The 57,431-nt window shown below is 60.2% G+C and carries 51 protein-coding genes and 1 tRNA gene (1 of these 52 running past the window's edge); 15 read left to right on the plus strand and 37 right to left on the minus strand.

What is annotated here, in order from left to right:
• Positions 1-290 precede the first annotated feature (290 nt).
• Positions 291-1,184 (minus strand): LysR family transcriptional regulator, encoded by an 894-nt coding sequence (locus PL599_RS14200; protein ID WP_269824628.1) that lies wholly within the window; start codon positions 1,182-1,184, stop codon positions 291-293.
• Between the two features lie 115 nt (positions 1,185-1,299).
• On the opposite strand from PL599_RS14200, the gene PL599_RS14205 reads away from it, so the two are divergent.
• On the plus strand, positions 1,300-2,202 hold the full coding sequence (locus PL599_RS14205; RefSeq protein WP_269824627.1) for an alpha/beta hydrolase: 903 nt from the start codon (positions 1,300-1,302) through the stop codon (positions 2,200-2,202).
• A 404-nt stretch (positions 2,203-2,606) separates the two neighbouring features.
• Here the strand turns inward: PL599_RS14205 and PL599_RS14210 are convergent, their stop codons facing one another.
• The 3 genes from PL599_RS14210 to PL599_RS14220 form a co-directional block, all read right to left on the minus strand.
• A complete protein-coding gene (locus PL599_RS14210) occupies positions 2,607-2,747 on the minus strand; it encodes a hypothetical protein (protein WP_269824626.1) in 141 nt (46 codons plus the stop codon).
• A gap of 462 nt (positions 2,748-3,209) precedes the next feature.
• Positions 3,210-3,283, minus strand: a tRNA-Gln gene (locus PL599_RS14215).
• 121 nt (positions 3,284-3,404) lie between these two features.
• Positions 3,405-3,842: an Lrp/AsnC family transcriptional regulator gene (locus PL599_RS14220; protein WP_077984743.1), complete on the minus strand. Its 438-nt coding sequence runs from the start codon at positions 3,840-3,842 to the stop codon at positions 3,405-3,407.
• Positions 3,843-3,971: 129 nt separating this feature from the next.
• Between PL599_RS14220 and rocF the strand changes: the two genes are divergently transcribed.
• Positions 3,972-4,892 carry an arginase gene (rocF, locus tag PL599_RS14225; protein ID WP_077984744.1) on the plus strand — a complete coding sequence of 307 codons (921 nt, stop codon included), beginning with the start codon at positions 3,972-3,974 and terminating at the stop codon, positions 4,890-4,892.
• Positions 4,893-4,905: 13 nt separating this feature from the next.
• Entirely contained in the window at positions 4,906-5,961 is a 1,056-nt protein-coding gene (locus tag PL599_RS14230) for an ornithine cyclodeaminase (protein ID WP_269824625.1), read from the plus strand.
• Positions 5,962-5,981: 20 nt separating this feature from the next.
• Here the strand turns inward: PL599_RS14230 and PL599_RS14235 are convergent, their stop codons facing one another.
• The 5 genes from PL599_RS14235 to PL599_RS14255 all read right to left on the minus strand — a co-directional run bounded on the left by PL599_RS14235 (position 5,982) and on the right by PL599_RS14255 (position 11,516).
• Positions 5,982-6,866 (minus strand): DMT family transporter, encoded by an 885-nt coding sequence (locus PL599_RS14235; protein ID WP_137412541.1) that lies wholly within the window; start codon positions 6,864-6,866, stop codon positions 5,982-5,984.
• Positions 6,867-7,238: 372 nt separating this feature from the next.
• Positions 7,239-8,231: an inositol 2-dehydrogenase gene (gene iolG / locus PL599_RS14240; protein WP_173991340.1), complete on the minus strand. Its 993-nt coding sequence runs from the start codon at positions 8,229-8,231 to the stop codon at positions 7,239-7,241.
• 213 nt (positions 8,232-8,444) lie between these two features.
• On the minus strand, positions 8,445-9,695 hold the full coding sequence (locus PL599_RS14245) for an adenylate/guanylate cyclase domain-containing protein (RefSeq protein ID WP_077984849.1): 1,251 nt from the start codon (positions 9,693-9,695) through the stop codon (positions 8,445-8,447).
• Between the two features lie 230 nt (positions 9,696-9,925).
• On the minus strand, positions 9,926-10,156 hold the full coding sequence (locus PL599_RS14250; RefSeq protein ID WP_003522093.1) for a helix-turn-helix domain-containing protein: 231 nt from the start codon (positions 10,154-10,156) through the stop codon (positions 9,926-9,928).
• A gap of 250 nt (positions 10,157-10,406) precedes the next feature.
• Positions 10,407-11,516 (minus strand): RHE_PE00001 family protein, encoded by a 1,110-nt coding sequence (locus tag PL599_RS14255; RefSeq protein ID WP_077984748.1) that lies wholly within the window; start codon positions 11,514-11,516, stop codon positions 10,407-10,409.
• Between the two features lie 291 nt (positions 11,517-11,807).
• Between PL599_RS14255 and PL599_RS14260 the strand changes: the two genes are divergently transcribed.
• Positions 11,808-13,112, plus strand: a complete 1,305-nt coding sequence (locus PL599_RS14260) for an MFS transporter (RefSeq protein WP_165691323.1) — start codon at positions 11,808-11,810, stop codon at positions 13,110-13,112.
• Between the two features lie 62 nt (positions 13,113-13,174).
• Here the strand turns inward: PL599_RS14260 and PL599_RS14265 are convergent, their stop codons facing one another.
• From PL599_RS14265 to PL599_RS14285, 5 genes are all read right to left on the minus strand, one after another.
• Positions 13,175-14,512, minus strand: a complete 1,338-nt coding sequence (locus tag PL599_RS14265; RefSeq protein WP_269824623.1) for a sensor histidine kinase — start codon at positions 14,510-14,512, stop codon at positions 13,175-13,177.
• A 22-nt stretch (positions 14,513-14,534) separates the two neighbouring features.
• Positions 14,535-15,188, minus strand: coding sequence for a response regulator transcription factor (locus PL599_RS14270; protein WP_077984751.1), 654 nt, complete (start codon positions 15,186-15,188; stop codon positions 14,535-14,537).
• Between the two features lie 65 nt (positions 15,189-15,253).
• Positions 15,254-16,921 carry a phosphoethanolamine transferase gene (locus PL599_RS14275; RefSeq protein ID WP_269824622.1) on the minus strand — a complete coding sequence of 556 codons (1,668 nt, stop codon included), beginning with the start codon at positions 16,919-16,921 and terminating at the stop codon, positions 15,254-15,256.
• A gap of 170 nt (positions 16,922-17,091) precedes the next feature.
• Positions 17,092-17,355 carry a spike base protein, RCAP_Rcc01079 family gene (locus tag PL599_RS14280; RefSeq protein WP_059755951.1) on the minus strand — a complete coding sequence of 88 codons (264 nt, stop codon included), beginning with the start codon at positions 17,353-17,355 and terminating at the stop codon, positions 17,092-17,094.
• A gap of 244 nt (positions 17,356-17,599) precedes the next feature.
• Positions 17,600-18,511 (minus strand): LysR family transcriptional regulator, encoded by a 912-nt coding sequence (locus PL599_RS14285; protein ID WP_269824621.1) that lies wholly within the window; start codon positions 18,509-18,511, stop codon positions 17,600-17,602.
• Positions 18,512-18,668: 157 nt separating this feature from the next.
• Between PL599_RS14285 and PL599_RS14290 the strand changes: the two genes are divergently transcribed.
• The 6 genes from PL599_RS14290 (at position 18,669) to PL599_RS14315 (ending at position 25,838) form a co-directional block, all read left to right on the plus strand.
• Positions 18,669-20,831, plus strand: coding sequence for a TonB-dependent siderophore receptor (locus PL599_RS14290; protein ID WP_269824620.1), 2,163 nt, complete (start codon positions 18,669-18,671; stop codon positions 20,829-20,831).
• 28 nt (positions 20,832-20,859) lie between these two features.
• Positions 20,860-21,762 carry an iron-siderophore ABC transporter substrate-binding protein gene (locus PL599_RS14295; protein ID WP_269824619.1) on the plus strand — a complete coding sequence of 301 codons (903 nt, stop codon included), beginning with the start codon at positions 20,860-20,862 and terminating at the stop codon, positions 21,760-21,762.
• A complete protein-coding gene (gene fhuB, locus PL599_RS14300; protein ID WP_269824618.1) occupies positions 21,759-23,723 on the plus strand; it encodes a Fe(3+)-hydroxamate ABC transporter permease FhuB in 1,965 nt (654 codons plus the stop codon). The genes PL599_RS14295 and fhuB overlap by 4 nt, the downstream gene beginning before the upstream one ends.
• A gap of 34 nt (positions 23,724-23,757) precedes the next feature.
• A complete protein-coding gene (locus PL599_RS14305; RefSeq protein WP_269824617.1) occupies positions 23,758-24,567 on the plus strand; it encodes an ATP-binding cassette domain-containing protein in 810 nt (269 codons plus the stop codon).
• 246 nt (positions 24,568-24,813) lie between these two features.
• Complete coding sequence (locus PL599_RS14310) at positions 24,814-25,341, plus strand: DUF992 domain-containing protein (RefSeq protein WP_003498285.1); 528 nt, start codon at positions 24,814-24,816, stop codon at positions 25,339-25,341.
• A gap of 98 nt (positions 25,342-25,439) precedes the next feature.
• On the plus strand, positions 25,440-25,838 hold the full coding sequence (locus PL599_RS14315) for a c-type cytochrome (RefSeq protein ID WP_162520541.1): 399 nt from the start codon (positions 25,440-25,442) through the stop codon (positions 25,836-25,838).
• Positions 25,839-25,841: 3 nt separating this feature from the next.
• Here the strand turns inward: PL599_RS14315 and recX are convergent, their stop codons facing one another.
• The 6 genes from recX to PL599_RS14345 all read right to left on the minus strand — a co-directional run bounded on the left by recX (position 25,842) and on the right by PL599_RS14345 (position 31,913).
• Positions 25,842-26,432: a recombination regulator RecX gene (gene recX / locus PL599_RS14320; protein ID WP_271359188.1), complete on the minus strand. Its 591-nt coding sequence runs from the start codon at positions 26,430-26,432 to the stop codon at positions 25,842-25,844.
• 70 nt (positions 26,433-26,502) lie between these two features.
• Entirely contained in the window at positions 26,503-27,423 is a 921-nt protein-coding gene (locus tag PL599_RS14325) for an SMP-30/gluconolactonase/LRE family protein (protein WP_269824615.1), read from the minus strand.
• Positions 27,424-27,458: 35 nt separating this feature from the next.
• Positions 27,459-28,406 carry an ABC transporter permease gene (locus PL599_RS14330; protein ID WP_137412528.1) on the minus strand — a complete coding sequence of 316 codons (948 nt, stop codon included), beginning with the start codon at positions 28,404-28,406 and terminating at the stop codon, positions 27,459-27,461.
• A complete protein-coding gene (locus PL599_RS14335) occupies positions 28,403-29,344 on the minus strand; it encodes an ABC transporter permease (RefSeq protein ID WP_077984760.1) in 942 nt (313 codons plus the stop codon). The genes PL599_RS14330 and PL599_RS14335 overlap by 4 nt, the downstream gene beginning before the upstream one ends.
• Positions 29,341-30,804, minus strand: a complete 1,464-nt coding sequence (locus PL599_RS14340; RefSeq protein WP_269824614.1) for a sugar ABC transporter ATP-binding protein — start codon at positions 30,802-30,804, stop codon at positions 29,341-29,343. The genes PL599_RS14335 and PL599_RS14340 overlap by 4 nt, the downstream gene beginning before the upstream one ends.
• 92 nt (positions 30,805-30,896) lie before the next feature.
• Positions 30,897-31,913 (minus strand): ABC transporter substrate-binding protein, encoded by a 1,017-nt coding sequence (locus PL599_RS14345; protein ID WP_077984853.1) that lies wholly within the window; start codon positions 31,911-31,913, stop codon positions 30,897-30,899.
• A 303-nt stretch (positions 31,914-32,216) separates the two neighbouring features.
• Between PL599_RS14345 and PL599_RS14350 the strand changes: the two genes are divergently transcribed.
• Both PL599_RS14350 and PL599_RS14355 read left to right on the plus strand, forming a co-directional pair.
• The gene (locus PL599_RS14350) at positions 32,217-33,452 is read left to right on the plus strand and encodes a GAF domain-containing sensor histidine kinase (protein WP_269824612.1); all 1,236 of its coding nucleotides are present in this window, start codon (positions 32,217-32,219) and stop codon (positions 33,450-33,452) included.
• Between the two features lies 1 nt (position 33,453).
• Positions 33,454-34,176 carry a response regulator transcription factor gene (locus tag PL599_RS14355; protein WP_137412523.1) on the plus strand — a complete coding sequence of 241 codons (723 nt, stop codon included), beginning with the start codon at positions 33,454-33,456 and terminating at the stop codon, positions 34,174-34,176.
• 107 nt (positions 34,177-34,283) lie between these two features.
• Here PL599_RS14355 and PL599_RS14360 read toward each other — a convergent pair whose 3' ends face one another.
• The gene (locus tag PL599_RS14360; RefSeq protein WP_269824611.1) at positions 34,284-35,300 is read right to left on the minus strand and encodes a DNA topoisomerase IB; all 1,017 of its coding nucleotides are present in this window, start codon (positions 35,298-35,300) and stop codon (positions 34,284-34,286) included.
• Positions 35,301-35,404: 104 nt separating this feature from the next.
• Positions 35,405-36,631, minus strand: coding sequence for a PQQ-dependent sugar dehydrogenase (locus tag PL599_RS14365; RefSeq protein ID WP_142913396.1), 1,227 nt, complete (start codon positions 36,629-36,631; stop codon positions 35,405-35,407).
• Between the two features lie 185 nt (positions 36,632-36,816).
• On the opposite strand from PL599_RS14365, the gene PL599_RS14370 reads away from it, so the two are divergent.
• The gene (locus tag PL599_RS14370; RefSeq protein WP_077984766.1) at positions 36,817-37,002 is read left to right on the plus strand and encodes a hypothetical protein; all 186 of its coding nucleotides are present in this window, start codon (positions 36,817-36,819) and stop codon (positions 37,000-37,002) included.
• Here PL599_RS14370 and PL599_RS14375 read toward each other — a convergent pair whose 3' ends face one another.
• The 3 genes from PL599_RS14375 to PL599_RS14385 all read right to left on the minus strand — a co-directional run bounded on the left by PL599_RS14375 (position 37,003) and on the right by PL599_RS14385 (position 39,031).
• Positions 37,003-37,629 (minus strand): class I SAM-dependent methyltransferase, encoded by a 627-nt coding sequence (locus tag PL599_RS14375; protein ID WP_269824610.1) that lies wholly within the window; start codon positions 37,627-37,629, stop codon positions 37,003-37,005. It lies immediately after the preceding gene.
• Positions 37,630-37,636: 7 nt separating this feature from the next.
• Positions 37,637-38,305, minus strand: a complete 669-nt coding sequence (locus PL599_RS14380) for a pseudouridine synthase (protein WP_191218029.1) — start codon at positions 38,303-38,305, stop codon at positions 37,637-37,639.
• A 138-nt stretch (positions 38,306-38,443) separates the two neighbouring features.
• Positions 38,444-39,031 carry an IMPACT family protein gene (locus tag PL599_RS14385; protein ID WP_269824609.1) on the minus strand — a complete coding sequence of 196 codons (588 nt, stop codon included), beginning with the start codon at positions 39,029-39,031 and terminating at the stop codon, positions 38,444-38,446.
• A gap of 53 nt (positions 39,032-39,084) precedes the next feature.
• On the opposite strand from PL599_RS14385, the gene PL599_RS14390 reads away from it, so the two are divergent.
• A complete protein-coding gene (locus tag PL599_RS14390) occupies positions 39,085-40,323 on the plus strand; it encodes a TIGR03862 family flavoprotein (RefSeq protein ID WP_269824608.1) in 1,239 nt (412 codons plus the stop codon).
• Here PL599_RS14390 and PL599_RS14395 read toward each other — a convergent pair.
• The 3 genes from PL599_RS14395 to PL599_RS14405 form a co-directional block, all read right to left on the minus strand.
• Positions 40,320-41,381 carry a quaternary amine ABC transporter ATP-binding protein gene (locus PL599_RS14395; protein ID WP_137412516.1) on the minus strand — a complete coding sequence of 354 codons (1,062 nt, stop codon included), beginning with the start codon at positions 41,379-41,381 and terminating at the stop codon, positions 40,320-40,322. The genes PL599_RS14390 and PL599_RS14395 overlap by 4 nt on opposite strands.
• Positions 41,374-42,261, minus strand: coding sequence for an ABC transporter permease (locus PL599_RS14400; RefSeq protein WP_077984771.1), 888 nt, complete (start codon positions 42,259-42,261; stop codon positions 41,374-41,376). The genes PL599_RS14395 and PL599_RS14400 overlap by 8 nt, the downstream gene beginning before the upstream one ends.
• Positions 42,262-42,482: 221 nt before the next feature.
• On the minus strand, positions 42,483-43,481 hold the full coding sequence (locus tag PL599_RS14405; RefSeq protein WP_080794454.1) for an ABC transporter substrate-binding protein: 999 nt from the start codon (positions 43,479-43,481) through the stop codon (positions 42,483-42,485).
• Between the two features lie 364 nt (positions 43,482-43,845).
• Between PL599_RS14405 and PL599_RS14410 the strand changes: the two genes are divergently transcribed.
• Complete coding sequence (locus tag PL599_RS14410; protein ID WP_269824607.1) at positions 43,846-46,821, plus strand: PAS domain-containing protein; 2,976 nt, start codon at positions 43,846-43,848, stop codon at positions 46,819-46,821.
• Between the two features lie 21 nt (positions 46,822-46,842).
• Here the strand turns inward: PL599_RS14410 and PL599_RS14415 are convergent, their stop codons facing one another.
• The 9 genes from PL599_RS14415 to PL599_RS14455 all read right to left on the minus strand — a co-directional run.
• A complete protein-coding gene (locus PL599_RS14415; RefSeq protein ID WP_269824606.1) occupies positions 46,843-47,787 on the minus strand; it encodes a 2-hydroxyacid dehydrogenase in 945 nt (314 codons plus the stop codon).
• 129 nt (positions 47,788-47,916) lie between these two features.
• The gene (locus tag PL599_RS14420) at positions 47,917-50,265 is read right to left on the minus strand and encodes a Wzz/FepE/Etk N-terminal domain-containing protein (RefSeq protein WP_269824605.1); all 2,349 of its coding nucleotides are present in this window, start codon (positions 50,263-50,265) and stop codon (positions 47,917-47,919) included.
• Positions 50,266-50,372: 107 nt separating this feature from the next.
• Positions 50,373-51,278: a UTP--glucose-1-phosphate uridylyltransferase gene (locus PL599_RS14425; protein ID WP_269824604.1), complete on the minus strand. Its 906-nt coding sequence runs from the start codon at positions 51,276-51,278 to the stop codon at positions 50,373-50,375.
• Between the two features lie 67 nt (positions 51,279-51,345).
• Positions 51,346-52,341 (minus strand): glycosyltransferase family 2 protein, encoded by a 996-nt coding sequence (locus tag PL599_RS14430; protein ID WP_142913405.1) that lies wholly within the window; start codon positions 52,339-52,341, stop codon positions 51,346-51,348.
• Entirely contained in the window at positions 52,341-53,285 is a 945-nt protein-coding gene (locus PL599_RS14435) for a glycosyltransferase (protein ID WP_271359193.1), read from the minus strand. The genes PL599_RS14430 and PL599_RS14435 overlap by 1 nt, the downstream gene beginning before the upstream one ends.
• A complete protein-coding gene (locus PL599_RS14440) occupies positions 53,282-54,280 on the minus strand; it encodes a glycosyltransferase family 2 protein (protein ID WP_271359194.1) in 999 nt (332 codons plus the stop codon). The genes PL599_RS14435 and PL599_RS14440 overlap by 4 nt, the downstream gene beginning before the upstream one ends.
• A gap of 17 nt (positions 54,281-54,297) precedes the next feature.
• Complete coding sequence (locus tag PL599_RS14445; RefSeq protein WP_271359195.1) at positions 54,298-55,479, minus strand: glycosyl transferase family 1; 1,182 nt, start codon at positions 55,477-55,479, stop codon at positions 54,298-54,300.
• Between the two features lie 65 nt (positions 55,480-55,544).
• Positions 55,545-56,336 carry a glycoside hydrolase family 16 protein gene (locus PL599_RS14450; RefSeq protein ID WP_271359197.1) on the minus strand — a complete coding sequence of 264 codons (792 nt, stop codon included), beginning with the start codon at positions 56,334-56,336 and terminating at the stop codon, positions 55,545-55,547.
• Between the two features lie 4 nt (positions 56,337-56,340).
• Positions 56,341-57,431, minus strand: the 3' portion of a protein-coding gene (locus tag PL599_RS14455) for an acyltransferase family protein (protein WP_077984857.1). It continues 58 nt past the right edge of the window; the window shows 1,091 of its 1,149 coding nt (coding positions 59-1,149); its start codon lies off the right edge, out of view; it ends in the stop codon at positions 56,341-56,343.

Here is a 57,431-nt window from a genome sequence, read left to right on the forward strand (position 1 = left end):
CGGGCGACAAAGCGTAGACGTTCTTCCATAACCGAAGTCTCTCTCCACGGCATCAACACCTCCCGCAAAGCGAAAAGTGTTACCCATGTCTCCGGTACAAAACGTCACCTATCTCTCAAGTCGGACAGCCGATTGCCCTCTAGGGTGCGATATTGCCGCCATCACCGCACCGCTACCGGGTGAGAAAGACCGCAAAGTACCGCCAGTTCCACGACAAAACCGAGTGCTGAGTGGCGCAGCATGACTATTTCGACTTCCGACTTCAATCGCACTGTCGAAATGCTGCCAGCTTATTCTCGGTACCTCAGTGCATCCACCAGCAGAGAAAACGCGGGGGATGCCAGACGCCGGCTTGAATAGTAGAGGTGATACCGCTCGAAGACCTGACGCCAAGGGCTCAGCACCTCGACGAGCTGTCCCGATTCCACATGGGGCCTGACCATCGCCTCCGGCATGTAGGCCAGTCCAAAGCCCGCCACCGCTGCAGTCAGAATCGCCGGCAGCGTGCTGAACACGAGTTGCCCCTCAACTTTGATGCGGTGTTCTTTGCCGCCCTTGCGGAACGTCCATGCGAAGAACTCGCCGTGATTGGGCAGGCGCAGATTGATGCAGGCGTGCCCGATCAAATCCTGCGGTGTCTTTGGCCGCTGTCGTCCAGCAAGGTATGCGGGTGATCCTACCACGGCCATGCGGATATCCGCGCTGATCGGCACCGCGATCATGTCCTGCGCTATCAGCCGGCCACGACGCACACCGGCATCATAGCGATCATTGATGATATCCGCGCGACCGTAGTCAGTGATTATCTCGATACCGATATCTGGGTAATTTGGCAGGAAGCCTTCGATCACGGGCCAGAGGACGTGATGGACAGCGAACTCATCTGCTGTAACGCGGATCGTTCCGGCGGGCTTCTCGCGCAATTCGGTCAGCTGCGTCAGTCCTTCGTTGATCTCCTGCATCGCCGGCTGGACGCGGGCCAGCAGCCGGTCTCCTGCCTCTGTTGGCGAGACGCTTCGAGTAGAGCGGTTGAGAAGGCGCAGACCAAGGCGCTCCTCCAGTCCACGGATCGTTTGACTGAGTGCGGATTGCGAGACGCCAAGCCGGGCGGCGGCGCGGGTAAAGCTGCCTTCCTCCGCGACCACGACGAAGGCATTCAGGTCTCGCAGATTCTCTCCGTCCATTCATAAGCCTCACTAATGCAGGCATGCATCATATGATGTCTAATCGAAATGGAACGCGGCTGCTACATAGGTTCTATCGAAACCGATCCGACAAGCCCTAAAAAGGAGATCAAGTATGAAATCCGTGACCTTCACGAACCGCACATGGGATGTGGCGGCCGAGTTGCACCTCCCCGCCGATTTCGATGAGAGCAGGAAGTACGCAGCTATCGTCTGCGTCCATCCGGGGTCTAGCTGCAAGGGACAGACCGCTGGTCTCTATGCCTCCAAGCTGGCCGAACAGGGCTTCGTCGCCATCGCCTTCGATGCCTCCTTCCAAGGCGAGAGCGGGGGCGAGCCGCGCTATATCGAAGACCCCGCCACCCGCGTCGAGGACGTGCGCTGCGCCGTCGATTATCTCGTCACGCTGCCCTATATCGATGAGGAGAAGATTGGCGTGCTGGGTGTATGTGCGGGCGGCGGCTATGCCGTGAACGCCGCCATGACCGAACACCGCATCAAAGCCGTGGGCACGGTGGTCGGCGCGAATATCGGCCGTTTGAACCGCGAGGGCGACGTGATTGCTGCACTCGAAGCCATTGGCAAGCAGCGCACCGCCGAGGCGCGCGGCACGGAACCGCTCATCAACAACTGGATTCCGAACTCGACAGAGGAGCGCGACGCGGCCGGGATCACGGATGTCGATGTCTCGCAGGCCGTGGACTACTACCGCACGCCGCGCGGCCAGAATGCCTGCGCGCCCAACAAGCTGCGCTTTACCAGCGTCGGCAGCGTGATCGCCTTCGATGCGTTCCACATGGTCGAAGAGTTGCTGACGCAGCCGATCCAGATCATCACCGGCTCCGTGCCCGGCGCGTTCGGTTCGCTGAAGGACGGACAGGAACTCTACGCCCGAGTGAAGAGCCAGAAGGACCTGTTCGTCGTCGAGGGCGCGACCCACTACGATCTCTACGACCAGCCCGAGCCCGTCGCCAAAGCGGTCGCGAAGCTCGTGCCGTTCTACAAAAAGCATCTCTGACAGGACAGGAGGGTGCGAGAGCCGGGCTCTTGCACCCTCGCCCCCCGTCGAAACCCGGAATTGGCAACAGGAAGTTGCTTGCAGGCGATGGGGTGCCCAACGTTTTGAATTCGCGCTGGAAGGCTTCGGCACCACGCGCGAATCGTAAGGCCCGGTCGGGCATTTAGCTCCCATTTTGGAGGGCTATGGCGTAGACATAGTTCTCATCGCTATCCCGCACGGCCCGCCATTGATGCAAAAAAAAGCGTATTTTTGTCAATGCGTTGTAATTAACTTGCGCTTTGGCCCCACAAAGTAACCCACATACTTGTTGCGTGATGATCACCATCGCTGGCTTGGCTGTGAGATGAGTGTCGCGAACGTCGGACCGTGGGTAAAGTTTTCGTGTCTAGAGGGCGTCCGCTTTACTCGGGGTCATATCCGCACGATTTGAAGTAGTTAGCGCATTCCTGTTGTTCGAACAGCGTGACGATATGGCCGACGGTAAAGGACACGCACCTCCTCAGCCCCTGCCGGATGACGACGGCACCCGTCGCGATGCTCATGGGAGGCTCATTCCGGCCTTCGAGCTGGATCGACGAACGGTTAAGCGTCCGAAGTCGCCTCAGCCGACACTGACCGATGTGATCCCGACATATATCGCCGCGCGACGCCTCGGAGGCGGAGCTAACATCGAACGCGATCTTTCGACAGCACAGAGTCGCATCGCGTTGTTCATCGAACTGATTGGCGACCGCCCCGTTGACACGTACCGGGACCGCAGTTGATGAGAGCGGCCGGGACGCGTGGCCGCCAATAGAAGATGTTTCCGCGGCGGATCAGATTCTCGACTTCGTGGCGCACGGCCATGACGAATGCCCTGTCTTTGCCCGGAGCTTTGTCCCTCGCGCTTGACCAGCGTGGGCATCACCTCTGGGCACCAGTTTTGGGCATCAGGTCGCCAATGATGCCAAAACACTATCCGGCACGACTGGAAAATCAAGGAATTAAGGGCTTTTAGGGAGAATTGGCTGGGGAACCTGGATTCGAACCAAGATCGACGGAGTCAGAGTCCGCTGTTCTACCATTGAACTATTCCCCAAAAGCCTTAAAGCGCGTGGCGCGTTCGCTTTGGTGGGTCGTCATATAGATGATTTATTCCGGGGCGCAAGTCGAAAAAATCGAAAAATGCGTTTTATCCCTGTTTTGCGTTTGCCCGTGGCTCAGAGCCGTGCGCGGGTGGAACGCGGGGTGGAGAGCAAGAGGCTGGTCTCACTGCCGGTAATGCCGGGCACCAAGCGGATGCGGCGCAGTACCGCGTCGAAATCGCTGAGCGTGGCGGCGTTGAGTTCCACGATAAGATCCCAGCGGCCGTTGGTGCTGTGAATTTCGGAGATTTCCGGAAAGCCGCCGAGTGTGCGGATGACGCGGTCCGTCACATGGCCTTCAATCTCGATCATCATGATGCCGCGGATTGCAGCCTCCACGGCGTCGGCACGCAGGATGACGGTATAGCCGATGATCGTGCCGTCATTCTCCATTCTTTCGATGCGCGAACGCACCGTCGCGCGCGAGGTTCCCGTCTCGATCGCGAGATCGGAAATGCTGCGCCTGCCATTGTGGCGCAAAAGGGTTATGAGCCGCTCGTCGAGATTGTCCATATGACCAATTCGGTAAATCAATTTTACCATATCGATAGCTTATTTCGATAATATTGCCAATATTTGATGTTCATTTCGCCGGATCGCTGTGGTGAACTTGGGCTTGTTGGCAGGAAAGTGAGGACGGGAATGGAAATCAGGCTTGTTGGTGCGCCGTTGCAGATCGGGGCCGGGCAACTGGGATGCGAAATGGGGCCGAGCGCCTATCGCGTTGCGGGGCTTGCCTATGCTCTCGAAGAACTGGGGCATCGCGTTGTCGATACCGGCAATGTGACGCCGGCGACCTTCCGCGAATTTAACCATCCCAATCCCGCCGTGCATCATCTGCCTGAAACCGTGGCCTGGACCGAGGCGCTGACGGAGGCTGCCTATCGTGAGAGCGCGGATGCCGTACCGATCTTTCTCGGCGGCGACCATGCGATTTCCGCAGGGACGGTCGCCGGCATGGCGCGCCGGGTGGCTGAAAAGGGCCGGCCGTTTTTTGTGCTCTGGCTCGACGCCCATACCGATTATCACACGCTGGAGACGACGCGCAGCGGCAATCTGCACGGTACGCCGGTTGCCTATTTCAGCGGGCGAAAGGGTTTTGACGGTTATTTCCCGCCGCTTTCCCATGCGGTGCCTGAGGAAAATATCGGCATGATCGGCATCCGCAGCGTTGATCCGGCCGAAAGGGCCGCTTTGGAAAAGAGCGGCATCACCGTTCACGACATGCGCTCGATTGACGAGCACGGTGTTGCCGTCCTGCTGCGCGAATTCCTCGCTCGGGTTCAGGCGGCGAACGGGCTTTTGCATGTCAGTCTGGATGTCGATTTTCTCGAGCCCTCCATCGCGCCCGCCGTCGGCACCACGGTTCCGGGCGGCGCGACGTTCCGTGAGGCGCATCTCGTGATGGAAATGCTGCATGATAGCGGGCTGGTCTGCAGTCTCGATCTCGTGGAACTCAACCCGTTTCTCGACGAGCGCGGCAGAACCGCGACACTGATGGTGGATCTCGCCGCCAGCCTGCTGGGCAAGCGGGTCATGGACCGCCCGACGCGGGCCGGCTGAAAGGGGTGATATGATGACCGTGATACCGAACCTCAATATCGTCCCCTTCGTCAGCGTCGATCACATGATGAAACTTGTGCTGCGCGTGGGCATCGATACGTTTCTGCGCGAACTTGCGGGGGTGGTGGAAGAGGATTTCCGCCGCTGGGAAAGCTTCGACAAGACGCCGCGCATTGCCTCGCATTCGAAGGAAGGTGTCATTGAACTGATGCCGACCAGCGATGGCACGCTTTACGGCTTCAAATATGTCAACGGCCATCCGAAGAACATGAAGGAAGGCCGCCAGACGGTGACGGCTTTCGGCGTGCTTTCCGATGTCGGCAATGGTTATCCGCTGCTGCTGACCGAGATGACCATCCTGACGGCGCTGCGAACCGCCGCCACCTCCGCTGTTGCCGCAAAATATCTCGCCCGCAAGAACTCCCGCTCCATTGCCATCATCGGCAATGGCGCACAGAGCGAATTCCAGGCGCGCGCCTTCAAGGCTATCCTCGGCATAGACACGCTGCGGCTATTCGATATCGACCCTTCCGCCAGCGAAAAATGCGCCCGCAATCTCGCCGGGCAGGGTTTTGCCATCAAGATTTGTGAAAGCTCGCAGGAAGCGGTCGAAGGGGCGGATATCATCACGACAGTCACCGCCGACAAGCAATATGCGACGATCCTGACCGACAACATGGTCGGGCCCGGCATTCACATCAACGCCGTGGGCGGCGATTGCCCCGGCAAGACGGAACTGCACCGGGACATTCTGCTGCGATCGGATATCTTTGTGGAATATCCGCCGCAGACGCGCATTGAAGGTGAAATCCAGCAATTGCCGGCGGATTATCCCGTCACCGAGCTTTGGCAGGTCATATCGGGTAAAAAGCAGGGGCGGGCAAGCGACCGGCAGATCACGCTGTTCGACAGCGTCGGCTTCGCGACGGAAGATTTTTCGGCGCTGCGTTACGTGCGCTCAAAGCTGCCATCCACCGGGCTTTATACCGAGCTCGATCTGCTGGCCGACCCGGATGAACCACGTGACCTGTTTGGGATGCTGTTGCGGTGTGAGGCGGCCCTCGTCTAGGGATTTCCAGCGCTGGCCGTCTATTTCGTTTCCCGGCGGTTCCTGCGGGCAACCACATGCTCCCGCCAGATGGTGAAGAGGCCGGCGGCGATAACAATCGCCGCACCGATGACCATGTTGGGCGTCACCACTTCCCCATAGACGGTGACGCCGATGATGGAGACGAGCACCAGCTGGTAATAGGAAAAGGGCTGCACGGAGGCCGCATCCGCCAGTTCGAACGCCTTTATCAGGCAATAATGGCCGCTCATGCCGGTAATGCAAAGCGCCAGCATCCAGCCCCAATCCTGCGGAGCGAGGTTGACCCAATAAAACGGGCCGACCAGCGTCAGGGCCGCCGCGCCGGCCACGCCGGTGTAGAAGAAGCTGGTCATCGCTGAATCGCTCTTGCTGCCAAGGCGGGTCAGGACGCTGTAGAGCGCCAACATGAAGGCGGCCACGAAGGTGATGATGAGCTTGTTATCAAAACCGTCGCCCTCCGGCTTGAGAATGACGAGAACGCCGATGAAGCCGACAAAAATGGCGCTCCAGCGCCGCCAGCCCACATGTTCTCCCAGCAAAGGCATGGACAGCGCCGCAACGATCAGCGGCGCGGAGGCGAGGATGGAATGGCTGTGCGCCAGCCCGACGACGGCGAAGGAGAAGATGGAAAAAACGATCTGTACGGCAAGAAGCACGCCACGGCCGATCTGCAGCCAAGGGCGGTTGGCCATGACGGCGCCCCTGATGCCGCCGGCGGATTTTGCAGCCATCAGCAGAACAAAAACGGCAAAGGCCCAATATCGCAGCATGGCGATAAAAACCGGCGGATAGGCGCTGCCCAGATGTTTCGATATGCCATCTTGCGCCGCAAAGATCGTGAAGGCGACAAGCGCATAAAGAAAGCCGGTTCTGGGTGATGGCATAAGAAAACCGCTATCCGACTGCCGTCGGCAAAAGAGTATTCGGGATGAATGAGGTGGGTGTCGGCCATATGTTATGACGGCACCTTGTCAGACAACCTTATTTTCCGAATAGCTGCCATGCAAGTGTGGAAGCTGCGTTTTTGGCAGGCGGATTGCCGGCTTAGCCTGCGCTACTGTCTGGTTTAGATTTCTCGAAAAGGCGCAAGTCTTTAATTCATGCCAATTGCATCGACGTCATCCTCGGGCCTGTCCCGAGGATCTGCGACTTGCTGGTTGTATTCGACGTGTTTAGATCCTCGGCACAAGGCCGAGGATGACGGCAACATGTCTGGTGGGGTTCATGCCCACATGACGGCGTCGCGCTTAAGGCCTTCAGCCGATCGTCACGGCCGACTTCGAGGTCGCGGATTTCAGCGCGGCGTCGGCCAGTTTCAGCGCGATCAGACCGTCCTTGATGGAGGGTGACGGTGCGACATTGTTTTCGATGCTGTCGATAAAGGCGGTGATTTCCGCAGCATAGGCCGCCGTGTAACGCGTCATGAAGAAATCATGCAGCGGCGGGCGGGTGTAACCTTCCGCATTGGCGATTTCGATGGAAACCGGGCGCTGGTTTTCGGCAGCCGCCGAGCCTTCCGAACCGTGCACTTCGATGCGCTGATCATAACCATAGGTGGCGCGGCGGGAATTCGAAATGATCGCCTGCCTGCCGCTTTTCGTGGTCAGGATGATGCTGGCGCTGTCGAAGTCACCCAGCGCACCGATCTGCGGATTGACAAGAACGGAACCGGTGGCGAACACGGTTTCCACTTCCTCGCCGAGCAGGAAGCGGGCCATGTCGAAATCATGAATGGTCATGTCGCGGAAAATGCCACCGGAGACCTTGATATAGTCGGCCGGCGGCGGGCCGGGGTCGCGGCTGGTGATGGTGACCATTTCCACCTTGCCGATGCGACCATCGTCGATTGCCTTGTGGACGGCCTGGAAATGCGGGTCGAAACGGCGGTTGAAACCGAGCATCACCTTCGCACCGGTTTCCTCGACCACCTTGGCGCAGGCTTCCGCGCGGGCGACATCGAGATCGACGGGCTTTTCGCAGAAGATCGCCTTGCCGGCGCGGGCGAAACGCTCGATCAGGTCGGCATGGGTGTTGGTCGGCGTGCAGATGATGACGGCGTCGATCGTCTTGTCGGCCAGAACCTCATCGATCGTGCTGACCTTGCACTGCGCTTCGCGGGCGATTGCTTCCGCAGCGCCGGCCATGGCGTCGACAACGGCCGCCAGTTGCGCACGGCTGTCGGTGGTGATCGCCTTGGCGTGGACCTTGCCGATCCGTCCAGCGCCGAGCAGCGCCAATTTCGTAACCATCTTTCCTCCGGTTTCTCACACCCATCCCTCACTCCCGGAAGGACAGAATATGAATACAAGCAATGTTTCGATATGGAATATATGTTCTATTTTGCTAGTTCGACATCGCAGATGTGTCAAGCGTTTTGACGATGATCCAGGGGGCCGAAATCACGCCTTCAGGAAGATGGTGCGGCGCGGATGGCTGGTATCGAGAAAAGCCCCGCGCAACAATCAATCAGCCGAAGCTGTCAGGGCCGTATTATGGGGCAGGGCGTATACCTCAACGGGGGTTTCGAGGCCGCGCAGCAGCCATGGGCCGAGATTTTCCAGCTTTCCCTGATATCCGGCGGTGCGCACGAATTCTTCTGAGAAAAGCACATTGCGCCCGGTCTCCTTGGTCAGCGTTTCCAGCCGTGACGCGATATTGACGGCAGGGCCGATGACGGTGAAATCGAGGCGGGTTTTCGAGCCGATATTGCCATACATGACATCGCCGACATGCACGCCGATGCCGTAGCCGAGAGGATCGTGTCCCTTGCGGCGATTGATCTCATTCAGCGCAACGAGGCTCTTCTGCGCGCTGGCAATGGCTTTCAGCAGGTTTTCGCAGGCCTGCGGGTCGCTGAGCGGGAAAATCGCCAGCAGCCCGTCGCCCATGAATTTCAGGATTTCGCCACCGAATTCCTCGATGGGATCGCACATGGCGTCGAAATAACCGTTCAGAAGCTCGATGACATCGTCGCGCGGCCAAAGGTCGGAAATATGGGTGAAATTGCGCAGGTCGCAGATCAGGATCGCCGCACCCACCGTCATACCGCTGCCGCGTGTCGTTGCGCCGTTGAGGATTTTTTCGCCCGCATGCGGCCCCACATAGGTTTCCAGAAGGGTGCGCGTCATGCGGTTCTTCAGACGTATTTCGCTGACGAGCGCCAGTGCCGGAAGCAGGTTTTTCAGGGCGAGGATTTCGCTGTCGGAAAAACCGCCGGGCCGGTCGCTGGAGAATGTGGCGACATGGCGCTTGCCGAAGGTATGCTCGATCGGCCAGGCGCAATAATCCGTCAGCCCCTCGGCCCGCAGGTCTTCGTAGATCGTATAGCCGGGCTCATCGATGTCTTCTCCGTTCAGCCGGTGGCGGACTTCGGTGGCGCCCTGATGAATGTCGTTGATGGGGCTATTGAGATATTCAGGCGTATTTTCAGATCCGTAGCCATAGGTGGCGATCTCGGCGGAGGACAGGCCGGCTTTCCACAGAATGCGCGCGCCAAGCCATTGCGGATGGCGAATGCGGAAAGCGAGCACGCCCCGCGCCACGGAAACTCCGCTCTCCCGAAGCCTGTTGCAGAGTTCGACGAATATGTCGTCGATAAAGCGTTCGTCCTTGGTGCCCGTGATCAGCCAGTCAAGAATTTCCGTCTTCTCCGCCGGCCACAATTCATCCAGTGCTGAAGAAACCCGTTCTTCGGTGTCGAGACTTAGTGTCATGGCAGGATTCCGGAGGTTGTTGCTGCTCTCGCGCAAGCGGGGCACATGTCGCAAAGGCGAAACATGGTCGCTCGCGAACCCCATGTGGTGCCGGATAACGAAAATGTTAAGAGAGGAGCGCGGAAAATGTTCCGGAAGGGATTGGCTTAATCAGGCCACGCGCGCCGCCCGGATGTTCCCGGGAACATCGTCCCCGGCGGCGCTGAGATTTTTAATGATCGCCAGGTGGATCAGATAACGGTTTCAACGGGAATATGAAGTGCTGCGGCAACGCGTCTGATGCGCAGCGGATCGCTGTCCGTGCCGTCTTCCAGCGCGCGTATTTCGCTGGTGGTCAGGCCGCAGGTCACGGCAAGCTGTTCGACCGTATATCCGGCGAGATTGCGTGCGGTGAGGACCTTTTTGGCAAATGGAGCATCGGTTTCGTGATCGGAATCGGGTTGTGAGATTGAAATTGTCATTATTGCATCTCCCTCAGAATGGACACTTAAATGCGGGCGGCACAGAAAAGTTGCCGGGGCCGAATGCGACCGCGTTGCCGGAGAAGAATATCGGTGCTGCAACGCAGCGAGGAACATAGCGGCTTCATCGACCTACGCAATAGTTAAATTTTGTTAAGATTCGTGATCGCCGCATTCCTGCGGCACGCCCTGCCCGAAAATGGCCGAAAACCCCACGTTTTCAGGGCTCCTGCGAGGACGGCGGCTTTCGCTACAGCATGCCCCAGGCGCGAAACCGGCCACGGCCGGTCACTTCCCGCAATTCCAGTTGGTTGGCGAGGCCTATAGCGCCCTGCGGCGTGGTGCCGAGTTCCTTGACAATCATCGCCGCCGAAACCACCGGTCGAGAGACGACAAGCTCCACCAGTTCCGGCAGGCGAGAGGAAGAGCGTCGGCCGGCCAGTTTGCGCATCATGCGTTCTCGCGCATGGGTCAGGCGGTCATGTTCCTTCATGCCGGCCTGCGCCGCTTCGTAAAAGCTGTCGAGAAGTGCGGCAATGCGCTGCGTCTGGTTTCGGGCGTGCCGGCGCTCCCGTGGGATCGCACGCAGACCGGCGCTCAGGGCCGGCAGGTGAGCGGGTGTGACGGCGCCGTCGCGCAGAAAGGCGGAGACCAGAAGTCGGCCGAGCCAGGGGCTGCGTTGCAGCACCTCGATCATGTTCCACGCGTCGAGCAGGATGGCGGTGCGAAGGATTGCCGGCAGTTCTTCCGTGCGCGCAAGGACAGCCCACCATTCTTTCAACCGTTCGTCTTCGTCCCAGTCGGGTTCGTTGATGATCGCATGGCTTTCCTCCCTGTGCATTGGCTGAAGCGCGCCTCCGGTGGTGATCGCATCGAGCGTTGCGGCGCTTCGCGCCAGCAGCGCGTCCAGCTCGGAAAAAGCGCCGTCCAGCGATGTTTCCTCCTCTGCGTCGGCATCTTCATCGCGGGAATGGTCGAGTGTTTGCCGTGGAGGTGCTGGCTCTTCGGCAAGCGCGGCCCTGCCGCGTAGCCTAGAAAGGCCCGGCGCGGTAAAGGCCCAGCCGGAGGCATTGGAAAAGATCAGCCGTCGCGAGCGGAGAATCCGGTGCGCCGCCGTCATTTCATGGGTTGGCGCGCGCACATCCATATGGGCGTCATGCAGCACAAGATCTTCCATGTGAACGAGTTCGCCATCCACCCACATGGATGAAATCGCATCGGTGAAATCCTGTCTTTCGATGAAGCCCTGTTTCATCGGTGACCGGTCGATCCGCTCGTCCAGCCGCGCCAGCGCCTCGCCGGCGCGGGCGGCGGCAATGAGGAGCTTTTCGATCTGTACGTCCGATATATCGTAAATCATTGATATTTTTTAGTTTGAGCACGGGCGGCTTACAAGGCGGATCACAGTCGGGCACCTCCGCTTTCGCGGTTTTCACCCAAAATCCCGACGAAAAGCCGTGTGGTTACAGAAAGGGCGCGACGAGGGTTTTGCTCGCCCTTGCTGTTTTTTCGTCAATATTGCGGCGCGGTATAAACTTGCGCACTGCAACATGGCGGGTATATACCCCCACCGAGAGCGACAAATTATGACACCTTCCGTTCGCCCTTCCATCTCCAGACGAAGATGAATTGGAGTTTACCCGTGAATATTATGGCAAATGGTCCCGCCACCGCGCCGGATCAGAAAACCCGTTTGAAATCCATCATCGGCGGATCGGCGGGCAATCTCGTCGAATGGTACGACTGGTATGTCTATTCGGCCTTCACCCTTTATTTTGCGCCGGTGTTTTTCCCTTCCGGAAACCAGACCGCCGAGCTTCTGAGCGCAGCCGCCGTTTTCGCAGTCGGATTTCTGATGCGGCCCATCGGGGCCTGGTTCATGGGCACCTATGCCGACCGCAAGGGCCGCAAGGCCGGCCTGACCTTATCTGTCACGCTGATGTGTCTCGGTTCGCTGCTGATCGCGATTACGCCCGGCCACGAGGCGATCGGCATTGCCGCGCCGGCCATTCTGGTTTTCGCAAGGCTTCTGCAGGGTATCAGCGTCGGCGGTGAATATGGCGCGAGCGCGACCTATCTCAGCGAAATGGCCGGCAAGAATCGCCGTGGTTTCTTCTCCAGTTTCCAGTATGTGACGCTCATTTCCGGTCAGCTTCTGGCGCTGGCGGTGCTTCTGGTGTTGCAGCGGGTCCTGACGCCGGAACAACTCGGCTCCTGGGGCTGGCGCATTCCCTTCTTCATCGGCGGCCTTCTGGCGATTGCGGTATTTTATATCCGCCGCGGCCTTGTCGAGACGCAGTCCTTCGAAAATGCCAAGACCGGTGCTGTCGACAAGCCGAAGTCCAGCGGATGGGCGCTGTTCAAGCACTATCCAAGGGAAGCGCTGATGGTCATGGCGCTCACCTCCGGCGGCACGCTCGCCTTTTACGCCTATACGACCTATCTGCAGAAATTCCTCGTCAACACCTCCGGCTTCAGCAAGGAAAGCGCCACGGAGATCACCACGGCGGCGCTCTTCGTCTTCATGCTGTGCCAGCCGCTTGCCGGCGCGCTGTCCGACAAGATCGGCCGCAAACCGCTGATGGTCGGCTTCGGTATTCTCGGAACGCTGTGCACCTATGCGATCTTCAGCACGCTTTCGACGACGACCGATCCCATCATGGCTTTCGCCCTCGTTCTGGTCGGTCTGTTGATCGTTACCGGCTATACTTCCATCAATGCGGTGGTGAAGGCGGAAATGTTCCCTGCCCATATCCGCGCGCTTGGCGTGGCTCTGCCCTATGCGCTGGCGAACACCATATTCGGCGGAACGGCGGAATTCGTGGCCCTGAAGTTCAAGCAAATCGGCCACGAAAGCTGGTTCTTCTGGTATGTGACGATCATGATCGCTCTGTCGCTGGTGGTTTATGTGAAGATGCGCGACACGCGCGATCACAGCCATATTCACGAGGATTGAGCGACCCGCATCCAGACCGGCAAAAGTCCCGCCCTTCCGGCGGGGCTTGTTCTTTTCTGCAGTCAGGCGGGTTCGACAGGAAGGACGATGCGGGCCTCAAAACCATCCTGCCGGCCCGGTGCCGGAGAGGAAAGCAGCAGCTTTCCGCCGGCTTGCTCCACGAGGCTTTTGACGATGGCCAGACCAAGCCCGGTTCCGTCCGCCGTGGTCTGGCCCCTGGTAAAACGCGTCGTTAGCTTGGGTAAGAGCCCCCCATCGATAGCCGCCCCGGAGTTGACGATGTGGATCGTGCCGTCTGCTTCGGCGACGACCTGCACCGGGCTTTCCGCCGGACTGTGGATCAGCGCGTTTTCGAGAAGGTTGCGAATGATGATGCCGAAGGCATCCGCGCCGATCCTGCAGGGTAAACCGCCGTCGCGGCGATTGTTGAAACGGATGCGCGACGTTCCGATTGTCGTTCTGCTCATGTCATCGATCACGAGTTCGAGCACGGGGATGACGTCGCTCGTTTTATCGGTGACCCCGATCTTTGCTTCAGCGCGCGACATCTGAAGCAGTTTTTCGGCCAGGTGGGCGAGATGCTGCAGGGATTTTTCGATGTTCTCCACACGCGGCGCAAGCTCCGGCGGAATGTCGGCATGCAGCCGCTGCGCCTGCGCCAGCGCGCCGGCAATCGGCGTGCGCAATTCGTGGGCGCTGTTGGCGGTGAATTCCCGTTCCGCCTCGATTGCCGATCGCAATCGTCCGAGCAGCAGATTGACCGAACGGGCAATGGGATGCAGTTCGCCCGGAAATGGTTGCGTCGGCAGCGGCGCGAGATTGCCGCCGTCCTTTTTGCCGATATCGTCGCGCAGGGTCTGTATCGGTCGCAGCGTTCTGCGCACCACCACAATGACGGCAAAAATGCTGGCGGGAATGAGGATGAGAACGGGGAGAAGCAGCGCGGCGCCCGCCTCTTCGATCGCCTCGCGGCGATTGGCGAAGGCGTCGGCGACCTGCAGGAAATAATTGTCGTCCGGCGAAGCGATCGTGAAGATACGTTGCGACGATGTCTCTGAAAAACCGGGATCGAGCGGTACCTCGAAAGGTTCCGTCGAACTGTCATGTGAATGCAGCACGACTTGCCCTTCACGGTCGCGAACCTGGTAGGTCAGATATTCCGCCCCTTCCGCCGGCTTGTTGAGTTTCTGCGCGGCGGGCGCGGTATTGTTTTCGCGAAGATCGTCCAGCAAAAGCGGCAGAAGCCTTTCTGAGGTCTCCTCAAGGCCCGCGTCGAAAATCTCGGCGAACTCATCCTGCATCACCATGACGCCCAGCGCGCAGGCAAGTAGCCAGGATATGGCGACAACGCTGGTCAGCGCCGTCACGAGCTTGCGGGTCATGCTGGTCGGTCTGGCCATTTCTGCCTGCTTGTAATTCTGACTATCTGATGGTGTAGCCGACGCCGCGCACGGTCTCGACGCGGTCATGGCCGATTTTCTTGCGCAGCCGGCTGATATAGACCTCGACCGTGTTGCTTTCTATTTCCGCGCCGAATTCATAAAGCGTGTCGTGCAATTGCGCTTTGGAAACGACGGCGCCAGGATGTTCGACGAGTTTCTCCAGCACGGCCCATTCCCGGGCGCTCAGCGTCTGCGCAGTCCCATCGACCGTGATGTTGCGCGCCACCTGATTGATCTCGATACCGGGCAGGCGGATGACGGGAGCAGAACGCCCTTCGTAACGGCGCGAGACGGCCAGCATGCGGGCCGAAAGCTCGTTGAGATCGAAAGGCTTGACCAGATAATCGTCCGCACCGGCGTTCAGTCCGGCAATGCGGTCGGAGACCTGGTCGTGGGCCGTCAGAATGATGACCGGCGTCGCGTCATCGCGCTGGCGCAGGCCTTGCAGAAGGGTGATGCCCTCGCCGTCCGGCAGGCGCATGTCGAGCAGGATGAGGCCGTAACCCATCGTCAGCGTCGCGGCCATGGCGTCACCCAGCGTCTTGAACCAGTCGACAGCATGACCCGCCGCTGCGACATGGTCCCGCAGCGCTTCGCCCAGCACATGATCGTCTTCAACAAGCAGAACCCGCAAGACAGCTCCCTCTATCGCTTCGTCTTGCGTATCTCTTTCTCTGGATAAGCGTCAAGCGCAGTGTTTCAGCTGTTCTGACGCAGGGTGCAGCCGCCGAACACATCGAGCGATGGATCGTAGACCGATGTGGAGACATTCATCATGCCGAGGATGCTGTGGAAATAATTGTCGTGCGAGCGCCCGCCCTCCGCCGCGGTTTTTGCGAGGCAGGCTTTGTTGAGCCCCATGGATTTGGCAAAATCGTCATCGAACCAGACGAGAAACGGCACATGGGTCTGCTGGTCTGGCGCCAGCAGATACGGCGCTCCATGCAGGTAGACGCCGCTCTCGCCAAGCGATTCGCCGTGGTCCGATGCATAGATCATGCTCGTCGCCAGCCTGTCGGAACGGGCCTTCAGCTTGTCGATCACGGTCGAGAGGAAATGGTCGGTGTAAAGAAGCGTGTTGTCGTAGGAATTGACGATCTCCGCGTCGGAGCAGTTGCCAAGCTCGGCCGTGCGGCAATCCGGGGTGAATTTGCGGAATTCGTCGGTATAACGCAGATAATAGGTCGGCCCGTGGCTGCCCATCTGGTGCAGCACGATCACGCTGTCCCTGGTAACGTTATTGAGCCAGGAATCGAGCTTGTCGAAGAAGATATCGTCGCGGCATTCTCCGCCAGTGCAGAAGCGGCTGTCATTGGTCGAGGGCAGATCGAAATAAGGGATACGGTCGGCCACGTTCTTGCTGCCGGTATTGTTGTCCAGCCATGTGGCGCTGACACCGGCATGGACGAGAACATCCATGACGTTTTCATTGGCCAGCGCCTTGTTGTGGCTATATTGCGAACGCGGGAACTTCGAGAACATGCAGGGAATGGAAATCGCCGTCGCGGTGCCGCAACTGGTCGTGTTTGGAAAATAAATCACGCCGCGTTTTGCGAGTTCGGGATTGGTCTCGCGCCCATAACCGTTCAGGGAAAAGTTCGCGGCCCGCGCGGTCTCGCCCGCCACGATGACGGTGATGCGGGGTTTGCGGACGCCGCCCAATGAAGGCAGGATTTTCGCATCCCTGCCGACCGGGCTGACCTGAATATCGACTTCCTTGCCGGCCAGCGTGAAATAATGAATGGCCGACATGATCGGCGACAGGGGATTGACGCTTTTGACAATGTCCTTGTGCTGGCGCACGGCGGTGGTGAAGGTCTTGGAATTGGCGAAGCTGATGATGCCGGCGATGGTAAGACAGATCAGGATGCTGATCGTGTTCCATAAAAGCTTGTCGAGGATCGTCCGGTGCCGCACACGCACGGCGACGATGAGGAGGGACGGCACCAGTCCGTAAATCGCCATGTGCCAGAGAAAGCCGGGCGTGATCAGATTGCCGGCTTCCGCCTGTGTCGTCTCCATGGCGTTGCGGATCATATCGCTGTCGATGACGATGCCGTAGCGATCCATGAACCAGGAAGCGGCCGCCGCCGCGAAGATGAGGAAGATCAAGAACGGCTTGATGAGATATTTGGCGGAAAAAATAATGATTAGCGCGCCGAAAAGGGCGGCCATGGCGCCATAAAGCGCGACGATGGCGACCGGATAGGCCGAAAGATAGGTGTGAACCTTCGACCAGAATGTCCGGTTCGTGAAAAACAGCAGATAGGCCGCCGTCAGCAGGCTGAGCGGCACGCTGCCGATTTCCGGACGATATGTTACTGTTCCCGTCGCTTTCGCGGTAAAAAGAGCCACTGTCAGATCCACCAGATTTACAATAGGCCGGCGACAACGGAGACGGGGCGAAAACGCCGCCGGAAAGGCTGCCGCATGGGCCGACCAATGGCGGATGCGTCATTTTGCTGACATCAACCTGAAAGCTTGTCATGAAAGTGTCACACTCCGTGGTGGCCGTTTGGCGGATGACGATAGAGCTCTTAATTGAGGCCCACGATGCCTGTGGCGGTGGTGCGCGTTGCAAATATGCGCGTGGCCCTGACCGGCAGCAGGCTGCCTGCGGGCAGGTTCTGGAAGGTCACCGTCGCCCCGGAAAGCAGGGTCAGGCAGAGATGGCCGCCATTGCCCACATAGATGGCGCGGGTGGGGGAAGGAAGCGGGCTCGTATCGTCCGGAACCACATCGAAAGCGTGGGATGCCGGGGATTCGAGGCCGGCGGCGTGGTGTTCGTAAGTCTCAGCCATTGCTGTCTCCCGTGAATCGAAATCTGGCGCGATTATGGGATGCGCTGCGGCCATGGGGAAAAGCGGGTACAGGAAATATCCGGAGAGGATTTCGGTCTCGTCTTGGGCCTGCCCGCAAGAGCGTCATTCTTTTCGCAATCCCATGGGGTTACGCCGCCCCCGCCTTTTGCCGCCAATGCGGCGCAAACGGATGATGACGGATTTTTCGTCCACGGGATCGACAGGCGGGCGGATGCTGCCCGCTTCAATTGCGCATGTGGAGAATGAAGGCCCTGACGGCGGGAGAGGCTTCCGTTTTCCGGTGGGCGACGGCGAGGTCCGAGGTCGTGGAACTGGCGGCAAGCGGCAGGTAGCGCACACCGGGCAACCTCAGGCAATTAAGCGAGCGCGGCACCAGCGCGACGCCGAGGCCGATGGCCACCATGCTGGCGATCGTGGTGTAGTCCCTGCCTTCCGGGGTGATCGCCGGCTGGAACCCGGCTTCATTGCAGGCCTCTATCGTATTGTAGTGAAACCCGACATCCGGCGGCTGTCGCGGGGTAATGAAGGTCTCGCCGGCAAGGTTTTTCAGATCGACCTGCATCGCAAAGGCCAGGGGATGGTTTTCAGGAAGCGCGGCCATCAGCGGTTCGCGCAGCACCACATGGGTTGTCACACCTTCCGGAACGGGCGCGGGCGGGCGGATGAAGGCGAAATCCAGATTGCCGTCGGCAATCTTGGCCAGTTGCAGCCGCATCTCCATCTCGATCAATTGCAGTTCCACATCGGGATGGGAAGCACGGAAACCGGCAATGGACCGGATCATCTGGCCGGAATAGGCGGCCGAGGCGACATAACCGATGGAAATGCGCCCGGTTTCGCCGCGGTCGACGCGTTTGAGCGCCGCAAGCGTCGCCTCGGCATTGGCGAGGATCTTCCGGGCGTCCTCATAGAGAAGCTGCCCGGGCGTGGTCAGTTTCACCGAGCGGCGCGTCCGGTCGAGAAGGGGCATGCCGACAATCTGTTCGAGCGCCATGATCTGTTGGCTCAGGCCCGGCTGGGCAATGCCGAGGCGGGCGGCGGCGCGCTCGAAATTGCGCTCATCTACCAGCGTGGTGAAATAGCGCAGGTGGCGTAATTCGAATGTCTCCGCCCGGCTTGCCGGTTTCCTGCCCATCGTCACGGCCTTTCCCGGCAGATTTGAATAATTCAAAGCTATTATCGATGTGAGTTTTCATAATCAACAGTTCTGAAAAAAACCGGCTGCGCTTATTGGATCACAATCCGTCCCTTGCGTAATAAGATGACTTAAATTCTCCAGAAAATACCGTCTTGTGGTGGCGCGGGTGATGAAGGGTCTTGGCGTGCAGGGAAAAACCAAACACATTTCCATTCTGGCTGGCGGTTGCGCCGTCATCGCTTATGCGGCGTTTTTTGCCCCGGCTTCCGCCTTTGCGCAGGAGGCCGGTACGACGGTGCTGCAGACCATCACAGTGGACAGCGCCAAAAATCAGGACCCCAAGGCTCCGGTGAAAGGCTATGTGGCGAAAACGAGCGCCAGCGCCACCAAGACGGGGCGATCCCTGATCGAGACGCCGCAATCCGTCTCCGTCATCACCAAGGACCAGATGGATGTGCAGAACGTCCGCACTCTCGGCGAGGCGTTGAACTATGTTCCCGGTGTGGTTGCGCAGCCGTTCGGCGCCGATCCGCGTTTCGATGCGCCGCGTATCCGCGGCTTTCAGGGGAACCAGTTGCAGTTTCTCAACGGTCTGCGGTTGATGCGCACGGCCGGTGCGCCGTCCTATGAAGTTTATGGTCTGGAGCGGGTGGAAGTCATTCGCGGGCCGGCCTCGGTGCTTTATGGTCAGGGCAATCCCGGTGGCCTCATCAATCTCATCAGCAAGCGACCGATCTTCGAGCGTTTCGGCGAAGTGGGGGCGCGGATCGGCAGCTTCGACTATTACCAGTCGATGTTCGATATCGGTGGACCGGTCGCGGGCACCGACAGTTTCGCCTATCGCCTGACAGGTCTTGCGCGCAACGCCCACCTTCAGACGGACAATCTGCAGAACGACCGCTATTTCATCGCACCGGCGCTCACCTGGCAGCCGGACGAGGATACGAAGCTGACGGTTCTTGCCTCCTATCAGCATGACAATCCGAGTTCGCCCTCCGGCCTGCCGGCGGCGCTGACCTATCTCAGACCCGGCAACATGCTGGACCGCAGCTTTTATGTCGGCGATCCGTCCTTCGATACGTCGAACCGTAAATTCACCAATATCGGCTATGAGTTCGAGCACCGTTTCGACGAGACCTTCACCTTCCGGCAGAATGCGCGTTATTCCAATTTCGACTGGTCCTACCGCGCGCTCGGCATGTCGTCGGCCAACGGCGGCATGATCGGCAATCTCATCCGTCGCAATGCGACGTTCCAGGACGAGCTGCTGAACACCTTCAACATCGACAACAGCCTGCAGGCGGATTTCTCCACGGGGTCAATCGACCACACCCTGCTTGTCGGGCTGGACTACCGTTATTTCGACAATAACGTCAAAACCGAGTTCTGGGCCGCGACGCCGCTCAATCCCGTCAATCCGGTCTATGGCGGGCCGATCAGCCTCACGTCGCGCACGCTCTATGCCGATGTGAAGACGGATATTTCCCAGATCGGCCTTTATGCGCAGGACGAGATGGCCTTCGAGAACTGGCGGGTCACCGCTGGCCTGCGGCAGGACTGGGCAAGCACCGGCGGCACGACCTTCAACGGCGCCACCTACCGCTCGCTCGACAAGGACGATCACAAGCTGACCGGCCGCGTCGGCGTCAGCTATCTGTTCGATGGCGGCATCGCGCCCTATGTCAGCTATGCGACCTCCTTCGAACCGGTGCCGCAGCCGGCTGTCGGCGATGCGCCGAAACCGACCACCGGCAAACAATGGGAAGCAGGCGTCAAATACCAGCCCGAGGGTTTCGATGGGTTCTTCTCCGCCGCGGTCTACGATCTGACACAGAAAAATGTCACGACGACTGTGGGCGGCATGACGCAGCAGATGGACGAGGCGCATGTGAAAGGCCTTGAACTCGAGGGCGTCGCAAGCCTTGCCGACGGGCTCGACCTGCGCGCTGCCTATACCTACATGGACAGCGAGGTCTCCGGCCGCGTGAATAACGGCAAGGAGCTGGACAGCACGCCCCGCCACGCCGCAAGCCTATGGCTTGATTACACTTTCCCGGAAGATACCGCCCTTGAGGGTTTCGGCATCGGCGGCGGTGTGCGTTATGTCGGAAAACGCTATGGCGATGCCGCCAATACCTTCGAGATGAAGGGCCTCACCCTGCTCGATCTCGCTGTGCATTACGAGAAGAACGGCTACCGCGCCTCGCTTCAGGTGCAAAACTTGACTGATAAAGAATATATTTCTAGTTGCTCCACTTTCGGATGCTATTACGGTGACGGAAGAACGGTTATGGGCAAGCTGACCTATCGTTGGTGACGCCATATCGGAGTGAAGCAGCAGGGGCATGACGCGCAAGGATCGATGGATGTCCCCCCTTTGGGGGCGGCGGGAATTTTTAGGCCTGGTCGCTGCTTCTGCTCTTGCCGGCAAGGCGCGCGCGGCGGTCACGCCACGCCTTGCCGCCATTGACTGGGCCATGTTGGAAACCGCCGTTGCGCTCGGCGTCATGCCGGTGGCGGCGACCGAACTCATCCAGTTCCGGGTGGACGCGGTCGAGCCGGAAATCCCTGCAACCGTCGCCGATCTCGGCCTGCGCGGTGCGCCGAACTTCGAGCTTCTGCAACTGACCCGGCCCGATCTCATTCTGATTTCGCCCTTCTACACCCGCTATATCGGCAGGCTGGAAGCGATTGCCCCGGTCTTCTTGCTGCCCTTTTACGTGAAGGGCGAGCCGCCTTTCGCAAAGGCGCTGGCGGCGGTCTCAGCCCTTGGCGGCAAGCTCGGCAGGGCAGACGAGGCGCGCAGGGTGCTGGGCGAAACGGAAGCGACGCTGCAGGCCATGCGGACCCGCCTTGCCGGTTTCGCGGCGCGGCCGACCTATGTGATCAACATCGGCGACGCCCGGCATTTTCGCGCTTTCGGTGCGGACAGCATGTTCGGGGATGTGCTTGGCCGGCTGGGGCTTGCCAATGCCTGGGTGGATCGTTCGCAATTCACCTTTGCGGCCCCGGTGCCGCTTGAAAATCTCGCCGCTTCGCCCGATGCGCGCATCGTCATCGTCTCCGACATTCCGGTCGAGGCGCGGGAAACCTTGCGCAGCAGCGCCATATGGCGCGCGCTGCCTGCCGTGCGGGAAAACCGGGTGGTCACGCTCGGCAATGTCGGCCCCTATGGCGGCATCACCGCCGGCATGCGCTTTGCGCGGCTTCTGACCGAAGCGCTCTCGGCGCAGAGAGAAGCCCTGTGACCACGCGGCCTCTCCAGCTTTTCTTCGGGCTGCTGTTGGTTCTGGCCTGCGGGCTTTCCCTGCATGCCGGGCTGTTGCGGCTGCCTTTCGGCGCATGGCCCGGCCCGCCGTTCGATGCCGCCAACATGTCGATGGATCAGGTGATTTTCGCCTTCAGCCTGTTGCCGCGCGTCGTGGTCGCCATCCTTGCGGGGGCGATGCTCGGCCTTTCAGGTGCGCTTTTCCAGCAATTGCTGCGCAATCCGATTGCCGACCCTTCGACACTCGGCATCTCGGCCGGCGCGCAGCTCGCCATCGTCATCGCCACCCTGTTCTTTCCTTCGGTGCTGGATGGCAACCGCGCATGGGTCGCGCTCGCCGGCGCGGCCGCTGCGGCCGGCGTCGTGTTCCTTCTAGGCTGGCGACGCTCCTTCGAGCCGGTGACCATGGTGGTATCAGGGCTTTTGGTCGGCATCACCGCAGCCTCCGTTTCCGCGGCGCTGACGCTCGCGCAGGGCGAATATCTGATGTCCCTCGTCGTCTGGAATGGTGGTTCGCTCAGCCAGCAGGACTGGTCGAATGCCGTTGTGCTCGCTTTCCAGCTTCTCGCGGGGCTTGCCGCGACCGGCCTGCTGATAAAGCCGCTGACGGTCCTCGGTCTCGGTGATGCCGGCGCGCGATCGCTCGGCGTCTCGCTGTTTTCGATCAGGCTGGCGGTCGCCGCCGTCGCGGTCATGCTGGCCGCTTTCGTTGCCGCAGCGGTCGGCCTCGTCAGCTTCATCGGTCTTGCCGCGCCGGCGCTCACCCGGGCGCTCGGCGTGCGACGGTCATCCTCCGTCCTTCTTGTTTCGCCCCTGCTGGGCGGTCTGCTGCTCTGGTTCTGCGACGGTCTCGTGCAACTTCTGGCGACTACGACGGCGGAAGTTTTCCCGACGGGTGCCGTGACGGCGCTGATCGGCGGGCCGCTGCTTCTATGGCTGCTGCCGAAAATCCGGCCGACCGATGTGCATCGTGGCGAAGGCGTCGATCTCGCCACACGACGCGGGCTTGCGGCCCTGCTGCCGGTGCTCTTCATCATGGCAGTGCTGGTATTTGCCGCACTCGCCATCGGCAAGGGGCCTGATGGCTGGACAATGCTCAAGGCCACTGACCTGCAAAGCCTTATGCCCTTCCGCTGGCCGCGGCTGGTGGCGGCCGTGGCCGCGGGCGGTCTGCTCGCCATGGCGGGCGCACTTCTCCAGCGGCTTACCGGCAATCCCATGGCAAGCCCGGAAGTGATCGGCGTCAGCGGCGGTGCAGGCCTCGGTTTTGCCGCCGCCATTACGATTTTTCCGGCCGCCGGTCTTTTCGAACTGTTTTGCGGCGCCGGCATCGGCTCTGCGGCCGTCATGATCCTCGTCCTGCTGTTTTCCATGCGCCGGCATCGTGCGCCGGAAAAAATACTACTCGCCGGCATTGCCGTCAGTTCGCTCTGCTCGGCCGTTCTCTCGGCGCTGCTTGCCATCGGCGACCAGCGGGCATGGCAGATTCTCGCCTGGCTCAGCGGCTCGGGTTCAACGGCGACTCCGGCTTCGGCGATCTTTCTCGCCATTCTTTCCATCGTGCTGCTGGCGGGGGCGCTATCGGTCACACGCTGGCTGACGATCCTGCCGCTCGGGCGGGACGTGCCGCTATCGCTTGGCCTGCCGCTCAGCACCGCGCGTATCGCCGTTATCGCGGTGGCGGGCATTGCCACCGGTGCCGCCTCGCTGCTCGTTGGCCCCTTGAGTTTTGTCGGCTTGATGGCGCCGCATATTGCGCTGCGCGCCGGTTTCACCACGCCGCGCGATCATCTGTTCGCCTCTTTCCTGTTCGGCGCGGTGCTGATGGCGCTTTCCGATCTCGGCGCACGGACAGTCACCTTTCCCTATGAACTGCCGCTCGGGCTTTTTGCGGCTCTGGCCGGCGCGCCTTACCTGATCTGGCTTTCAGGCAGGCGTTGATGTTATTTCAAGTCGATTTACGGAGATGAGAACCATGGGTCAGACAGCGCTTGCGGTCGGTTATGACGATATTCCGCTCTTTTCTCTCGACGGCGTGACGATGGAAGTGCCGGGCAGGACATTGTTGCAGCCGCTGACGGCCAGTTTTGCGACCGGCAAGACCATTGGTCTGATCGGTCATAACGGTTCGGGAAAATCCACGTTGCTCAAGATTCTCGCGCGCATGCAGGAGCCGACGGCGGGCAGGGTCTCATTCGAGGGTAAGACGCTCGGCGCCTGGGGCAATCGTGAATTTGCGCGAAAGCTCGCCTATCTGCCGCAATATACGCCGGCTGCTTCCGGCATGCTGGCGAGCGAACTGGTGGCGCTTGGCCGTTATCCCTGGCATGGCGCGCTCGGGCAATTCACCAAAGCGGATCAGGAGAAGGTGGACGAAGCGATCGAACTCACCGATACCGTCGCCTTCCGCGACCGACTGGTCGACACGCTGTCCGGCGGCGAGCGCCAGCGCGTGTGGCTTGCCATGCTGGTGGCCCAGAATGCCGAAAGCCTGCTTCTCGACGAACCCATCTCCGCGCTCGACATGGCGCACCAGCTCGAGGTGCTGTCTCTGGTCAAGAGACTGTCGCGCGAAAAGGGCCTCGGCGTCATCGTGGTGCTGCACGATGTCAACATGGCGGCACGTTTCTGCGATGAGATCGTCGCGCTTCATTCCGGCCAACTCATTGCACGGGGAACGCCGCAGGAGATCATGAAGCCGGAGACGCTGCAGCGCATCTATGGCGTTCGCATGGATGTCATGACCCATGCCGCCACCGGCTTTCCCGTCGCTTTGCCGGTTTGAGATGTTGCAGCAAAACAACGGCCGGCAACGCTGGCTGTCGATGGTAATTCCGCACGCATTTCCCGCCCTAACAATGTCTTAATGGCATCCTACCGCCATCAGACATTGTTAACCGTTCCGCTTTCATCGCCTCCAATTCAATTGTTTTGGATCGATTTTTCGGAACAAACGTTAACAGTGCGGAATTCAATATCCGGAGAGGGCAAGAAGGGCTGCTGCGGGTAGGATAAAACAGGAGAAAACAAGATGAAAAAGGCTGTTGCCGTAACTTTTGCCGCATTGACGATGGGCCTTGGCGGAACCGTTTCCGCGCTCGCTGCCGACCTTGCAAGATATGAGCCGGCTCCGCAGGAGCAGGACGATCGCAACGGCGTCAAGATCGGTTACCTCACCTGCGATATCGGCGGCGGTGTCGGTTACGTGATCGGCTCGGCCAAGGAACTGGATTGCACCTTCCAGTCCACCATGGGCGCGCGCCGCACCGACCATTACACCGGCGCCATCCGCAAGATGGGTGTCGACCTCGGTTTCACCACGCAGGGCCGTCTGGTCTGGGCCGTTTTCGCCCCGACTGCCGGTTACCACCGCGGTTCGCTGGGCGGCCTCTATCAGGGCGCAACGGCTGAAGTCACCGTCGGTCTCGGCGTCGGCACCAACGTCCTCGTTGGCGGCACCTCCGGCTCCATCCAGCTGCAGACGGTCAGCGTGACGGGTCAGGTTGGCCTCAACCTTGCTGCCACCGGCACGTCTGTGACGCTGACGGCCATGAACTGATCGGCGAATTGCCCGGTGTTTTTGACCGGGCATTCTGTCGCATGTCAAAACACGCCCTCTTCGTTGCCAGACGGGGAGGGCGTTGTATTATCCGGATCATGATTTCCGTCTTCAGACAAGCCGCGGCCGTGGCCGCGTTTTCCCTCCTTCTTGCGGCAAGCGCCTTTGCCGAGGGGGATGCTGCGCGTGGTGAGAAGGTTTTCAGCCGCTGTTCCACCTGCCATAGCATCGACGCACCGCGTACCCGCATGGGGCCACATCTGATGGGCGTGGTCGGCAGGCCAATGGCGGGCGTGGCCGATTACGGTCATTATTCACGGTCGCTGAAAGACGCAGGCGCATCTGGCCGGGTCTGGACAGAAGAAGAATTGCAGAAATTCATCGCCAGCCCGAAAAAGGCAATCCCCGGAAATGCGATGCGCTTTTTCGGGCTATGGAGCGAAACCGATATTGTTGATCTAATCGCCTATCTGAAGACGCATCCCCTGCCGCAGTAAATGTTAAAGCGGCGCGTCGGAGAGGATGTCCTCCGCCTCTTCCGTTGTCATCGCCATCACCTTCGCGCCGATTTCAAAACTGAAGCCGTTGCGGGCGAAAGCGGAAAATTCCTTGGCCTTGCGTTTCTCGTCCGGTTCGACACGGCGATAAGGCCCAAAGGCGCGTTTGCGCGCGAAAATGACGGCGGCGACCAGATCGTTGGTCTCCTGCAACGCGGCCGTTGCCGTTTCCCGTGCGATGCCCTTGATCTGGAGTTTCTGCGCCAGCCCGCGTTTTGACTTGCCGCTGCGCTGGCCGCTTCGCACGGTGATTTCCGCAAAAGCCGTATCGTCGAGCGCCTTGATGCCGTAAGCGAAGGTCACCGCAAATTCGCCGAGCGCCTTTACCTGCGCCGGGCCGATATCCTCGAATTTTTCCCGGGCCTTGCGCATGATGGCGTCGCGCAGCTGCTTTTCCGTCATCATCCGCTGTTGCAGTCGGTAGAGAGCGGAATTGCGCGCCCAGGAGAGCATACGGCTGGTGGGCTCGATGGCCTGTGCTTCGTCGTCAAACTCCATATCGTCAGTCAGGAAGGGGCTGGAATCGTCACTCATGGCGCATTTATAACGCGCTTGAGCCGTCTTGCCAGTTCCCTCCCGGCCTGAATTCTCCGGTTTCGGTGTCTCAGGGCGTCTGTGCGCCGGTGGCGGCGACATAAACCGAATAGAGCGATTTCGTTGCGGTGATGAACAGCCGGTTCTTCTTCGGGCCGCCGAAGGTGAGGTTCGCCACCGTCTGTGGCACCTTGATCTTGCCGATCAGCGTACCGTCAGGCGCAAAGCAATGAACGCCGTCGCCTGCACTCGTCCAAAGGTTGCCAGCCGTATCCAGGCGGAATCCATCCGGCAAGCCATTGTCGAGATTGCAGAATTCCCGGCCATTCGTAAGCTTCACGCCATCCACCAGGTCGAAGACGCGGATATGGCGCGGGCGGGAGGTGTCGTGGCTATAGGAGCTGTCGGCGACGTAGAGCTTCGTTTCGTCGGGCGAGAATGCAAGGCCGTTCGGCTGCACGAAGTCGTCGATGGCGATATCGATCTTTCCGGTTGCGGGATCGAGCCTATAGACATTGCGGGTCTTCTGCTCCGGCTCGGCCTTGTAGCCCTCATAGTCTGAAAGAATGCCGTAGGTCGGATCGGTGAACCAGACGCTGCCGTCGGATTTGACGACGACATCATTGGGTGAGTTCAATCTTTTACCGCCGTAGCTGTCGGCGAGAACCGTGATCGAACCGTCGACCTCGGTGCGGGTGACGCGGCGGCCGCCATGTTCACAGGAGACAAGTCGTCCCTTCCGGTCGCGGGTGTTGCCGTTGGTGAAGTTAGAGGGCTGGCGGAATACCGAAATCCCGCCATCCGGCACCCAGCGCAGCATGCGCTCATTGGGAATATCGCTAAACAGCAGGCAGTTGAGATCGGCGAACCAGACGGGGCCTTCGGCCCAGCGGCAACCGGAATAAAGCTCTTCCAGTTCCGCATTGCCGACGATCAGGTGACGGAAGCGGTCATCGTGGATTTCGTAAGGGGAGGTCGTGTCTGTGGTCATGAGCGTAGTCCGCTTTTAGCCGTGTCGTTCGGGGTTCAGCGCGTGGCTTTGGGGCCGCTTGCCAGAAGGATGACTGATATGATGATGAGGCCGGTGAGGATGAGGCGGATGCCGGCGCCGAAACCGTAGGTGTTCAGCATCGACACCACCAGGAACATGAAGAGCGAAGCGCCCCAGATGCCGGGAACATTGGAATCCCCACCCGCCACCGCTGTGCCGCCGATGACGACGACGGCGATGGACATCAGCAGATATTCCGAGCCCATGTTGAGCGCAGCACCGCCGGAGAAGCTGGCGAGCAGATAACCGGCAATCGCCGCCAGCACCGCGCAGAGCACATAGGTGACGAAACGTGCGCCGTCCACCGGAATGCCGGTCATACGGGCGGCGAAGGTGCTCTGGCCGATGGCGGAAATCCAGCGGCCGTAAAACGAGCGGTCGAGAAGCAGCCAGGCGATGACGGAAAGCAGCAGGGCGACAAGCGCCACGTTGGGGATGCCGAAGAAGCTCGACGTGGCGAATGTGGCCAAAGTGTCCGGCGGCTTGATGCGCAGGCCGCGGTTCGACCAGATGGCGATGGATTGCACGATGAAGCTCATGGAGAGCGTCGCGATGATCGGCGGGATGCGCAGGAGCTTGATCAGCGCATAATTGCCGATGCCGATGGCGATGCCGATCAGGATGGCGATCAGCAGTCCAGGCAGAATGAGACCGTCCGACACATCCATGAATTTGAGCGCCAGCGTGCCTGACAGCGTCATTGTGGCGGGAACGCAGAGGTCGATATTGCCGGGCCCGAGCGTGATGACGAACATCTGGCCGATGCCGACGATGACCGAAAAGGCCGCGAAGGTGAGTGCTGCATGCGACAGGCCGAAGGAGCTTGCGCCGCCGGTGAAGAGCACGGTGACGATCCAGACCGCAACGGTTGCGGCAAAGGACCAGATCCATGGTTTTCTGGTGAGGGAAGAGAGCCCGTTCATTGATTTTTCTCCCGTTTTTCAAGACGGTTGAGCAGGATGCGCAGCGCCAGCACGATGATCAGGATCGCCCCTTGAGCGCCGATCTGCCAGTCGGGCGAAATGCGCATGAAAGAGAGGAACGAGCCGGCGAGCGTCAGCGTCAGCGCGCCGATGACGGCGCCGATGGGGGAGACCCTTCCGCCGACGAATTCGCCGCCGCCGAGGATGACGCCGGCAATCGACAGCAGCGTGTAACGCAGCGCGATATTAGCGTCCGCCGATGTCGTCAGCCCCACAAGAGCGATACCGGACAGCACCGCGAAGAAACCGGCCAACGCAAAGGTGGCGGCGCGGATGCCGATGACCGACCAGCCGGAGCGCTCGACCGAGCGGAAATTGCCGCCGACGCCGCGCATCAACACGCCGAAGGAAGAGCGCATGACGATATAATGGGCGACTGCCGCGATCAGGATGCTGGCGACGATGGCGATTGGCACGAGCGGCGGTTTCGCCGTCATCAGCGTGCGGATGAAGGCAGGCGCCTGGCCGCCGGGCGAGGGGAGGATGAGGACGGCGAGGCCGCCCCAGACGAAGCTCATGCCAAGTGTAACGACGATGGAGGGCAGGTTGCGGATATGGATGATGGCGCCGAGCAATGCATAAACCGCAATCGCACCGGCAAAAATCGCAATTCCGAGGGCGGGCGTGGTTTGCAGGAAAGTGGCGGTTACACAGGCGCAGAAACTGACGAAGGCGCCCATCGACAGATCGAGATCGTTGACCGACATGATCAGCATCTGCGCAATGGTGGCGAGCGCAATCGGCACGGCCAGATTGAACAGCAGGTTCATGCCGGTATAGCTCATGGCGCGCGGCTGCATGTAGAAGACGGCGGCTAGCAGGAAGGCGAGCGAGGCGGCGGGAATGATGAGGCGGAGCGCGTTTGCGGAGAGTTTCATGCGTGGTCTTCTCCGGCAAAGGAAGCCGCCAACACATTCTGCTCGGTAATATCGTCGCCGACGAGTTCCGCCTGGATGGCGCCGTCGCGGAACACATAGACCCGGTCGCAGAGACGGATTTCATCCATTTCGGTGGAGTACCAGATGAAGGTGCGGCCGTTCGAGGCTTCGGTTCTCAAGATGTCGTAGACCTCCTGTTTGGTGCCGATATCAACGCCGCGCATCGGGTCGTCCATCAGAACGGTGCTGGCGGTGGTGGCGAGCGCGCGGGCGAAAAGCACCTTCTGCTGGTTGCCGCCGGAGAGCGAAAGGATCTTGTTGCCCATGTCGGGCGTGCGAATTTCGATGCGCTTTTTCCACTGCGCCCCAAGGTCGGTTTCCCTGCCCCTGTCTACCATGCCTGCTGTTGAAATATCTCTAAGCGAGGCGATGGACAGGTTTTTGAGGATGCTCCACAGCGGAAAAGTACCGTTCAGGGTGCGGTCGCCCGCCACGAAGGCGAGACCGGTCTTGCGCGCGGGCAGCCAGCTATTGTTGCGGGCAAGGTAAAGATCGAGCAGCGCTTCGGTCTGGCCATGGCCGCCGAGACCGGCAAGGCCGACGATCTCGCCGCGAAATGCCTCGAAGGCAAGGCCTTCGCCCCGGCGTGCCGGCATGGAAAGCACCTTCTCGCCCGCCTTGCGGCTTTCACCCCGTCGCCTGTCCTGTTCCTTGACGACGCTGCCCATGGCCTCAACCAGCGAGCGGGTGGTGAAGTCGGCGGCCTTCCGGTCGGCCACCACCCGGCCATCCTTCATCACCACGATACGGGTGGCCGTCGAAAGAATTTCGCCGAGAATATGCGAGATCAGCAGAACCGATCCGCCCTCACGCACGAAACGGCGGACATAATCCATCAGCTGCTCGGCGAGACCGGCATCGAGGGAGGACGTCGGCTCATCGAGGATCACCAGTCTCGGCGCGTGCGGTATGCGGCAGAAATTGATGGCGATTTCCACCATCTGCCGTTCGGCGATGGAAAGCTCGGCCACGGTCAGCTCGCAATCGACGCCGTGGCCGGGAAAAATTTCATCCAGTGCCTGCCGGATCGTCGTCAGCGCACGGACGCGCCAGTTTCGCCCACCCGCGGAGGCATGCATGATGCGGACATTTTCGCTGATCGTCAGGTTCGGACAGAGCGACAGTTCCTGAAACACGCAGCGAACGCCGTTCGCGCGCGCGGCGGCAATGCCGTGGCGGTTTTCGTTGCCGCCATAGGAAACGGAACCCTCATGTGGCGTCAGCCCACCATTGATAACGTTGACGATGGTGGACTTTCCCGCGCCGTTATGGCCGACAAGCCCGAGGCATTCCCCCGTGCGGATGACGAGATCGGCCCCATCCAGCGCTCTTACCGCGCCGAACACGACCTTCACGCCGCGCGCGGCGACGACTTCTTGCGCCTCGATGATGTCATTCATGAGCAATTACGCCAGTGATCTGAAATTGAATATGGAGGTCGCTGCGGCGCTTCTTTTTAAAGCGCCGCAGGAGAAGTTTGTGAATGCGCGACTTATTTTGTCGACGAAATCACCTTCTGGGCATCCTCAAGCGAATATTCCACATTCGCCACGCCACCCTTCTGGGTGTTCTTGAGGTTCTCCTCAAGATTGGCCTGGTCGATGCGCAGGAACGGAACCGTCAGGTCCTTCTTCACATCCTTGCCGTCAAGAATCTGCTGCGCCACCCAGAAAGCCAGCGTCGAAACACCAGGGGCGATGGAAACGGACATGGTCTCGTAACCGCTGGCATCCTTCTGCTGTTTCCACCATTGCAGCTCGTCTTCACGGTTGCCCATGACGATGGTGGGGGTTGGACGCTTGGCGGCGGCGAAAGCCTGTGCCGCACCGTAACCGTCACCGCCCTGCGTGACGACAGCGGCGATTTCGGGAAGGCTCGGCAGAATGCCGGCGACGGCGCGCTGGGCAACATCCTGCGCCCAGTCGCCGTTGACCGAACCGACGATCTTGAACTGCGGGTTCTTGGCGACGGCGTCGACGATGCCGGCATGGATTTCGTCATCGACCGAAACGCCGGCGAGGCCGCGAATTTCGAGCAGGTTTCCACCCTTCGGCATGGCCTTGGCGAGATAGTCGATCTGGCTTGCGCCCATCGCCTTGAAATCGACGGCGATGCGCCATGCGCAGGGTTCGGTGACGATGCCGTCGAAGGATACGACGGTGATGCCGGCATCACAGGCTTCCTTTACCGCGCCGTTAAGGGCGGTGGGCGAAGCGGCATTGATGACGATGGCGTCGTAACCCTGGAGAATGAGGTTCTGGATCTGCGCGGCCTGTTCGGTCGCCTGGTTTTCGGCTGTGGTGAAGGCGTCAGCGGCGGCGACCTGCTTGTCGGCAACCGCCTGCTTGGTGATCTTGTCCCAGCTCGTCAGCATCGCCTGACGCCAGGAATTGCCGGCATAATTGTTTGAAAGCGCGATTTTTTTGGCCGACGTATCGGCATGAGCGGTGATCGGCAGAGCTGCGCATGCGACAGCGGCCGATGCCATAAGCATCTTCCTGAAAGCCATTTGATTTCCTCCCTCGTGGCTTGCCCTTTTCGAGCCCGGAATTCTCGCAACACCGCAAATCTCCTCGGCGGCAGGCGGAATTCCTTTGCACTGGAGCTCCTTTCCCCAGTAAAAGCGAGAATGACCAAGAAGATTTGGCTTGTATAGGCGGATCACGGCAATCTTCCTGCGGGTTTCCGCAGAAAGCATGCGGGAACCCGCAGGACGAAACGCCGCCGCCGGGCGCAGAATGAACGGTGCGGCGCCCAAGGGATTGAATTCGCCGCGATGGTCGAAGGCAGGCGCTTGGGAGGGCGTCCGCACATGCTGGATACGCCGAAAAGCGCTCTTTTTCATCATTATATGGGCATTTCCCGGCTGCTTGCCGGGCAGCTCGAATTCAACGCCATCATCCAGGCGGTCGCCACCGAGATCGGCCATATCATTCCGCATGACCATATGGATGTCTGCATCAAGCAGCTGGATGACAAATATCACATCGCTTATGAGAGCGGCCTCGTCAGCGCCTGGAGCCGGCAGCCGCCCGCCCTTCTGACCGGCAGTCCGATCCGGACACTGCTGTCAGGCGAGGTGGAATACCTCTTGAGCGGCGATGCCTGCTCCGATCCGCGCTTTCATTTCGAAGGGTCGTTTTCGAGCCCGATCATCGAACTTAACCTGCATAGCCGGCTGCATGTACCGATGAAGGTGCATGGCGACATTATCGGCGCGCTGAGTTGCTCCTCCCACCAGTCGGACGCCTATACGATGGAGGATGTGGCGAATGCCCGCGCCGTCGCGGATTTGCTGGCCCCTTATTTTTACGCCATCCGCGCCGCCGAGCAGGCCAAACGCTCCGCCATCGAGGAGGCGCGCGCCAATGCTCGCGAAGAGGGCCTGCGGCTGGGCGCGCTGCAATTGACGGAGGCGCTGGAGGCCGAACGACAGCGTATCGGCATGGATCTGCACGACCAAACACTGGCGGATTTGACGCGGCTGGCGCGGCGCATCGAGCGGATGAGCCATTCGGCCGATGTTTCCGGCGAAATGCTGGAACCGGTGGTGCGCAGCCTGCAGCATTGCATGCAGGACCTGCGCGAGATCATCGAGGAGGCAAAACCCTCGATCCTGCAATTGTTCGGTGTCGTTGAGGCGATCGAGACCTATGTGGACCGTTCCGTGCGCGACAGCGGCTCGGTTATAGAGTGGTCGGTCACGGATGAGACGGACAGGCTGGTGGAAAGGCTCGACAAGACGGTGGCCATCTCGCTGTTCCGCATCGTGCAGGAGGCGGTCAACAACGCCATTCGCCATGCCCAGCCGGAAACCATTGCCGTGAACCTCACCGCCGTCGATGGCGGGCTCAGGGTGACGGTGAGCGATGACGGCAATGGCGGCGGTGACGGCGCGGCTTCCGGCGGCCTCGGCATCGGCAATATGAAGACGCGGGCGCGGCTGATCTCGGCGAGATTCGATATTGGCGGCAATCGCAACGGGGCGGGCACATGCATCACCGTGACCCTGCCGGAAGGTGCTTTCGATCACCGGGAGGATGTGTGACATGGACGTGCTGATCGTCGAGGACGATGCGCTGCACCGCGCCTATTTGAACGAAGCGGTGCGCGCCGCGCTGCCGGAATGCGACAATGTGCTGGAAGCGGCGAACGGCAGGACCGGCGAGAAGCTTGCGCGGGAAAACCGGGCCGCCCATATCGTCATGGATTTGCAGATGAACGAGCGCAACGGCATCGAGGCGGCGCGCACCATCTGGAAGGAAAGGCCGGATACCCGCATCCTGTTCTGGTCCAACTATTCCGACGAGGCCTATGTGCGAGGGGTCTCGCGCATCGTGCCGGAAGGCGCCGCCTATGGTTACGTACTGAAATCGGCCTCCGATGACCGCCTGCGGCTGGCGCTGCGCAGCATCTTCATCGAGGCGCAATGCGTGATCGACCGGGAGGTGCGCGGCCTGCAGGAAAAGAGCCTGGGCAAGGCCCATGGCTTCACCGATTCCGAATATGAAATCCTGATCGATGTCGCGCTCGGCCTCACCGACAAGGCGATTGCCCGCCGTCGCAACCTGTCGCTGCGCAGCGTGCAGAACCGGCTGCAAAGCCTCTACGAGAAGCTGAACGTGCATCAGGCAGCCGGCGACGACGAGGCGGAGGGGCGATATAATCTCCGCACCCGTGCGGTTACCGTCGCTTTCCTGCGTAAGCTGTTGAATTACAGCGCGCTGGAAAGAGCCGAACGGGAACTGGCGGAATGGGCCGGCGGCCGCTGAGCCCTAGAGCACATCCGCTCTAAACGGAAGCGGCGGATGTGCTCTATCTTTTCGTTTTATCGCATTATCCGGACGTAAAACCGCTACGCACTTTTACTGGAAATGCTCTAAGGCAGGAAGGCCAGCAGCCGTCTTTCATCCGCCCTGAGGCCGGAGACGGGCTTTGCCCCGGCCTTCAAGATGCGGCCAAGTTTTTTCTGCGCTTTTTCTTCTGTGGCGATATCGAGGACGGCCGGGTGCACATAGCTCTTGCGGCAGATGGCGGGCGTGTTGGAAAGCTCGGCCGCCGCTGCCTGGCACATGCCCTTTATGCTTGGCTTGTCACCCGCCGCCACATGTTCCATCGCGTTGCAGAAGGCCGCCAATGTTCCACCCCAGGTGCGAAAGGTCTTGGCGGAAATGCCTTGTCCGCCGATGCGGGAGAGGTAGGCGTTGAGGTCGCTGGAATCGACCGAATGCACCCGGTTTTCACTGTCCTGCCACACAAAGAGTTCCTTGCCGGGCAGGTCGGAGATCTCCTCGAGGATTTTCTGAAGGCGCGGGTGGCGCAATTGCCGTTTTACCCTCTGCCCGCCCTTGGCGGCAAATCGCAACTCGATAGTTTCACCGAAGGAGACGTGCCGCTTGAGCAGCGTCGTTGCGCCATAGGTGCCGTTGGTTTCGAGATAGGAGCGGTTGCCGACGCGCAGATAGGCGGCATCGAGCAGCAGTGTGAGCGCTGCAAGCGTCATTTCCTGCCCGTGGTCCTGTTTTTCTATATCGGCGATGGCGCGGCGGCGGATGGCGGGCAGAGCCTTGCCGAAGCTTTTGAGCTGGAAAAATTTCGTCTCGCCCCGGAACGCGTGCCAGTCGGGATGATAGCGATATTGTTTTCGTCCCCGGGAATCGAAGCCCGTAGCCTGCAGATGGCCGGCGGGGTCGATGCATATCCAGACGTCCCTATAGGCGGGCGGCACGCCGAGCGCTTTGATGCGCTTCAGTTCGACGCTGTCGGAGAGAAGCTCGCCGCCCGGCAGGCGGTAACAGAAACCGCGCCCGCGTTTTTCCCGGGCAATGCCCGGCTCCTGATCGTTGACATAGGCAAGTCCGATTTTGGCAAGAAGGCGGGTTGGCGGTTGTGGCATTGTTTTTCCCGGCAGGTTTCACGCTGCGGCAAACGAAAAACAGGCCGCCTTCGTTCCGGCGGCCTGTCGCTCCAATCGTGAGTTTTCTCAGCCGGTCTTTTTAATCAGCCGGCCTTGGCGATCCGCAGAATCTGCGAGTTCCCGCCGCCGCGCTCTTCGGTCACGGCATAGATCGCGCCATCCGGCCCGACCTTCACGTCGCGAATGCGCGCCTCCAGCGGCAACCGGCTTTCGGTCGCGACCCTGTCGCCATCGATATGCAGGATGACGAGACCCTGGCTTACCAGACCGCCGACGATGAAAGCGCCCTTCCATTCGGGGATCTGGTCGCCGTCATAATAGGCCATGCCGGAGGGGCCGATGACCGGGTCCCAATAATAAACCGGCTGTTCCATGCCTTCTTTTGCGGTAACGCCTTCGCCAACCGACCTTCCGCTATATTCGACGCCATAGGTGATGACCGGCCAGCCGTAGTTCAGGCCGGCTTTCGGCATGTTCAGCTCATCGCCGCCGCGCGGGCCGTGTTCCACGGTCCAGAGCCTGCCTTCTCCGTCCAGCGCTGCCGCCTGCAGGTTGCGGTGGCCATAGCTCCAGATTTCGGGCAGGGCGTTCTGTTGGCTGGCGAAGGGATTGTCTTCAAAGGCCTTGCCCTGTGTATCGATGCGGAAGACCTTGCCAAGCCCGCTCGACAGGTCCTGCGCCTGCACGCGAGGCTTTGCGTCCGAACGTTCTCCGACAGTGACATAAAGCTCGCTGTTTGGCCCGAAAACGAGGCGGGAGCCGAAATGCTTGTCGCCGTCGTAGGTCGGCATCTGACGGAAAATAACCGAGACATCGTCCAGCTTTGCCGCGCCGCTTTCCTCGGTCAGTTTTGCCGAGGCTACCGACGTGCCATTGCCGCCATCGCGCGGTTCGGAGAAGGAGAAGAAGATCGTGCGCGATGTTTCGAAATCGGGAGCCAGCGCGATGTCGAGAAGTCCGCCCTGTCCGTCGGACGCCACCTCCGGTACACCTTCTATCGCCGGGCCGGCCTTGCCGTCGGCGACGATATGCATGGCGCCTTCCTTGGCCGCGACGATCATGCGGCCATCTGGCAGAAACTCCATCGACCAGAGATGCGGCAGGGCGTCAGCAATCACGGTTTTTTCAACGCTTGGCTGCGCGGCGGCCTGCGGCGCGCGGGTCTGCCCCTCAAAAGCCGGTTTCTGATCCGGCGCGTTCGGCCGTTTCGTTTCGGCAGCCGGGGCCTGGGCCTGTGCAATCCCGGCAAGCGGCATGGTGAGCAGCGCGCACAGGATCGTCGAACTCAGAAATCGGTTGTTGTGGAACATGGGTCTCCCTTCCATCGTTTACGTCTGGTCGAGAACCATTTGGGGAGCATTTCGTTTCCTGCGATAGTTTCAATAAAACTTGATCATTGCGTGTGCAGACGGCACGCTCTTTTCTCATCCATGCGAATTCATAAGGAACCGCCGGCCTGCAGTCACGTTTTCCTCTTTGTTACACGGAGGGCGCCATGCAGATCATCGACAACAAGACCGTAGACGGGAACAGAGCCAAGCCGATCCTCAACGTCGCGGAATTCTGCCGGCGTTACCGGCTGGACAAGGCCGAGGAAACCCGGCTCAGAAAGCTGTTCGGCGAATTTGCTTCGCGGCACGAGCTTCTGATGAATGCGCAGCGCAAGCCAAGCTTTCGCTGATCATTCTTGCCGGTCGATAGATTTTCCGAAGATCATGAAGACATCATAGCGGGTGTTCTTGCCCGTTATCTGATGCGAAGGCTTGCGAATGCCCGGCATCGGATCGGCGCGGAGCGGCCATTTCAGAACCACCCGCTTCGTTGCATTCTCCAGTGCAACCTCCATCAGCTCCACCTGGTCCGGGTCGGAGCCGACCAGTTCCCTCAGCACCCGCATCTCCTTTTTCACCAACGCCGTGTTGTGGCGCGGCGGATGCATGGGGTCGACGATCACCACCTCCGGTGAAAGCTCTTTCAGCAACTGGCGTGAATCTCCGTGAAGCAGCGTCATGCGCGCCCCCGCCTCGGCATAGGCGCCGCCCGCCTCCAGCGCGCGGCGAATGCCATCGGCGAGGTGAGCATGCATGTCCGGCGAGCGTTCGATGAGGGTCACTTCCGCGCCGAGTGAGGCAAGCAGAAAGGCATCCCGCCCGAGCCCGGCCGTGGCATCGACGATTTTTGGCATGCGGCCTTTGGTGAAACCGGCGGCTTTCGGCAGGGCCTGCCCGCGCCCTTCGCCGGAGCGGAAACGGTGCCCGACCGCGCCGCCGACAAAATCCACCACGAAGCTTTCGTTTTGTTCCTTCATCTGGACCTCAGAACGGGCAGGGTACGGTATAGGTGACGTCACGGCCATCGGGATGGCGGAACCCGACCTCCTGCGCATGCAGCATCAGGCGCGGCGCGGCGGCGAGCGCTTCGCCTTCGGCATAAAATTCGTCACCGAGGATCGGATGGCCGAGCGCCTTCATATGCACCCGCAATTGGTGGGTGCGGCCGGTAAGCGGGGTCAGCGCCAGTCTGGTTGCGGGAAGCGGCAGTCGCTCCAGCACCCGCCAAAGGCTCTGCGCCGGTTTGCCGTTTTCTTGGTCGACCCGGTGACGGGGCTTGTTTTCGGGATCGATGGCCAGCGGCAAATCCACCTCGCCCTCTTCGCCCGCGACATCTCCCCAGACAATGGCCACATAGGATTTGCGCGTCTCACGGTTTTCGAACTGCGACGCAATCGCCGCATGCGCCTTGCGGTTCAGGGACATCAGCACGATACCCGATGTGTCCTTGTCGAGCCGGTTGATCATCAGCGCTTTCGGGAACTGTTTCTGCACACGCGACATCAGGCTGTCCGAAAGCGCCGGATCGCGCCCCGGCACGGAGAGAAGCCCGCTTGGCTTGTCGAGCACCAGAAGATCGTCGTCGCGGTGCACGATGGTGAGCCAGGGGTCGAGCGGCGGATGATAGACGGGGTTGGAAAGCTTGGATGACATGTCGCTTCCTTAGCACGAATTGCGCATTCGGACAGGCGCGAGAGCATTCCCAGGAAAAGTGGAACCCGGTTTTCCGTCCGGAAATGCGCCAAAACAAAGAGTTAGAGTGTTTTCGCGATTCGAAGAAAAGCGAAAACACTAGTCGGGAATATGGAGATTGACCCGCCCGCTGGTCAGGTCGCTGAGAAGACGGGTGAGCCGTTCGGCTTCTTCCGTCGGCACCGAGAGCAGCATATCCGCGCCGGCGCCGGTAAAATCTTCCCTTTCCAGACGCAGGTTCGGTGTGGCGGAGAGGCGCGATTTCACCAGCGCCAGATCAGAGAAAGGGCAGCTAAGCGTCGCAATGACATAGGCGATGACCGGTGACGTCTCGCCAAGTCGCAGGCAGGCAGCCGCGGTGCCGCCATAAGCGCGCATCAGGCCGCCGCTGCCAAGGAGAATGCCGCCGAACCAGCGGATGACGAGAACGGCGACATTATCGAGTGTCTGGCCGTCGATGGCCTGAAGGATCGGTTTTCCGGCCGTTCCCGAGGGTTCGCCGTCATCGCTGAAACGATAGGCCTGGCCGCTTCGCCATGCCCAGCAATTATGGTTCGCATCCGGATCGGAATGCGCCGCAAGAAAGTTCTTCGCATCCTCTTCACCCGTCACCGGCGTGGCAAAGGCGATGAAGCGGCTTTTCTTGATATCCTGCGAAAAGGTGACGGGTCGGTCGAGCGTGAACATGGGCGTTTCAATATCGCATATATTCGCATGCGGAAATCGGTATAAGGCTCGGAATGGCGAAGATGGCGATGGAGAGGGTTTTGGCAAAGGCGAGGCAGGTCGCGATTATCGGCGGCGGACCGGCGGGGCTGATGGCGGCCGAGATGCTTTCGGCCGCAGGCCATGCCGTGACGGTGTTCGAGGCGATGCCGACCGTGGCGCGTAAATTGCTGATGGCCGGAAAATCCGGCCTCAACATCACCCATGCCGAAGACTATGACAGCTTTTGTCACCGGTTCGGCGATGCGGAACCGAGGCTGCGTGCCGCTCTCGATGATTTTACACCGGATAGGCTGCGCGACTGGGCGCAGGGGCTGGGGCAGGAAACTTTCGTTGGCACTTCGGGCCGGGTGTTTCCGACCGTCATGAAGGCCTCGCCGCTGCTGCGGGCATGGCTCGCCCGGCTGGAGGCGCAGGGGGTGACGATCAGGACGCGGCATCGCTGGACGGGTTTTTCCGGCAAGCACCTGGTTTTCGCGACACCGGAGGGCGAGATCACCATCAAGGCCGATGCCGTTCTTCTGGCGCTCGGCGGCGCAAGCTGGCCGCGTCTCGGCTCCGATGCCGCATGGGTTCCGGCGCTGGCGGAGAAAGGCGTGGCGCTTTCCCCGTTCCGCCCCGCCAATTGCGGTTTTGACGTGGACTGGAGCGATGTCTTCCGCACGCGTTTTGCGGGTGAAGCGGTGAAATCCACGATCACCATTTCGCCGGCAGGGGCCTTTCAGGGCGAATTCGTCATCACGAAGCATGGTATTGAGGGCAGCGTTATCTACGCCCATTCCGCTGCGCTGCGCGACCGGCTGGAAGAGGCGGGCAAAGTGTCCCTCGCAACCGATCTTGCGCCCGGACGTACGGTGGAACGCCTCAGCCGCGATCTGGCGAAGCTCGGGCGGAAGGAGAGTTTTGCAAACCGCATGCGCAAGACGGCCGGCTTATCGGCGGTGAAAGTCGGGCTTCTGCGGGAAATTTTTCCCGACATCGCCGCCATGCCGGATGAGTTCGTCGCCGCGAGAATAAAACATGCCGAAATACCGCTCTTGCGGCCGAGACCGATTGCCGAGGCGATTTCATCGGCCGGCGGCGTGGCGTGGAACGGTCTCGATGGGAACTACATGCTGGAAATGCTCCCCGGCATATTTGCTGCCGGGGAAATGCTGGACTGGGAAGCGCCGACCGGCGGTTATCTCTTGACCGCCTGTTTCGCCACCGGCAAGGCCGCTGCAAAGGGCATGGCCGCGTGGCTCGACGCTTAGCCTGACAGCCGTTCCGCCATGCCTGCATCTTCGCCGGAAGCGGTTCTGACGAGGCAGCGCATGATGGCGTCGGTGGTGACGGCGCCGAGCGCCTTGCCGTCTTCACCGACGACCGTGGCGCTGCTGACATTTTCCCGGACGAGCGCACGCAGACCCTCTTCGACCGTCATGTCCGCGTCGAGCTGAAGCCGCGACTGGCCGGAAAATTCCGGCTGAACGACGGCGCCGAGGCGGATGACCCGGCCGCGATTGACCTCCTCCACGAAGGCTTCGATATAACTGTCGGCAGGCGACATGACGATTTCGGCGGCGGTGCCCTGCTGGATGATCTCGCCGTCGCGCAGGATGGCGATCTTGTCTCCCAGCCGCAGCGCCTCGTCGAGATCGTGGGTGATGAAGACGACGGTCTTTTTCAGTTCCTTCTGCAGTTCCAGCAGCACCGTCTGCATGTCGACGCGGATCAATGGATCGAGCGCCGAATAGGCTTCGTCCATCAAAAGGATTTCGGCATTGTTGGTCAACGCGCGCGCAAGGCCCACACGCTGCTGCATGCCGCCCGAAAGCTGGTTCGGATAGTGGCTGGAGAAGCCTTCCAGCCCCACGCGCCTGATCCAGACTTCCGCCCTTTCCTCCCGCTCGCGCTTGTCGACGCCCTGCACCTCGAGACCGTAGACGACATTCTGCAGCACGTTGCGGTGTGGGAGCAGCCCGAATTTCTGGAACACCATCGCCGTCTTGTGGCGACGAAACTCCAGAAGGTCCGCTTCGTTGAGGCGACAGACATCGGTGCCGCCATAGAGGATTTCACCGGCGGTCGGGTCGATCAGCCGGTTGACGTGGCGGATCAATGTCGACTTGCCCGAGCCGGAAAGGCCCATGATGACGGTGATCTGTCCGCCCGGCATGGTGATGTTGATATCGCGCAGGCCGAGCACATGACCATGTTTGGCGTTGAGGTCCGCCTTGGACATGCCGGCCTTGACGGGTTCGACATAGTCGGCCGCCTTGGGCCCGAAAATCTTGTAAAGGCTGCGAATTTCGATCGATTGACTAGCCATGCGCCACTTCCCGGTGTTTTTGCAGGCGAAGGCCATAGGCCTGGCTGATGCGGTCGAAGATGATGGCGATGCCGACAATGGCAAGCCCGTTGAACACGCCGAGCGTGAAATACTGGTTGGCGATTGCCTTCAGCACCGGTTGGCCAAGACCCTGCACGCCGATCATGGAGGCGATGACGACCATGGCGAGCGCCATCATGATGGTCTGGTTGATGCCGGCCATGATGGTGGGCAGTGCGAGCGGCAGCTGCACCTTGAAAAGCTTCTGGCGCTTCGAAGAACCGAAGGCGTCCGCTGCTTCCAGCACATCGCTGTCGACCATGCGGATGCCGAGATTGGTGAGCCGGATCATCGGCGGAATGGCGTAGATAACAACGGCTATGACGCCGGGCACGCGGCCGATGCCGAGCAGCATGACGACGGGAATGAGATAGACGAAACTCGGCATCGTCTGCATGACGTCGAGAATGGGATTGACCACGCTCTGCAGGCGGTTGGAGCGCGCCATGGCGATACCGATCGGCAGGCCGACAATGATGGACAGCACGGCGCAGACGAAGATCATCGAGACCGTCTTCATCGTGTCTTCCCACATGCCGAACCAGCCGATGGCGAAAAGAATGCCGCAACACAGCGAAACAATGGTGGCGCTGCGGCTACCGAACCAGGCAAGCACGCCGACAATAAGAATAACGATCGGCCAGGGGGTTCCGATCAAAAGCCTTTCCGCCCAGATGAGAAAGCTCTGGAGGGGAGTGAAGAGCCCCTCTATCGCGCCGCCATAGGTTCGGGTGAAGCCCCGGAAACCTTCGTCGATGATTTTTTTCAGCGCGCGCAGAGCATCGTCATTCATGGTCGGAAATTTGAAAAGCCATTCCATATCCTGTTCTCCATGACGAACCGGAGGCGGGGATCGATATCCTCCGCGCTCCGGGAGTAAAATCGCAAGAGCGCCGCGCGTCCATCAGAACGAAAGGGCGGAACGCTCTGTTGAGCCAACGCATCGTCACCGGAAAGCCGGAAGGCGTTCCAGAGCCGATGCGGGTGCGGCGTCGCCGCTGGCGGACGCCGTTTCCCAGGCAGATATGCAGGAACCAGCTTTTAAAGGGCGGCCTTGACCTTTTCCGCGACATCGGGAGATACCCAGCCTGTCCACAGTGCTTCGTTTTCCTTCAGGAAGTGCTTGGCACCGTCTTCACCGGTCGCCTGGTTGTCGGTCATCCAGGCGATCAGCTTGTTGACGGTGTCGTTGGTCCAGGCGCGCTTGTTCAGATAGTCCATGGCTGGGCCGGCGCGGTCGGCAAAGTCCTTGCTGACAAGTGTCTGTACGTCATCCACCTGCCATGCGTTCGGCTTCGGGTCGGCGCAATCGGCGACCGAGGTGCAGCGCTTCCATTCGGCGGCATCATAGTCGGTGCCGAAGCCGAGCTTCACCATCTCGTATTTGCCGAGCAGCGAAGTGGGCGCCCAATAATAACCGACCCATGGCTGCTTGGCTTCATACGCCTTGGCGATGGAGCCATCGAGACCTGCGGCCGAGCCGGTGTCGACGAGGGTGAAACCGGCTTTTTCACCACCGAAAGCCTTGAAAAGCTGTGCGGTGACAACCGTGCCGCCCCAACCTTGCGGACCGTTGAACACGGCGCCCTTGGACTTGTCTTCCGGCGCGGGGAACAGTTCAGGGTGCTTGAAGAGGTCGGGAATGGTCTTGAGATCCGGATTGGCGTCGGCGACATATTTCGGAATCCACCAGCCCTGGACCGCGCCGTCCGAAAGGATCTTGGCAGCTGCGACGACCTTGCCGCCTTCCAGGCCGCGCTTGACGATTTCCGGCTGCAGGCTGACCCAGGCTTCCGGGGCGATATCCGGCTGGCCTTTTTCGGCCATGGAGGTCAATGTCGGCACAGTGTCGCCTGTCACGATTTCGGCGGAACAACCATAGCCGTTGTCAAGAATGAATTTATCGAGGCTGGCGGCGACTTCGGCGGATTGCCAGTTCATGCTGGCAATCGTCACGTTTCCGCAGTCGGCGGCATAGGCGGCGGCCCCCGAAAAGGCGAAGCCGGCTGAAAGAATTGTGGCACCCAAAAGTATTTTCATTTTTGTTCCCTCTGGTCGCGGTGTGGCGAAGACCCGGGTGCTGACGACACCGCGACCGCCAGCACTCTTATTGAGGCTTAATAATTTCTTTGTGGCCATTCCGTTTGCGGCAATTTCTGGCGTATTGAGGATGCCAATTCTCAGACTACCCGCTTTCCCCGGGGGGATATGAGTAAATTTTCCGGTGCGAAGGCCCTGAATTTTCATGCTCTTTAGCGGATGCGACAGGAAATTTCCGGCACCGTGGAACTTTTTCGATTTTTTGAAAAAACTTCTGGAACAATCAGCGGAAGTTTCTGTTTTCGTGGACTTTTCTCTCGTCATATATTACGGGAGATTTCCTCTCGATTTGTGGTGATGTTGAATGACCAATCTTCGTGCTGCCCCGGTATGGCCGATCGGCGGCGGTGAAACGGGTGAGCTTGTGCGCCGCTTCGACTGGTCGAAGACATCGCTCGGTCCTATTTGCGACTGGCCGCAAAATCTGAGGCAAAAAGCCAACTCCGTCGTCAATTCCCCTATTCCGCAGGTGCTGATGTGGGGCAAGGATCATGTGATGATCTATAATGACGGCTATGCGGAGATCGCCGGCAATTATCACCCGCAGGCGCTGGGCGGAACCGTGCCCGGCATCTGGCCGGAAATATGGGACTGGAACAGCCGCATTCTAGAAGCCGGTTTTCGCGGCGAGGTCATGGCCTATCGCGACCAGCCGATGACGCTGAAGCGGCATGGCGTGCCGGAAGAGGTGATCTTCGATCTGTTCTACACGCCGATCTACAATGAAGGCGGCACGGTGGACGGCGTTTTATGCACCGTGCTTGAAAATACCGACAAGGTGAAGGCCCTGGAGGCGCTGGAGCAGAGCCGCAAGGAGCTGAGCCGGCTTACCAATGCCCTGCCCATTCTGGTCGGATATGTCGACCGTGATTATGTTTATAAATTCGCCAATGACGGCTATCTGGAATGGTTTGGCCGCCGCGCCGACGAGGTGATAGGCCGCAGCGTTCCCGAAATCGTCGGCGAGGCGTTTTTCGAGGCCCGCAGGGCCTATCTCGACCGCGCACTTAGCGGTGAGAAGATCGTTTCGGATACCGTGATCAGCAGACCCGACGGCACGGCGCGCGCCGCCGAAATCCGTTATGTTCCACGTTACATCGCCGACGGCTCCATCGACGGCATTTATGTGCTGATCATCGATATCGAGGATCGCAAGCGCTCGGAGCGGGAAATCCTCATCAGCAACAATCGCTTCCGCGCCGCGGTGGACGCCGTTCACGGTGTGCTGTGGACCAATAGCGCCGAAGGAAAGATGCTGGGTGAGCAACCCGCCTGGAGCGCTTTGACGGGCCAGACTCCGGAAGAGTATCGGGGTTTTGGCTGGGCGGACGCGGTCCATCCCGAGGACAGGCAGGGGTCTGTCGACAGCTGGAACAAAGCGGTCGCCGAAAAGTCGACCTATATCTGGGAGCATAGGGTGCGCCGCCACGACGGCGTCTACCGCACGTTTGCGATCCGTGGCGTGCCGATTTTCGACAAGGCCGGTGCGATCGCCGAATGGGTCGGCGTCCATACGGATGTCACCGAACAGCGGCGGGCCGAAAATACCCTCAAGGAACATGCGAGCAATCTCGAGCGTGAAATTCGCCACCGCATCCGTGCGGAAGAGCAGCTTCGCCAATTGAACGAAAGCCTAGAGGCGCGTGTCGAGGCGGAAATAGCGGAGCGCCGCCAGGCCGAAAAGGCATTGCAGCAGGCGCAGAAGATGGAGTCCATTGGCCAACTCACCGGCGGTGTGGCGCATGATTTCAATAATCTTCTTCAAGTGATCGCCGGCAATCTGCAATTGCTCTCCAAGGATGTGATCGGCAATGAACGTGCGGAGCGGCGGCTGGAAAATGCGCTTGCCGGTGTCCATCGCGGCGCAAAACTGGCCAGCCAGCTTCTGGCCTTCGGCCGCAGGCAGGCATTGGAGCCGCGTGTCATCAATATTGCCCGTTTCGTGACCGGCATGGACGATCTGCTTCGCCGCTCGCTTGGCGAGGCGATCGAGGTGGAAGTCATCACCTCGGGCGGTCTGTGGAACACCTATGCCGACCCCAACCAGGTGGAGAACGCTCTTCTCAATCTGGCCATCAATGCGCGCGACGCCATGGAAGGGCAGGGCAAGCTGACCATTGAGGTCGGAAATGCGGTTCTCGACCGCGATTATGCCCGCAAGCACTCGGAAGTCTCGGCGGGGCAATATGTGATGCTCGCGGTCACCGATACGGGGTCGGGCATGTCGCCGGAGATTCTCGAAAAGGTCTTCGAGCCGTTTTTTTCGACCAAACCGGAAGGCAAGGGCACCGGGCTGGGGCTTTCGATGGTTTATGGTTTTGCGAAGCAGTCCAGCGGCCATGTCAACATCTATAGCGAGGTGGGGCAGGGCACGACGGTGAAGATGTATCTGCCCCGCTCCGCCGCCGATGAGGACAGGGAAGTTGTGACGCCGAACGGTCCCGTGGAGGGCGGAACCGAAACAATTCTTGTGGTGGAAGATGACGAGGAAGTGCGCAACACCGTTGTCGAAACATTGGGCGATCTCGGCTACCGCGTGCTCACCGCCCGTGATGCGCAGGCCGGTTTGACCGTGGTGGAAAGCGGCATTCTAATCGATGTCATCTTCACCGATGTGGTAATGCCCGGACCGTTGAAAAGCCGGGAAATGGCGCGCCGCGCGCAGGAACGGCTGCCCAATCTCGCCGTTCTCTTCACCTCGGGTTATACGGAAAATTCCATCGTGCACGGCGGCAAGCTGGATGCCGGGGTGGAGCTTCTCTCCAAACCCTATACGCGGGAAGCGCTGGCGCGGCGCATTCGCCACGTCATCGCCAACCGCAAACAGGTGTCGTTGTCGAGAGCGCAGCCGACGTCTGCGCCGGATTCTTCGAAACCTTCCGAGCCGGTCAGGGCGGTCGAAAATAAAAACCGGTCTATACGCGTTCTTCTGGTCGAGGATGACGAGCTGATACGGATGAATTCGATGGAGATGCTGTCAGAGAGCGGCTTTGCCGTCGTCGAGGCCGGAAATGCGGCGCAGGCGCTAAAGGTTATTGAAGCCGATCAGGTCGACGTTCTCGTCACCGATATCGGCCTGCCGGACATGAAGGGCGGCGAACTGGCGGTGGAGGCCCTGCGCCGAAAGCCAGGGCTTGCCATTGTTTTTGCGACGGGGGATAGCCATTTGCCGGAAGGAGCGCCGGCAAGCGCGGTTCTCCTGACCAAGCCCTATGACGAACAGCAGATTGTCGCGGCCGTCAAACAGGCCCACACGGCAAAGAGCGCGGCGACGCAATAGGCTCGTCGCCGCTTTGCCGGCTCAATAACCGCGGGCCATGTCGACCGTTTCCGGCAGCCCGCCGGTCTCGCGCCATGTGCGCACATTGCCGGCCACGATGCGGGCCGAACTTTCCCGGCTTGTCGGCGCGGAAATATGCGGCAGGACGGTCACTTTGGGGTGTTGCCAGAAGGCGGAAGCAGCGGGCAAGGGCTCCTGCTCGAAGACATCGAGAACGGCGTGCGAAAGCCTGCCGGAATCGAGCGCTGCAATCAGGTCATCCGCGACTATCACTGCGCCGCGGGCGAAATTGATGAGTGCCGCGCCCTGCTTCATTGCGGCGAGACGCTCGGCGTTCAAAAGACCGCGCGTCGCATCGGTAAGCGGCACGAGGCAGACGAGAATGTCGCTCTTTTCCAGCAATGCCTGCAGCCCGTCATCGCCGGACAGCGTTTCCACGCCATCGACCGCCTTGGCCGAACGGCTCCAGCCGGCGACGTTGAATCCGGCATGGGTGAGGCGCTCCGCCGCAGCCGTGCCGAGCGCCCCGAGGCCGAGGAGACCGATGGTCATTTCGCCGGGGTGGCGGTAATCCAGCTCATGCCAGAGCGCCTTTTTTTGGTTTTCGCGATAGGCGGGCATATCGCGTTGCAGATAATAGGTCCATGCCAGCACGGCTTCGGCCATCACACGCGAAAGCTCAGGATCTTTCAGCCGAACGATGGGAGGAGCCTTTTCGCCCAGTTCCAGCACCAGCCGCTCGACACCTGCCCACAGGCTGTGGATCCATTTGAGGCCCGGAAGCGCCGCGATATCGGCAGGATCCGGATTGGCGACGATGGCGAAATCCACCTGGTCTTTCTGTTCCGCGCTCAGTTCGGAAAAGGAAAGAATGTTCTCTTCCGGCATGGCGGCGCGCAGCGCCTGCTTCCAGACGGTCTCCGTTTCCGCATTCATCCGCGAAACAAAGGCTATGGGTGATGGCATGAGACTGATCCTGCTTGCGATTTTAGTTTCGCGCCATCAATGCGCAATTTCGGCTGACAATACCATGGGTTAGTCGTTCGAATCGTCAACGGAATGAAACGGCCCGGTTTTCACCGGACCGTTTCACCATTACGCGTCTTCCTTCACCGGCGGCTTTGCATCGCCGTAATAGGCCGCGAATTTCTCGTGATAATGCTCCGAACCGCCGGGGCCGGCATAACGCTGCAATTCCGTCATGTCGGTCTTGTTGAGCACGATGCCAAGCGTCTTGTTGGCGATCTGCGGTTCGTTGGCCATCAGGTTCTGCACCATCTGGATCGGCGTCTTGCCCCATTCGGTCACGAACACGAAACCGTCCACCTGCGGCGCAAAGGCCTTGGCATCGATGACGGGAACGACAGGCGCAAGGTCAACGATGATGTAATCGCAGGCCTCCCGGGCAGATTCGATGAATTTGCGCATGCCGGGGGAGGAGAGCAGCTCGCTCGAATGGGCGAACTGGTTGCTGGTGGAAACCGGCAGGATGCCCATTTTCGTGCGCGTATCCACCTTCACCGCCTGCGTCCACGGGATTTCATCGAGCACCACTTCCACCAGACCGGCGGATTGCCGTGTGGTCAGCATGCGGCTGAGGCCGGGATTGCGGATATCCGCATCCACGACAAGCGTTCGTTTGCCGGTGGAGGCGATCAGCCCGGCGAGATTGAGCGCCACGACAGATTTGCCCTCGTTCGGCAGGCAGGAAATGACGCCGATGACCCGGCAGGGCCGCTCCTGAATGACGACGTCCGCCGTCAGCTTCACATTGCGGAGCGTTTCCGCAAAGCTGGAACGCGGGCTGTCGACGGCAAGGCGCAGCATCTTCTGGAACGAGACCTGGCCGCTGTCATCAAGCGTGGCGTTCTCGCCGCCGGGGGTGGCGGCGCTGTTACCGGTCTTGGCGTTTTCCACGCCCCTTTCCCCGATAAAGGGAAGGTAACCGAGAAAGCGCATGCGAAGATTGTCGCGTACATCGTTGCCGGTGTGGAAAAAGCGATCCCGGAATTCGAGAAGCGCTGCAATGCCGCCGCCCAGCATCAGGCCGAGAACGACCGAAAGCGCCATGGTCATGGTCTTTTTCGGGCTGGAAGGCGAAGTCGGCAGGCCCGCTTCGGAAATGATGCGCGCCTTGGCGATGGGCAGCGACTGCTTCTGGGAAGCCTCCTCGAAGCGACCGAGATAGGACTGGTAGAGGGTGCGCAGAGCGGTTGCCCGCTGCTCGAGTTCGCGCAGCTGGACCATGGTGATATTGGCTTGCGAATTGCGGCCCGCCACCCGGTCGATATTGTCGCGCAACGACTGCACGCGGGAATTGGCGACGTCATATTCGTTCTTGAAGCTGCCGGTGAGCTGCTGCAATTCCTGGAAGATCTGCTGCGATACTTCTTTCTTCTCGGCCTCAAGCGCGGTCGCCTGCGGATGGTCGGCGCCGAATTGCTGGATGATACCCCGCTGCCGGTCGGAGATGGTGATGTAGCGCTTTCGCAGATCCTGAATGACCGAATTGTCGGTATCGCGGGCCGAGACAACGGCGTTATCGACCGCCGTTTCCGGTCCACGGTCGATGATCGACTTATACTGGTTGTAACGGGCGGAGGCCGTCGCGGCATCCGCCTGCGCGGCAATCAGCTGGCCGTTGAGGTCGGCAAGCTGGCTTTCCGACATCAGTTCGCCGCGCGAGGAGACGATGTTGTTGTCCGACTTGAATTTCTGCACCGCCAGTTCAGCGGCCTGGGCGCGCTGGTTGAGGTCGGTCATGCGTTCCTGCAACCATACCGAAGCGCGCTCGCTGGCGTCGAAATTGGCGTTAAGCTGTTCGGTAAGATAGGCCTGTGCATAGGTCTTGGCGATCTGCGCTGCAAGCTGGCGGTCGGTCGAGCGGGTGGAGATGGCGATGACCGAGCTGCGGCCGACACGTTCCACCGTCAGCGACTGCTGAAGCACCGCGGCGGCCTTCTCGCGGCGTCCAGCGCGCATTGCGGCTTCGGAAACCGGCGGATCGCCCGGCAGGACGAGATCGAGAATGCCGCGCACGGAGGATTTGACGAGCTGGACCGGCGACATCGGCGGATTGACGATGGTGTCGTTCTCATCGAGCTTGGCCTTGTCGACTACGGTCAGCGCCATTTCCTTGGATTTCAGAATTTCCACGGCGCTGGCGATGCGGTTGTCGACGATCTGGGCTGCGGGCACCGGTGATTCCTCTTCCGCATAGCGGGAAAGGCTTTCATCCAGGAGCACCTGCGTCATCGCGGTGTAAACGGGGGTCGCAAGCACCAGATAGAGGCCGGCCAGAACCACGGCGGCGATGACGGAGGCGGCAATGACATTGGCGCGGCGCACCACGGCGGCCCACAGGCGGTCGAGGTCGATGAACGTGTCGGAATCCTTGCCGGACTCCGGAAAACCGATATTGGATTTAAAGGTCTTGTGGTGCATGGACCTACCTTGTGAACTAAAAATGGTACGCGGGAAGCCGAGCAAACTCGCCTTCCCGCCTCCCGTTATTGGTGCGCCGGCCGCCTCCCCCGGCGGCGCGATGAAAGTCAGGCCGCCTGGACGCGGCTTTCGTGGTTCGCCACCAGTTCCTTCACCGAAGCGAGAACCTGTGCTTCCATGTCCGCCCGCATCAGCGAAAAGGCGACGTTGGCGGCAATGAAGCCCTGCTTGCTGCCGCAATCAAAGGTGCGGCCCGAATATTTCTGCGCGTGGAACGGCTGCTTCTCGGCGAGCCGCTTCATGCCGTCGGTCAGCTGGATTTCATTGCCCGCGCCGCGCTCCTGCTTGGCGAGAATATCGAAGATTTCCGGCTGCAGGATGTAACGGCCATTCAGGTAATAATTCGAAGGCGCCTTGGATGGTTCCGGCTTTTCAACCATTTCGGTGACGGAAAAGCCGTGATTGACCTTCTGGCCGACGCCAACGACGCCATAGGACGAGACTTCTTCAGGCAGGCATTCCTCGACGCCGAGAATATTGCCGCCGACTTCATCGTAAAGCTCCATCAGCCCGGCGATACAGCCGCGTGCGCCGTAAGAAACCATGTCCGGCAGAAGCAGGGCGAAAGGCTCCTTGCCTACCAGCTCGCGCGCGCACCACACGGCGTGGCCGAGACCGAGCGGCACCTGCTGGCGCGTATAGCTGACGGTGCCGGCAACCGGCAGCATCTTTTCCAGCTGCAGCACCTGCACGGTCTTGCCGGAGCGGGTCAGCGTATTGATGAGTTCCGGCGCGCTGTCGAAATAGTCTTCGATGGCGGTCTTGTTGCGGCTCGTCACGAAAATAATGTGTTCGATGCCGGCCTGCATGGCCTCATCGACGGCATATTGTACGACGGGACGATCCACGATCGTCAGCATTTCCTTCGGCATCGCCTTGGTGGCGGGCAGAAACCGTGTGCCGTTGCCAGCTACGGGAATGACGGCTTTTCTGACAGTTTTGTTCAGGTCCATCGCGTTCTCCTTCATCAAGGTTTGATCTGTCCCCAGTCCCCGCGCAGATTTCGTCCACGCGTCAATTTTACGAAATCTGTCTTTTCACCCCTGTATTCGCCGCGGGCGCAAACATGGCGTCCCGCAACCTCCTCAGCCGCACTGCAATTGGCATTCGCAAATGCCCCAGCACGGCAGGATCCCTTATCGTGGTCTTCAAGGCGCCGAGTACCGAGCGGCTCTTGATGTTTTCCACCAATGTCAGAAAATTATGCGCCAGCCGCAGGCTGCGGCTTCTCGCCTGCTGCGCATCCATGGCTGCCGGCAGCAAAGTGTAATGGCTGAGGAACTCCTGATCCGCCCGCATCATCGCTTCGACGTGATGAAGTTCGAGCACACGCGAAATCGAGCCTTCGCGGATATTGTAGATATAGCCCGGCTTCGGTTCGATTACACAGAGGCCGCCGGCAGCGAGCGCCGAGGCGAGCAGGATATAATCCTCGCCGATACGTATATCCTCGCGGAAGCGCAGAGCCTCGCTATTGAGGAAATCGCGCCGGAACATCGGCTTCATGTAGCCAAAATTGAAGGTGGAACGGAACAGGATGTTGGAGGAAATGAAGTCCTCGAGCGTGAGGGCAGAGCGTTCCTCCAGAAACTCTTCCGGAAACATCGTCTCCATCGGTCTGCCGTCGGTATAGACGACATCGAGATTATCGACAGCGATCTCAGCATTCGCGGCCTCCGCCCGGCACATCATGCAGGCGGAACGCTGCGGACGGATGACGTCGTCGGAATCGAGCACGGCGATCCAGCGTCCCGTCGCGGCCTCGATGCCGGCATTGCGTGCACCACCCGGACCGCGGTTTTCTTCCAGCGCAAGCAGGCGCACACGTGGGTCAATGGCGGCAATCCCCTCAACGAACGGGATAGTGTCATCGGCGGAACGGTCGTCGACGACGATCACTTCCAGCGTCACACCCTGCTGGTCGAGCGCGCTGTGGATGGCGGCTTCGATTGTATCGGCCGCATTATAGGCGGCGATGATGAAGCTGATATCGGGCGGTGAGGCAAGGTTTTCCATCAGGTCGCCTCCACCGCGCCATACTGGCGGATTTCGCGCACGCCGAAAGCGCCGCTCATCGAGCCCATATGCAGTGCGCCACGCAGCGCATAACGATTGCGGCGCACGGCGTTGAAACCGTTCAAGGCGGCGAAGAGCGCGCAATAAAGCACTTTCGAACCTGCCTTCAGCACCTGCCCCACGCGGCGTATACCGGGTTTCCTGTCCGCCAGCACGCGGCCGTGGGTCTGGCCGGATCGGAAGCGGCGTTTGGCAAGCCATAGGAAGCTTGCGCGATTTTCCGGCACGGGTTCGGACAACATGGCATCTTCCGCAAAGACAATACGCCCGCCGGCGGCGTGAAGATGCGAGAAGAAATGGGTGTCTTCGCCGCCGCTCTGGCCGAGCGCCAGCGCGAAGCGCCGGCCCTTCACCGAAGGCGCATCCATCTTGAGCAGCGTGTTGCAGGTATAGCCGGTGATGATCTCGCCATTCACCCAGACCGGAACGGTCGAGTGGAAATCGCCGCGTTTCATCCATCCCGGCGCATTGTCCCGGTAAACGGCCGCTACGGGGCCGAGAACCGCTTCCGCACCGGTCTCGCCGGCTTTTTCCAGAAGGGCGGATAGCCAGTGCGGCGGGGCGGTCTCGTCATCATCAATGAAGGCGAGATAATCCGCCTTGCATTCCGACAGGCAGGCATTGCGGGCAATCGAAATATTCGATTTCGGGCAATGGACATAGGTGATCTCGAACGGAGCGGTTTCGCGCAGGCGATCGACGCTCGCCCTGGCGCTTGGCTCCTCGTCATTATCGGCAACGATCAGCCGAACTTTCACGCCTTCCGGCACGTCCAGCTCGAAGAGTGACAGAAGTGTGGCGATAAGTGCCGGGCGTCTGTAGGTGCAAATGCCGATATCGACGGTTTTCGAATCATCTGGGCGGGTGACGGTGTTGTCGGTCATGAGACAGCCTTTCTTCCCCGGAATTTCAGGAGTTCCAGCCAGAAGCCGGTGGACCAGGCCAGATGCATCACCATCGCCGAAAAGGCAGCGAGCGGGCCGTATGGGTTTTTCTGACCTATTGCCATCCACAAGCCATAGCCCAAACATGCGGCGATCCAGAGGCCGAGCGGGATAAGGGCCGCCCAATGCACGAGCGATAGCAGCGCGAAGATGAACACCGGCAAGACGGCGAGCGGGATCATCTGGCGGATTTTCGGGATCGAGCGATGCTTCAGGAGGTTCTTCGCGCGGCCGCGGCCATAGGCGAGATATTGCCGGAACAGCGGCATGACGCTGGCGCGCGGATAATAGGTCATGCGGGTCTTGTCGGTCATCCAGATACGGAAACCGGATTTGCGCAGGCGGAAATCCAGTTCGGCATCCTCATTGTGGCTGAAGCTCTCGTCATAGCCGCCGACCGCGTCGAAGGCGGCAATCCGCATCAAGGCGTGATGGCCATGGTCGATCCAGTGGCCTTTGGCACCCTCGCGGTGCTTGGAACCGCCATTGCCGAGCTTGGAATTCTGGGCGATGGCCGTCGCTTTCTGAAACAGGCCGTGGCCGATGGTGTCCATGGCGACGACGACAGAATCCGCGCCGGTGCGTTCCGCATCTTCGATCAGCCGCTGGCAATAGTCATCGGGATAATCGCCATGGGCGTCGATGCGGATGAGATAGTCGAAATCCTCGCCGAAGGTGGCAACGGCAAGGTTGATGCCAGCGCTCTGGATGCGCTTCGCATTGGCGAGAAGTGTGACGCGGTCATCCGTCGCCGCAAAGGCGGAAACGATATCGCGGGTTCCATCCGTGCTGCCGCCATCGGCAACCACGATACGGAAGAGACGCCCCTGCATTGCATTGGTGAATTTGACAAGCAGCCCCTCGATCGTCTTTGCCTCATTGAGGCAAGGAATGACGATCAGCGTTCTGATGCCGTGATGACCAAGACCTTCCATAATTTGCCCCCTACGCACTACACGGTTGAAAACTGCGCTTCACGGGCATGGCCGGAAGCGGATTTGGAAAGCGAGGACAAGTGCTGCACCAGCTGACGGCAATCGTCGCGGTCCGTCAGCCATTGTTTCCTGTCGATTGCCGAGAGGGTGTCGAAGGCGTTCGCATAGGTTTGCGGCGTCATTTGGCCGAACAGTGCGGCGAGGTCGTCCGGGCTTGCATTTGCCAAGACAAAGCCGATATCGCGTTTTTCGATGAATCGGGCGGTTTCCGTGCCGGAAAGCGCAATCGGCAGGGTGCCATAAAGGCCGCCTTCATAAAGCCGATTGGGCAGCAGCCAGCTGGAATTCTGGCCTTCTTCGAAAAAGTCGATCGCCCAGGTGAACTGCACCTCGTTGTAGATCGCGGCTAGATCCTCGGGGTTTTTGTAAGGTCCGTGGAAGTGCAAATGCGGGGCAGCGGCCACGAAGCCATCGAAATCGGTAAACTCCGAATAGGCCGGCCGGCCACGCAGGATGATTTCGACCCGGCCTTCCATGCGGCGGGCAAAGTCGGCGAGGATTTCGAGTGATTTGCGGCAGCGGAGTGCGCCGAACCAGCCGATTTTCCAGGGTTCTCCGGGGGCCGGTGCGCGCGGTTGCGGCGTGGCGGCAAAGGTGGCGTCGAGCGTCAGCACCTTGTTTTCCTGCAGGAGGACGGGAAGGTTAAGGCCGGAGACGGGCTTGAAATAATGCTCCACGAATGCCGGAGAACTCGTGACCAGCAGTTTGGCGTCGCGTGCGAAATAACGTTGCGCAGCATTCAGCAGCTGTCCGGGCCTGCCTTTGTTGAGAAGCAGGCGGTGAATATCGAGACATTCGTAAACCAGTGCTGGCTGGCCGCCATAGATCGACATGGCCCGCTTTGCCAGAGCCAGCATTTCGAGGTTCCTGGCAAGAATGATGTCGGGTGTCGGGATGCCGCTCAGGAGCTTTCCAAGCGAAAGGCTGGCTTTTGCCACAGCCGCCATGCGCTGCAGAAACTGCCCGTCGGCGGTCTCCCCAAGCACGACGGGCACGACGCCCTCGATTTCCGCCAGCTGGTTCCGCCCGCGCCGGAAACCTGCCAGCGTGACCCGCGCCCCGCCCGCGAGCAAGGTCAGCACCCGCCGGCGAATGGCGGGGTCCGACAGATCATGCGCGAGATAGAGAATATGGGTCATGCAGGGTTCCGGTTGGTTCGCGCGTCAAAGACGTCGCAGCACAGGTTTTGGTTCAAAAAATCCGGTCAGTTCAGAGCGCAGGCGATGCTTTCCGGGAACTGGCACTTGTCGCCGAGGGCAGTGAATGAGAAGCGGTCAACGACCATCTGCGACGGCCCGGCATAAGCAAACTTGCCCATCCAGTCCTTCAGCGTATCGGTGCCCCACAGGCTGAAGAAAATCTTCTGGGCGTTTTGCGGGATTTTCGTTGCGTCCGTGACTTCATGAACGAGCTTGCCGTTGACGTAATAACGCAGGCGCTGTGGTTCCCAGACGAAGGCATAGTCGTTGAAACCGGCATCGGCTCCACCTTCCACCGGCACCAGCTTCTCATTGCCGCCCTTGGCGGAGATATATTGGTTGAGCTGCACCTGGCCGGTATTTTTGCCGAGAACCTCGAAGTCGATTTCGTCGTGCGGTTTCTTGTCGGTCGGGCCAATGTAGGTGAAGAAGGCGGAGTTCAGTCCGGAGCCGGTTGCGGCCTTCATACGCGCTTCATAGGTGCCGTAACGATAGCGGCCCTTGGTCTGGATTTCGCCGCAGGCGAATTTGCGGTCCCCAGCCTTGGCTTCTTCGAAACCGAGTGTGAGTTGGCCGTTTTCCACCGTCGCCAATTTTTTCGACCATGTGCAGTTTTGATGCGCGCCGTTGTTCCAGCCGTCTGAAACGTACCAGAAGCTTCTGTCCATCTGGTCGAAATTCTCGGTGAAGGACGCGCCGTTGCCTTCCTGCGCCTGCATCGGTATTGCGAAAGCCGTGGCCGAAAGGGCTGCGGCAAGAAGAATGCGTGTCTGAACGCGGGTGACAAATGTTGTCATTGGTTCACCTCTGTCGTTGCGAATAAAGCGTTTCGGATGTGGGCGGGCCGATTATGGAGGCCCGTTTGGTCGGGGAAGCAGTTGCCGTCTTGCGTTTGCCGCTGCGGCTCCCGGTGAGCACGGAATAGACGGTGGGCAGATATTTGCGTGTCTGCGCGTTGCTGATGATCAGGATGACGAAGGCGGACAATGTCGCGCTGATATAGAAGGCGGGATAAAAGTCCGGCCCGCCCTTGTTCCAGACCATCCACATGATGACCAGCAGCGGGTAGTGGGCGCAGAATATCCAGAAGCTGAGGCTGCCGGTCTCGGCAAGCCGCTGGCCAAGCCTGCTGCGGATCAGGATCGATGAAGACACCCAGAAGCCAAGCGCGCCGAAGACCGCGAGCAGATTGCGCGACATGTTGAGCCAGAAGGTGAATTCCGGGCCGGTGAAATAAAGACCCGTAGCAAGAATGGCGGATGCCGTGAAGGTTAGCACCATGATCGGCAGGGCGTAGGGATCAAGCGCCTTGACATCGACCCGGTGCAGCGCAAGCGCAATGCCGAGCGAAAAGCTGAAGAGGATCGATTTCTTCTGCACGATGAAGATCGTCAGGTCCGGCATGGCCGTGATGATCAACAGGATTGCGAGCGTCGGCAGCGCGAAGCGGCGCATCAGAAATGCGAGCACCGGCGACAGCAGAATGCAGACAAAAAGGTCGCGCAGAAAATAAAGCGGCACGTTCACCGGCAGTTCTTCGAGTGCCGTACCATGGCTGAGGATTTCGCGCGGGCTGGCATTCCACAGATCGGGGAAATACCCCACGCCGACATCGAAGAGCTGGATCAGCAATACGGCGGCAAACAGCGCGCCATTCCACAGAAGGAAGGGCAAAAGCACGGTCTTCGATTTGGAGCGGATTGTTGCCGGATAATTGAATTCACTCATGCCGCGGCGAAACAGCAGGTAACCTGAGATGGCGCTGAGGCAGGGCACGCCGATACGGAAGAGCGCATCGCCCAGGAAAACGCGCAGCCAATCGAAGAAGCCGTAAAGGCCGAGAAAAGGGCTGGTTTCGGCATCGTGCGGCACGTGCACGAACACGATCCCCG

It is taken from the genome of Agrobacterium sp. ST15.16.055 (assembly GCF_027956555.1).
In the GTDB taxonomy this organism is placed as follows: Bacteria; Pseudomonadota; Alphaproteobacteria; order Rhizobiales; family Rhizobiaceae; genus Agrobacterium; species Agrobacterium salinitolerans.

Coding starts and splice junctions, on each gene's coding strand:
- PL599_RS14295 (WP_269824619.1), top strand. CDS start 20,860: ATGACGCGCAAGGATCGATGGATGTCCCCCCTTTGGGGGCGGCGGGAA.
- PL599_RS14370 (WP_077984766.1), top strand. CDS start 36,817: ATGCAGATCATCGACAACAAGACCGTAGACGGGAACAGAGCCAAGCCG.
- rocF (WP_077984744.1), top strand. CDS start 3,972: ATGGAAATCAGGCTTGTTGGTGCGCCGTTGCAGATCGGGGCCGGGCAA.
- PL599_RS14440 (WP_271359194.1), bottom strand. CDS start 54,280: ATGGAAGGTCTTGGTCATCACGGCATCAGAACGCTGATCGTCATTCCT.
- PL599_RS14425 (WP_269824604.1), bottom strand. CDS start 51,278: ATGGACCTGAACAAAACTGTCAGAAAAGCCGTCATTCCCGTAGCTGGC.
- PL599_RS14265 (WP_269824623.1), bottom strand. CDS start 14,512: ATGGCCAGACCGACCAGCATGACCCGCAAGCTCGTGACGGCGCTGACC.
- PL599_RS14375 (WP_269824610.1), bottom strand. CDS start 37,629: ATGAAGGAACAAAACGAAAGCTTCGTGGTGGATTTTGTCGGCGGCGCG.
- PL599_RS14350 (WP_269824612.1), top strand. CDS start 32,217: ATGCTGGATACGCCGAAAAGCGCTCTTTTTCATCATTATATGGGCATT.
- PL599_RS14360 (WP_269824611.1), bottom strand. CDS start 35,300: ATGCCACAACCGCCAACCCGCCTTCTTGCCAAAATCGGACTTGCCTAT.
- PL599_RS14385 (WP_269824609.1), bottom strand. CDS start 39,031: ATGTTCACGCTCGACCGACCCGTCACCTTTTCGCAGGATATCAAGAAA.
- PL599_RS14280 (WP_059755951.1), bottom strand. CDS start 17,355: ATGGCTGAGACTTACGAACACCACGCCGCCGGCCTCGAATCCCCGGCA.
- PL599_RS14330 (WP_137412528.1), bottom strand. CDS start 28,406: ATGAACGGGCTCTCTTCCCTCACCAGAAAACCATGGATCTGGTCCTTT.
- PL599_RS14435 (WP_271359193.1), bottom strand. CDS start 53,285: ATGACCGACAACACCGTCACCCGCCCAGATGATTCGAAAACCGTCGAT.
- PL599_RS14335 (WP_077984760.1), bottom strand. CDS start 29,344: ATGAAACTCTCCGCAAACGCGCTCCGCCTCATCATTCCCGCCGCCTCG.
- iolG (WP_173991340.1), bottom strand. CDS start 8,231: ATGGTTACGAAATTGGCGCTGCTCGGCGCTGGACGGATCGGCAAGGTC.
- PL599_RS14260 (WP_165691323.1), top strand. CDS start 11,808: ATGGCAAATGGTCCCGCCACCGCGCCGGATCAGAAAACCCGTTTGAAA.
- PL599_RS14210 (WP_269824626.1), bottom strand. CDS start 2,747: ATGAGCATCGCGACGGGTGCCGTCGTCATCCGGCAGGGGCTGAGGAGG.
- PL599_RS14235 (WP_137412541.1), bottom strand. CDS start 6,866: ATGCCATCACCCAGAACCGGCTTTCTTTATGCGCTTGTCGCCTTCACG.
- PL599_RS14445 (WP_271359195.1), bottom strand. CDS start 55,479: ATGACCCATATTCTCTATCTCGCGCATGATCTGTCGGACCCCGCCATT.
- PL599_RS14220 (WP_077984743.1), bottom strand. CDS start 3,842: ATGGACAATCTCGACGAGCGGCTCATAACCCTTTTGCGCCACAATGGC.
- PL599_RS14230 (WP_269824625.1), top strand. CDS start 4,906: ATGACCGTGATACCGAACCTCAATATCGTCCCCTTCGTCAGCGTCGAT.
- PL599_RS14205 (WP_269824627.1), top strand. CDS start 1,300: ATGAAATCCGTGACCTTCACGAACCGCACATGGGATGTGGCGGCCGAG.
- PL599_RS14380 (WP_191218029.1), bottom strand. CDS start 38,305: ATGTCATCCAAGCTTTCCAACCCCGTCTATCATCCGCCGCTCGACCCC.
- PL599_RS14325 (WP_269824615.1), bottom strand. CDS start 27,423: ATGACCACAGACACGACCTCCCCTTACGAAATCCACGATGACCGCTTC.
- PL599_RS14285 (WP_269824621.1), bottom strand. CDS start 18,511: ATGGGCAGGAAACCGGCAAGCCGGGCGGAGACATTCGAATTACGCCAC.
- PL599_RS14200 (WP_269824628.1), bottom strand. CDS start 1,184: ATGGACGGAGAGAATCTGCGAGACCTGAATGCCTTCGTCGTGGTCGCG.
- PL599_RS14310 (WP_003498285.1), top strand. CDS start 24,814: ATGAAAAAGGCTGTTGCCGTAACTTTTGCCGCATTGACGATGGGCCTT.
- PL599_RS14245 (WP_077984849.1), bottom strand. CDS start 9,695: ATGACACTAAGTCTCGACACCGAAGAACGGGTTTCTTCAGCACTGGAT.
- PL599_RS14340 (WP_269824614.1), bottom strand. CDS start 30,804: ATGAATGACATCATCGAGGCGCAAGAAGTCGTCGCCGCGCGCGGCGTG.
- PL599_RS14395 (WP_137412516.1), bottom strand. CDS start 41,381: ATGGCTAGTCAATCGATCGAAATTCGCAGCCTTTACAAGATTTTCGGG.
- PL599_RS14250 (WP_003522093.1), bottom strand. CDS start 10,156: ATGACAATTTCAATCTCACAACCCGATTCCGATCACGAAACCGATGCT.
- PL599_RS14315 (WP_162520541.1), top strand. CDS start 25,440: ATGATTTCCGTCTTCAGACAAGCCGCGGCCGTGGCCGCGTTTTCCCTC.
- PL599_RS14430 (WP_142913405.1), bottom strand. CDS start 52,341: ATGGAAAACCTTGCCTCACCGCCCGATATCAGCTTCATCATCGCCGCC.
- PL599_RS14255 (WP_077984748.1), bottom strand. CDS start 11,516: ATGATTTACGATATATCGGACGTACAGATCGAAAAGCTCCTCATTGCC.
- PL599_RS14365 (WP_142913396.1), bottom strand. CDS start 36,631: ATGTTCCACAACAACCGATTTCTGAGTTCGACGATCCTGTGCGCGCTG.
- PL599_RS14410 (WP_269824607.1), top strand. CDS start 43,846: ATGACCAATCTTCGTGCTGCCCCGGTATGGCCGATCGGCGGCGGTGAA.
- recX (WP_271359188.1), bottom strand. CDS start 26,432: ATGAGTGACGATTCCAGCCCCTTCCTGACTGACGATATGGAGTTTGAC.
- PL599_RS14405 (WP_080794454.1), bottom strand. CDS start 43,481: ATGAAAATACTTTTGGGTGCCACAATTCTTTCAGCCGGCTTCGCCTTT.
- PL599_RS14355 (WP_137412523.1), top strand. CDS start 33,454: ATGGACGTGCTGATCGTCGAGGACGATGCGCTGCACCGCGCCTATTTG.
- PL599_RS14450 (WP_271359197.1), bottom strand. CDS start 56,336: ATGACAACATTTGTCACCCGCGTTCAGACACGCATTCTTCTTGCCGCA.
- PL599_RS14305 (WP_269824617.1), top strand. CDS start 23,758: ATGGGTCAGACAGCGCTTGCGGTCGGTTATGACGATATTCCGCTCTTT.
- PL599_RS14400 (WP_077984771.1), bottom strand. CDS start 42,261: ATGGAATGGCTTTTCAAATTTCCGACCATGAATGACGATGCTCTGCGC.
- PL599_RS14345 (WP_077984853.1), bottom strand. CDS start 31,913: ATGGCTTTCAGGAAGATGCTTATGGCATCGGCCGCTGTCGCATGCGCA.
- PL599_RS14390 (WP_269824608.1), top strand. CDS start 39,085: ATGGCGAAGATGGCGATGGAGAGGGTTTTGGCAAAGGCGAGGCAGGTC.
- PL599_RS14415 (WP_269824606.1), bottom strand. CDS start 47,787: ATGCCATCACCCATAGCCTTTGTTTCGCGGATGAATGCGGAAACGGAG.
- PL599_RS14420 (WP_269824605.1), bottom strand. CDS start 50,265: ATGCACCACAAGACCTTTAAATCCAATATCGGTTTTCCGGAGTCCGGC.